The 57,671-nt window shown below is 53.1% G+C and carries 40 protein-coding genes, 5 tRNA genes and 2 pseudogenes (1 of these 47 cut by a window edge); 12 read left to right on the plus strand and 35 right to left on the minus strand.

What is annotated here, in order from left to right; translation table 11 throughout:
* The first annotated feature begins 652 nt into the window (after window positions 1-652).
* Window positions 653-943 carry a hypothetical protein gene (locus tag BMW31_RS01120; RefSeq protein WP_143049123.1) on the plus strand — a complete coding sequence of 97 codons (291 nt, stop codon included), beginning with the start codon at window positions 653-655 and terminating at the stop codon, window positions 941-943.
* Between the two features lie 33 nt (window positions 944-976).
* A complete protein-coding gene (locus tag BMW31_RS01125; protein WP_091820050.1) occupies window positions 977-3,490 on the plus strand; it encodes an ATP-binding protein in 2,514 nt (837 codons plus the stop codon).
* Window positions 3,491-3,532: 42 nt separating this feature from the next.
* On the opposite strand, the gene BMW31_RS01130 is transcribed toward BMW31_RS01125, so the two are convergent.
* From BMW31_RS01130 to BMW31_RS01150, 5 genes are all read right to left on the minus strand, one after another.
* Entirely contained in the window at window positions 3,533-3,853 is a 321-nt protein-coding gene (locus tag BMW31_RS01130) for a DUF3467 domain-containing protein (protein WP_091820205.1), read from the minus strand.
* 146 nt (window positions 3,854-3,999) lie between these two features.
* A complete protein-coding gene (locus BMW31_RS01135) occupies window positions 4,000-4,194 on the minus strand; it encodes a hypothetical protein (RefSeq protein ID WP_091820052.1) in 195 nt (64 codons plus the stop codon).
* A 22-nt stretch (window positions 4,195-4,216) separates the two neighbouring features.
* Complete coding sequence (locus BMW31_RS01140; protein ID WP_091820055.1) at window positions 4,217-6,196, minus strand: leucine-rich repeat domain-containing protein; 1,980 nt, start codon at window positions 6,194-6,196, stop codon at window positions 4,217-4,219.
* Between the two features lie 523 nt (window positions 6,197-6,719).
* Window positions 6,720-7,865: an FN3 associated domain-containing protein gene (locus BMW31_RS01145; protein ID WP_091820058.1), complete on the minus strand. Its 1,146-nt coding sequence runs from the start codon at window positions 7,863-7,865 to the stop codon at window positions 6,720-6,722.
* 127 nt (window positions 7,866-7,992) lie between these two features.
* Window positions 7,993-9,504 carry an endonuclease gene (locus BMW31_RS01150; RefSeq protein ID WP_255404773.1) on the minus strand — a complete coding sequence of 504 codons (1,512 nt, stop codon included), beginning with the start codon at window positions 9,502-9,504 and terminating at the stop codon, window positions 7,993-7,995.
* A 507-nt stretch (window positions 9,505-10,011) separates the two neighbouring features.
* On the opposite strand from BMW31_RS01150, the gene BMW31_RS01155 reads away from it, so the two are divergent.
* The 3 genes from BMW31_RS01155 (at window position 10,012) to BMW31_RS01165 (ending at window position 11,559) form a co-directional block, all read left to right on the plus strand.
* Window positions 10,012-10,500, plus strand: a complete 489-nt coding sequence (locus tag BMW31_RS01155) for a hypothetical protein (RefSeq protein WP_177166243.1) — start codon at window positions 10,012-10,014, stop codon at window positions 10,498-10,500.
* Between the two features lie 440 nt (window positions 10,501-10,940).
* Complete coding sequence (locus BMW31_RS01160; protein WP_091820065.1) at window positions 10,941-11,264, plus strand: type II toxin-antitoxin system RelE/ParE family toxin; 324 nt, start codon at window positions 10,941-10,943, stop codon at window positions 11,262-11,264.
* On the plus strand, window positions 11,251-11,559 hold the full coding sequence (locus BMW31_RS01165) for a helix-turn-helix domain-containing protein (protein WP_091820068.1): 309 nt from the start codon (window positions 11,251-11,253) through the stop codon (window positions 11,557-11,559). Before BMW31_RS01160 ends, BMW31_RS01165 begins: the two co-directional genes overlap by 14 nt.
* A 370-nt stretch (window positions 11,560-11,929) precedes the next feature.
* On the opposite strand, the gene rpoC is transcribed toward BMW31_RS01165, so the two are convergent.
* From rpoC to BMW31_RS01270, 20 genes and pseudogenes are all read right to left on the minus strand, one after another.
* Window positions 11,930-16,243, minus strand: coding sequence for a DNA-directed RNA polymerase subunit beta' (gene rpoC, locus BMW31_RS01170; protein WP_091820071.1), 4,314 nt, complete (start codon window positions 16,241-16,243; stop codon window positions 11,930-11,932).
* 94 nt (window positions 16,244-16,337) lie between these two features.
* Entirely contained in the window at window positions 16,338-20,150 is a 3,813-nt protein-coding gene (rpoB, locus tag BMW31_RS01175; protein ID WP_091820074.1) for a DNA-directed RNA polymerase subunit beta, read from the minus strand.
* Window positions 20,151-20,252: 102 nt separating this feature from the next.
* Window positions 20,253-20,630 (minus strand): 50S ribosomal protein L7/L12, encoded by a 378-nt coding sequence (rplL, locus tag BMW31_RS01180; RefSeq protein WP_091820078.1) that lies wholly within the window; start codon window positions 20,628-20,630, stop codon window positions 20,253-20,255.
* 82 nt (window positions 20,631-20,712) lie between these two features.
* Window positions 20,713-21,231 carry a 50S ribosomal protein L10 gene (gene rplJ, locus BMW31_RS01185; protein WP_091820081.1) on the minus strand — a complete coding sequence of 173 codons (519 nt, stop codon included), beginning with the start codon at window positions 21,229-21,231 and terminating at the stop codon, window positions 20,713-20,715.
* Window positions 21,232-21,249: 18 nt separating this feature from the next.
* Window positions 21,250-21,942, minus strand: a complete 693-nt coding sequence (gene rplA / locus BMW31_RS01190; protein WP_091820084.1) for a 50S ribosomal protein L1 — start codon at window positions 21,940-21,942, stop codon at window positions 21,250-21,252.
* Window positions 21,943-22,030: 88 nt separating this feature from the next.
* Window positions 22,031-22,471 (minus strand): 50S ribosomal protein L11, encoded by a 441-nt coding sequence (gene rplK / locus BMW31_RS01195; protein WP_091820087.1) that lies wholly within the window; start codon window positions 22,469-22,471, stop codon window positions 22,031-22,033.
* Between the two features lie 92 nt (window positions 22,472-22,563).
* Window positions 22,564-23,109 (minus strand): transcription termination/antitermination protein NusG, encoded by a 546-nt coding sequence (gene nusG, locus BMW31_RS01200; RefSeq protein ID WP_091820090.1) that lies wholly within the window; start codon window positions 23,107-23,109, stop codon window positions 22,564-22,566.
* Between the two features lie 15 nt (window positions 23,110-23,124).
* Window positions 23,125-23,316, minus strand: coding sequence for a preprotein translocase subunit SecE (secE, locus tag BMW31_RS13675; protein ID WP_091820093.1), 192 nt, complete (start codon window positions 23,314-23,316; stop codon window positions 23,125-23,127).
* Between the two features lie 16 nt (window positions 23,317-23,332).
* Window positions 23,333-23,405, minus strand: a tRNA-Trp gene (locus tag BMW31_RS01210).
* Between the two features lie 64 nt (window positions 23,406-23,469).
* Window positions 23,470-24,669, minus strand: coding sequence for an elongation factor Tu (gene tuf, locus BMW31_RS01215; RefSeq protein ID WP_091820097.1), 1,200 nt, complete (start codon window positions 24,667-24,669; stop codon window positions 23,470-23,472).
* A gap of 82 nt (window positions 24,670-24,751) precedes the next feature.
* Window positions 24,752-24,823 (minus strand) — tRNA-Thr (locus BMW31_RS01220).
* A 10-nt stretch (window positions 24,824-24,833) separates the two neighbouring features.
* Window positions 24,834-24,906: transfer RNA gene (locus BMW31_RS01225), tRNA-Gly, on the minus strand.
* Between the two features lie 21 nt (window positions 24,907-24,927).
* Window positions 24,928-25,009, minus strand: a tRNA-Tyr gene (locus BMW31_RS01230).
* Between the two features lie 46 nt (window positions 25,010-25,055).
* Window positions 25,056-25,129: transfer RNA gene (locus BMW31_RS01235), tRNA-Thr, on the minus strand.
* Between the two features lie 101 nt (window positions 25,130-25,230).
* Window positions 25,231-25,530 carry a ribosome hibernation-promoting factor, HPF/YfiA family gene (hpf, locus tag BMW31_RS01240; protein ID WP_091820206.1) on the minus strand — a complete coding sequence of 100 codons (300 nt, stop codon included), beginning with the start codon at window positions 25,528-25,530 and terminating at the stop codon, window positions 25,231-25,233.
* A gap of 22 nt (window positions 25,531-25,552) precedes the next feature.
* Window positions 25,553-26,434 carry a tyrosine recombinase XerC gene (locus tag BMW31_RS01245; RefSeq protein WP_091820100.1) on the minus strand — a complete coding sequence of 294 codons (882 nt, stop codon included), beginning with the start codon at window positions 26,432-26,434 and terminating at the stop codon, window positions 25,553-25,555.
* Between the two features lie 145 nt (window positions 26,435-26,579).
* A complete protein-coding gene (gene rpsU, locus BMW31_RS01250) occupies window positions 26,580-26,771 on the minus strand; it encodes a 30S ribosomal protein S21 (protein ID WP_091820102.1) in 192 nt (63 codons plus the stop codon).
* Window positions 26,772-27,057: 286 nt separating this feature from the next.
* A pseudogene (locus BMW31_RS13640) lies at window positions 27,058-27,183 on the minus strand (type I restriction-modification system subunit M N-terminal domain-containing protein); the annotation flags it as partial.
* Between the two features lie 358 nt (window positions 27,184-27,541).
* Window positions 27,542-29,113 (minus strand): DUF4091 domain-containing protein, encoded by a 1,572-nt coding sequence (locus BMW31_RS13645; RefSeq protein ID WP_317039762.1) that lies wholly within the window; start codon window positions 29,111-29,113, stop codon window positions 27,542-27,544.
* Window positions 29,087-30,388: pseudogene (locus BMW31_RS01270) on the minus strand (sialidase family protein); the annotation flags it as partial. The gene BMW31_RS13645 and the pseudogene BMW31_RS01270, both read right to left, overlap by 27 nt.
* Before the next feature lie 476 nt (window positions 30,389-30,864).
* Between BMW31_RS01270 and BMW31_RS01275 the strand changes: the two are divergent.
* Window positions 30,865-32,361 (plus strand): leucine-rich repeat protein, encoded by a 1,497-nt coding sequence (locus tag BMW31_RS01275; protein ID WP_091820104.1) that lies wholly within the window; start codon window positions 30,865-30,867, stop codon window positions 32,359-32,361.
* Window positions 32,362-32,722: 361 nt separating this feature from the next.
* Here BMW31_RS01275 and BMW31_RS01280 read toward each other — a convergent pair whose 3' ends face one another.
* The 5 genes from BMW31_RS01280 to BMW31_RS01300 form a co-directional block, all read right to left on the minus strand.
* Window positions 32,723-33,553 carry an outer membrane beta-barrel protein gene (locus BMW31_RS01280; protein ID WP_091820108.1) on the minus strand — a complete coding sequence of 277 codons (831 nt, stop codon included), beginning with the start codon at window positions 33,551-33,553 and terminating at the stop codon, window positions 32,723-32,725.
* A 12-nt stretch (window positions 33,554-33,565) separates the two neighbouring features.
* Entirely contained in the window at window positions 33,566-34,012 is a 447-nt protein-coding gene (locus tag BMW31_RS01285; protein ID WP_091820111.1) for a DUF6108 family protein, read from the minus strand.
* Window positions 34,009-34,455 carry a hypothetical protein gene (locus tag BMW31_RS01290; RefSeq protein WP_091820114.1) on the minus strand — a complete coding sequence of 149 codons (447 nt, stop codon included), beginning with the start codon at window positions 34,453-34,455 and terminating at the stop codon, window positions 34,009-34,011. Before BMW31_RS01290 ends, BMW31_RS01285 begins: the two co-directional genes overlap by 4 nt.
* Entirely contained in the window at window positions 34,452-34,955 is a 504-nt protein-coding gene (locus BMW31_RS01295) for an RNA polymerase sigma factor (protein WP_091820117.1), read from the minus strand. The genes BMW31_RS01290 and BMW31_RS01295 overlap by 4 nt, the downstream gene beginning before the upstream one ends.
* A 112-nt stretch (window positions 34,956-35,067) precedes the next feature.
* On the minus strand, window positions 35,068-36,855 hold the full coding sequence (locus tag BMW31_RS01300; RefSeq protein ID WP_091820120.1) for an aminopeptidase P family protein: 1,788 nt from the start codon (window positions 36,853-36,855) through the stop codon (window positions 35,068-35,070).
* A gap of 201 nt (window positions 36,856-37,056) precedes the next feature.
* On the opposite strand from BMW31_RS01300, the gene BMW31_RS01305 reads away from it, so the two are divergent.
* Window positions 37,057-37,857: a KilA-N domain-containing protein gene (locus BMW31_RS01305; protein WP_091820123.1), complete on the plus strand. Its 801-nt coding sequence runs from the start codon at window positions 37,057-37,059 to the stop codon at window positions 37,855-37,857.
* A gap of 349 nt (window positions 37,858-38,206) precedes the next feature.
* A complete protein-coding gene (locus BMW31_RS01310) occupies window positions 38,207-39,217 on the plus strand; it encodes a malate dehydrogenase (protein ID WP_091820126.1) in 1,011 nt (336 codons plus the stop codon).
* 1,091 nt (window positions 39,218-40,308) lie between these two features.
* On the opposite strand, the gene BMW31_RS01325 is transcribed toward BMW31_RS01310, so the two are convergent.
* Window positions 40,309-42,222 carry a SusD/RagB family nutrient-binding outer membrane lipoprotein gene (locus tag BMW31_RS01325; RefSeq protein WP_091820135.1) on the minus strand — a complete coding sequence of 638 codons (1,914 nt, stop codon included), beginning with the start codon at window positions 42,220-42,222 and terminating at the stop codon, window positions 40,309-40,311.
* 19 nt (window positions 42,223-42,241) lie between these two features.
* The gene (locus BMW31_RS01330) at window positions 42,242-45,598 is read right to left on the minus strand and encodes a SusC/RagA family TonB-linked outer membrane protein (RefSeq protein ID WP_255404779.1); all 3,357 of its coding nucleotides are present in this window, start codon (window positions 45,596-45,598) and stop codon (window positions 42,242-42,244) included.
* 257 nt (window positions 45,599-45,855) lie between these two features.
* Between BMW31_RS01330 and BMW31_RS01335 the strand changes: the two genes are divergently transcribed.
* The 3 genes from BMW31_RS01335 (at window position 45,856) to BMW31_RS01345 (ending at window position 49,019) form a co-directional block, all read left to right on the plus strand.
* On the plus strand, window positions 45,856-46,701 hold the full coding sequence (locus BMW31_RS01335) for a DUF3737 family protein (RefSeq protein ID WP_091820141.1): 846 nt from the start codon (window positions 45,856-45,858) through the stop codon (window positions 46,699-46,701).
* The gene (locus tag BMW31_RS01340) at window positions 46,698-47,861 is read left to right on the plus strand and encodes a MalY/PatB family protein (RefSeq protein ID WP_091820144.1); all 1,164 of its coding nucleotides are present in this window, start codon (window positions 46,698-46,700) and stop codon (window positions 47,859-47,861) included. The genes BMW31_RS01335 and BMW31_RS01340 overlap by 4 nt, the downstream gene beginning before the upstream one ends.
* A 396-nt stretch (window positions 47,862-48,257) precedes the next feature.
* Window positions 48,258-49,019: a copper homeostasis protein CutC gene (locus tag BMW31_RS01345; protein WP_091820146.1), complete on the plus strand. Its 762-nt coding sequence runs from the start codon at window positions 48,258-48,260 to the stop codon at window positions 49,017-49,019.
* Between the two features lie 269 nt (window positions 49,020-49,288).
* Here the strand turns inward: BMW31_RS01345 and BMW31_RS01350 are convergent, their stop codons facing one another.
* The 3 genes from BMW31_RS01350 to BMW31_RS01360 all read right to left on the minus strand — a co-directional run bounded on the left by BMW31_RS01350 (window position 49,289) and on the right by BMW31_RS01360 (window position 56,796).
* Entirely contained in the window at window positions 49,289-50,875 is a 1,587-nt protein-coding gene (locus tag BMW31_RS01350; protein WP_091820149.1) for a SusD/RagB family nutrient-binding outer membrane lipoprotein, read from the minus strand.
* A gap of 11 nt (window positions 50,876-50,886) precedes the next feature.
* Window positions 50,887-54,054 (minus strand): SusC/RagA family TonB-linked outer membrane protein, encoded by a 3,168-nt coding sequence (locus tag BMW31_RS01355; RefSeq protein WP_091820151.1) that lies wholly within the window; start codon window positions 54,052-54,054, stop codon window positions 50,887-50,889.
* Window positions 54,055-54,522: 468 nt separating this feature from the next.
* Entirely contained in the window at window positions 54,523-56,796 is a 2,274-nt protein-coding gene (locus BMW31_RS01360; protein ID WP_091820153.1) for a family 20 glycosylhydrolase, read from the minus strand.
* A gap of 139 nt (window positions 56,797-56,935) precedes the next feature.
* Here BMW31_RS01360 and priA point away from each other — a divergent pair, with 139 nt between their 5' ends.
* Window positions 56,936-57,671 carry the 5' portion of a replication restart helicase PriA gene (priA, locus tag BMW31_RS01365; protein WP_091820155.1) on the plus strand. It continues 1,535 nt past the right edge of the window, so the window shows 736 of its 2,271 coding nt (coding positions 1-736); it begins with the start codon at window positions 56,936-56,938; its stop codon lies beyond the right edge, outside the window.

Consider the following 57,671-nt stretch of genomic DNA (forward strand, 5'->3'; position numbering starts at 1 on the left):
ATTTGTAATAAACAGTCAAAACCTTACACTAAGCATCTGAATATCAAGATGATGTAAATACAAAAGCCGATAACGCCCATGAGGCGAGATGCCGAAGCTCATGGCTCTATGCCCTGGAAATGAACATGTCCAGCCATGAAGATTTCTGACAACAGCTATCCTGAGAATCGAATATTCTGAAAATAAAATCCTATGGCCGCAAATACGGGCAACATGACCCATTTTAACTAACACCTTGATTATCATCTCCTTATACAAGATACAGGCTCGTTCAGCACACTAAATATTACATCAAGAAGCACTTTATGTTACATCAAGTTCAACTATATGTTACATAAACTGGTCTATTTCTCCACTGATTGCTATCCCAAACGGACGATTTTGCGATGCAAAGCGGACGTGTTTAGGACGTAAAGTTGCCGAGTTTACGCCCGTCTTGGAATATAGAACGTTGAAAGCGAGGCATAGAGCACAGTTTTCATCCGGTATGGAATCCTGGTTTGCAAGTTCAGGATGACGCGTTTTTACGCATAAATAATTTACAGATTAGAACCTGAACATATTGTTAATTAATATTAAAAACAGGGGGGGTAATACAAATAAAGAAAAAATATATTATTTTTGTGATATGTTAACTTGAGCAAGAAAGCCTATGAGCCTTACCGAACGACATAGCATCATCTTTATACTTGTCTTGGCGACATGCCTATTGCCCTTTGGCTGCAAGCAGAAACCTGCAGAGACTTTCTATACCGACAGCCAACGCCTGATGCTTGACACGACCAACAACCACACCAAGAACATCGACTCCCTGCTCAGCATTGCCGACAAATACAGACAGAGGAACCAGCCACAGCAAGAGGTAGGAGCCCTGGCCGAATTGGGTCATGCCTGCCAGACAGCAAGCCAATATACACTGGCCGTAAGGTTCCATCAGCGGTAGCTTGCCATAGCCACCCAGTTAAAAGATACACTGATGATGGCCTCGGCCATGAACGACCTGGGCGTGAACTACCGCCGCATGGGACTGCTCCATGAGGGATTCCTGTATCACTCCATGGCCATAGATGCCAGTGACAACCCGGGAGCACCTCAACGCAAGAAACTGATGAAGTGTGAGGCCATAGGCTACAACGGGCTGGGCAATATCTACACCACGCTGGGCTATTACAAGAAAGCCGACAGCACCCTGCGCAGGGCATTGGCTATAGAGACCCAACTCGGCAGCTATCTTGGAATGAACGTGGACAACTCCAACATCGGCGTAGTGTTCGAGAAAAGAGGCATGACTGATTCTGCTCTCGTCTATTACAAGAAATCCTATGAGTACAGCAAAAAGGCACAGACAAAAACAGGAATAGCCTATAGCCACATGAACTTTGGGAGAATCTTCCAGAGCATCAAGCAATACGACAGAGCCATAGAGGAGTTCAACGAGGCCATGAACATCATAGACAACGACCGCGACCTGTGGCTGTGGATGCAGCCCTGCATAGCACTGGCCGGGGCATACGTGGAAACAGGCAACACTGAACAGGCCGAGCACTATCTGGCTTTGGCCATGAACACGGCAAGGAGAATCGGGGCCAAGGAATATTATTCGCAGATATACAAGCTCTATGCTGACTACTATCACAACACTGGCGACTACCAAAAAGCCTTGGAGAACTATACGCTGTCCAATGCTGCCAAGGACAGTATCGTGAACTCGCAAAACCTGTTCGAGATAGAAAACCTGCAGGAAACACTCATGCAACAACAAAATGAATCAAAGATAAAGGCTACAAACGAGAAGCTGGAGAAGGAACGCCTGACCAACATACTGCTGGGCATCCTCATGGTTGCGTTAGTGGGGCTTATCATCTCGTTCTGGTACATATCGCATATACGGCTGCAGGCCAACAAACGACACAAGCAATTAATCAGCATGAGAGATCGGTTCTTCACCAACATTACTCACGAGTTCCGCACACCGCTTACCTTGATACAGGGCTATGGCAAGGAGATTGCCAATGCCAATCCTGACGAGATGGACAGCATACGCCGAGCAGGAAGCATCATCGTCGGCCAAGGAGAGGCCATGCTCAAGCTGGTCAACCAGCTGCTCGATATCAGCAAAATACGGTCTAAGGTGGAAAAGCCCGCATACCAACGGGGCAACATCGTGCCCTACCTTGAGACCATTGTCGATGTTGGCCAGCAATTCACCAAGGCCAAGCATATCATGATGAGGTTCAATCCACGGGAAAATGAGATTATCATGGACATCATTCCTGACTACATGAACAAGATTATGTTCAACCTGATAAGCAACGCTGTAAAATTCACTCCCGAACATGGCAACATCACCATAGAGAGCTACACCGAAAGAAACCGGCTCATGGTAACCGTGACTGACACGGGGCATGGAATAAGCCAAGAAAGCTTGCCTCATGTATTTGAGCCATTCTTTCAGGAAAGAACGGAGGCGAGAGAGACAGGAACGGGAGTAGGCCTTTCGCTGGTACAGCAAATGGTGCTGTCCATGCAGGGAACCATCAATGTGGAAAGTCAACTGGGCAAAGGAACTACATTTACCATTGCGCTGCCATTAAGGCATGGTGACACGCCCGGCAAGGCATTCAAAGCCGAGGCCATCAAGCAGACTGCATCTCACGGATTGCAAAGCAGCGAAATCTCAACGGAAAGCAACAAGCCTCTGGACAGCCTTGTAAACACAGAAAACGCTGCAAAAGTGCTCATCGTAGAGGACAATGCCAATGTGGCTTTGTTTATTGGCAGACAATTGAAAGGAAACTACCAGGTGTTCTATGCCGACAATGGCATTGAGGGATTGGAGAAAACGCTTAACATCATGCCCGACATCATCCTAACCGACTTGATGATGCCTGGCATGGATGGTATGGAACTATGCAAAAAGGTGCGCTCTACACCCGAGACCAGCACTATACCCATCATCATCATATCAGCCAAGGCGGAACAAGAGGATCTGGAAGAAGGACTTCGGGCCGGAGCCAACGCCTATCTGTTCAAGCCTTTCAGCGTGAGCGAGCTGCTCATCCGCGTAGAATGGATTCTCACGGAACGCCGTATGCTGCAAGAGAAGTTCACACTTGCGGCTGAACAGACAGACAATATCAAAATAACGATGACGCAAACCGACAGGGATTTCATATCCCGATTCACCAACGCTGTATATAACCAAATGCGGACCACAGACATAGACCACGACCTGCTGGCCCAGACTCTATGTATGAGCAAGAGTACCCTGCGTCGTAAAATCAGCGATTTGACCCAAGATACTCTTTCAAACTACATTACGAAAATACGTATTGACTATGCGCGGCAACTTCTCAGGCGATACCCCGAGGACACTATCGCCAACATCAGCCAACGCTGTGGCTTCAGTGACCAGGCATACTTCAGCCGTCAGTTCAAACGACTGACAGGACTATCACCCGTGCAGTATCGCAAAAACATTACCACGTAAGGGCATACTGCCAACTGCCGGCCACAGGGAACACCATGCCTCTTACGACTCCAAGTCGGGAACATTGAAAGGCGTGGCGGTTCTGCCCTGCTGCTCGGGAATGACTATCTTGCCGAACTGCTGCTCATACTTCAGGATATTGTCCTGCAAAGCGCCCAAAAGGCGTTTGGCGTGCTCGGGAGCAAGGATAATGCGGCTTGCCACTTCCGGTTTTGGCATACCCGGGAGCATGCGGGCAAAGTCCAGTACAAAGTCACTGTGCGAGTGGCTGATGAGGGCGAGGTTTGAATAAACACCGGATGCTATCTCCGGCTTCAGGTCCATTTGCAGCTGAACTGGCTGGTTGTTGTCTTTGTCTGCCATAATGCTGTAAGTATAATATATTAAGGTACGCACAGAAACGTCCGCACCGTTTACGTTGCAAAAATAACGAAAAGATTTCATGTGCGCAAAACAACCGCTGACAAAAAAAGCGGCAAGCCTTTATCGACCTGTCGCTTAGTTCTATATCATCCCGATACACCAGGACCATCACCGTAATCATCTTGTATTGGACCTGTCTCTGGCCACTTAGAGCCCTCACCTCCTATTTCGTAGCCGTCATGCTCATTGGAAGGCTCAGAAGGCGATGCTGCTATAAAAGTATCCAGCTGTACTTGTACAAGTTCTATGGCTGGCTGCACATAATTCTTTTTCATTTTCATATTTGTTTTACAATGTACTTCTTTATTTTACAATGTACTTCTTTCCGTTCACAATGTACACGCCTGCCGGCAGATTGTCTACACTTGCAGAACCACTGCGAACAATCTGGCCATAGATGTTGTACACATTCTGGCTGTTGGCATTGTTAACTGCGTCTGTACCGTTGATGCCGTTGATGCCGGTAGTTTCACCGTCAAGTATTCTGAAAGTCTTGGCAAAGAAGTTCTGCCGAGCAGCCCCCGAAACACCATTGTCTCTGCTCAGTTTCACCACAGCCGTATGGGGAGTGAAAACAGCATCGGTGCGCATGGCCTTGTAGAAACCATTGGGCCACTTAGTAGTATCTTTGCCGGAATAATAGTAGTAGCTGTACTTGGGCACCTTGGCACCATCGGTATGGTTGCCTATAAAGGTGTACACCACACCGTCAGCTGTTATGTCCTTGCTTTCCCTTTTCAGCTTGGCAGCAAACTGGTCGTTGTCGGTATCGGTGTCAATCGTTACGTCCATTATCATGTTATACGTAGCACCGTGAAGTCCCGGGTGAATCATGTAAGGGTGATGGGCTTTCATGGTCTTCACCGAGTCCTTGAACTGCAACGTGATGTATTTGCTTCCATCGGGGTTGGTGCCAACTGGTACCCCACTGAACTCGCATACCTCAGTAGCACTGCCAAAAGCATTGCCAATCTGTTTTTCGTCCAGGTCGAAGGGGAAACAAACTGAATACCACTTACTGTCAATCAGACGCTCATCTCTGTATGTACCTTTCAGCTTTGCGGTCAGCATAAACTCATTCCAGCCGGCATAGTCACCAGAAGATTGTCCGAAATAGGCATCTGCCAATACGGGCAGTTTATTACCATCAGCATCATATACCCATTTGTTGTTCCAATCAGGATATCCACTACTTGCATATTGGCTGGTGCCAATTACCCGCGTATATCTGTTCACATATTTCTCATAGGCTCCTGCGGGATAATGAAGTACAGTGTGCAAACCTGTCTTTGTAGTATAATCACCAATATTTACCGTGGCTCCATTGGTGGAATTAGGCAATGAGTAACCATAGGTATAGTCTGTGGGCAGGAAAGCCTGGTTCTGTGCCTTGGTATTTTCACCCAACACGTACACGTCTGTCAATGTATTGATGTTACCGAAAGCTCCGCGTTCTATCATCTCAACGCTTGCAGGAATGATTACGGAAGAGATGCTGGTATGGTCGAAAGCCTCACTGCGAATATATTTCAAGGAATTGGGCAGACGAAGCGTCGTGATATTTGTACAATTCTCAAAAGCACCCTTTCCGATTTCAGTTACAGACTCCGGCAGAATAACTGTAGTTAGACCGGTGCATCCCCAGAAAGCATGGCTGTCTACATGGGTCATACCATATTCGTATTCAACTTCAGTAAGATTAGTACAGCCATTGAAAGCCATATTTGCAACACTACTTACACTGGTGCCAATCACCACACTCTGAATCCACGTATTACCGGAGAACACGCTGGCACCGATAACCGTGGTTCCCTTATTTGCCGTCTTTGTGGCATTGGGGAACACAACCTTGGTCCACTTACTCTTATTGTCATTGAAAGTGAATTTTGTTTCGGTCAGATTTTCCGGTAGCACAAGCGAGCCAAGCTGCTTGCCGCCGTTCATCTTGGGGGATGCCACACCCAAAGAGGCGAGGACATCATTATTTGTGACCTCAGCCAACGCGAGGTTCAGGTCGGTCATCTTGGTAAAGATGGGATTATAAACACTATTTACAACTCCATAAAACTGATCCATGTCTGTATTCGTCAGTTTTACGGCGTCAGCAGTAACAATCTTCACGTTCGTGGCTGCAAGCTGTGCAGTCGTAAAGTTGCGGGCTGCGAGGTCGCCATTGGCATTTACCGTAATTACAAGTGTGTCACCAGACGTAGTGATTGTAGGCGTAGCCTTGGCAACCAATACGGCCAAGAGCGCTACCCATAGGAGTAAAGTTCTTTTCATTTTAACTATGTTAAGATTTTAAATAATTAGCGGAAAGAAAAACTTTTCATTGTTGTATTCAAGGTCGTTGTCCTTTCTCAAGGCTACATACTACCAGGTGTACCAATTCTACAGTTATCTCTGCTTAAATTAACTCGACTTTTATTTTCGCAGCAAAATTACTTCTTTTGCTGATATCCACAAAATTATTTCGATAAAAATTACAAGAAATATCTCATGTATGGTAGAAAAAACGCATCTTCGGGCATCTGAACGGGCAGGAGTTCAGCAAAGTGTAATCCAAAGATAGCAAACCAGGATGTGGACTGATGCAGAGGACGGGACACATGCCAGCATTGCTGTCATCATACAAAACCGGGGTTGCCATGTCCTTGGTTGGCAACCCCGGTATCTTAAAAGCCAAACACCACGCGGGTGTTTCGTCTCATTTGCGTAAACGGTTTTCCTCCTTCCAGAACCCACGGGCACCGTTCGCCGTGCAAGTTCGCCCTCCGCTCGGAGGTAACGGAGGAGGCATGCTCCGCTACCTCACCACAAACTTCTTGCCGTTCTTGATGACTACGCCCTTGTAGGAGGCGTCCACACGCTGACCGGAGAGGTTGTACAGAGGCGCATCGGCAGCCGATTGCTCCACCTGAGTGATGCCCGTGGTAATGCCGTTCCTCGCGATAATCTTGCTGCCGGTGGTAACTTCGGGTGTTACTTTGTCGCCTGATTTGTAGTTAACAATAACACCTTTTACCGTAACCTTGTCGCCCACCTTCAGCTCGTCTTGCGATGTAAACTTGGCACCGTTCAGACTGTAGCCACGGAAAACCTCCAACTGGGCAGCCGTGGTGCCGTCGTCGGAAATATAATAGGTGGCATTGCCATAATCGGTATTTACCTCATCAATCTTAGAAACGATACCGGTAATCACCACATCACTCGTGGGAATATCGGTGCCGGCACTGAGTATGGCCAGCGCCTGGGCCACGGTGTAGGTGGCGGCCTTGTTAAAGGTCTTGGCTGTAACGGCGCTTGCCTTGCCGTTCAGATAGGCAATGGCGCTAACGGTGGTGGTTTCGCTGATGGTAAAGGGAGCGGTGTACTTGGTCGACTGATTGGTAGGCGTGCTGCCGTCGAGGGTGTAATAAATCTCTGCTCCGTCCTGCGACGAGCCCAGAGTCACGGTGGCAGTCTCCATGAAGCCATCCTCACCCTCTACCGTAGGCGGCACCACGACACCGCCCGCGGGGGTATAGGTCACCACTATCTTCGTGGCGCGCACCTGATTGGACGATGCCGTGAGCGTAAAAGAAAGGGCATCGCCCGTCCATGTGCCCACCTTGTCGGCATAGGTGTAGCTGCCCACGCTCGGCGCTGTAAAGCAGCCCGGCCCGTACTTCTCTGTACCGGCAACGGTACAGGTGAACTCCACCTTGGTAATATTGCCCACTGTAGACGAAATGGTAGCCACGCTACTCTTGTAGAAACGGTACTGTGCGCCTCCACCAAAAGCCGCATTGTTACAGCTAACCGTGATACCATCTTTTGAGAACTGGTCAGGGGACTGATCCGTAGTAGTTCCTTTGACTTCCGAAGGCAGGAACGTAACCTCATCGCCTGCTGCAAACGAGCTGACCAAGGTCAGCAATGCAACGAACGAATAACGTAGAAAATGTTTCATAAGCTATGATTTTAAGTTGATAAACAGATTTCGGGTGCACGTTACAAAGTTAGGAAATTAATCCGTTGGTACCAAGAATGGGAGATGAAATTCCTGTTACAAGAACTCCTCTCCCACTCTCTGGCTGTTATCTAACCACAATCTTGCGGTTGTTCTGGATGTAGATGCCCGGCGGCAAGCCTTGCAAACTGGTGCCCACGTACTGCCCCTGCAGGTTGTAGACGCGGGAGTCAGCCGTGCCGGTCTCACCTTGTGGCAGGGTGATGCCGGCCTCCGTGGTCAGCTCGTACAGCATCGGCATGGGGCCTTGGTTCGTAGTATAGCAGCCGTAGGAGCCGTACTGGGCAGAATACTGCATGTAGTAGCCGTTGGCGGCTATGCGGTAGGTGCCGTCGGCGTTGGGCGTTACGGTCCAGACGGAGGCCTGCGCCTTGTCGGTTGTTACGTTGTAGTTGGTGTAGGTGCCCTTCTGGAAGTAGTAGCGGCCCTGACTGTCCTTGATGTAATAGCCGCCGGGAGCCTCCTCGAGGGTGTAGGCCAACGCATCGGATGCCAGCGTAATGATGCCGTCGTTGTCGGTTACGGCCGTTGTGTACAGGTATCCGTAACCCTTGCTCCCCGTCACGTTCTGCGCTGCCCGCAGGCTGCTGCCGGTGTTCACCACAATGAGATACTTGCCGCCGGCCTTTACTTCGGAGGTCTTGACAAAGATGTAGGAGGCGGGAGTGTCGCCACCCTGGCCCGGAGTAATCTGCGGCAAGGCCATGTAACGGTCGTCGTCATCGGCCGTGGTGAGGGTGGTGTGCACGTTGAAAGCCACATCCACGCTGTCGCCCCAGATGTATTCGGCCAGATTGGGGAAATCTATCAGATAGTTGCGGTTGCCCTGCAGGTTGGCAGCAGCGTTGTTGCGGTCGCGTTCCAGGTTGGAGACGGGGTCCGACTTGCCCCAACTGATGTACAGGCTCGATGCCCACGGCTTCAGTCCGGGGTAGTTTCCGTTGGCATTGCTCATCGTCTTTAGGCCCGTACGCTCCCACGTCAGATTGGCGTAAACAACGGCCATGTACATGTAACTGCGCGAGAACTCGCCTTTGTAGCTGTCGCCCGGCTCCCAGCACCACTCTCCGCTCTGGCCGTCGATGGTTCCGTGTCCCACCTTGTCGTAGCCCTCATCGCCGCTGCTTACGGTAGTCACCACGCCCATGGGGTAGTTGCTCTTCTGCGAGTTGGCCTCGGAATCGGATGGGTAGAGGTTGTACAAATCGCGGTAAGCATCGTTCTCCGTGCCGCCCCACCAGCTTTTGGGAAACGAGTGCTCAATGTTCATGCCGCTGATGGCCACGCCGTCGTGAGCGGTGAAGTAGAACTTGCGCGAGCTGTAGCGGTTGATGCACTCGTTGGTAGCCGTGTCGCGGTCGGTGTACCAGAAGCCATACCAGGTTCCGTTGGAGCCTCGGCCGTAGTCGAGCACCCGCTGCGGCTGCATCAGCGTGTAGAGTGCGTTCTTGAGGGCAGCGCCCTTGAGGCCTTCGAGCGGCTGTGCGCGCGTGACCAGTGCCTGCCTGTTAATGGCCGCGGCAGCCAGTGGCAGAGCCACGAGCGCCCATAATGCGATGATGATTTTTTTGCTTAACACGGTTATTCTCAGTTTGTTTATAATCAGGAGAGGGTTCGCTTGTTTGCAAATATAGGTATTTTTTCCGTGAACGAAAAGCGAAACAGGAAAAAATTTGATTACAATTTCACCTCCCAGGGTGCCCCTCCCCTCGCCCGCAGCATTGCTTCCGTTGCCCCGCTCGTTCCGCATTCCCGTATTGTTTGTATGCTTCACGAACTTTCGACACTTGTCGCACGATTGTTTGACAGGTGTCACATAATCGTGCGACAAGTGTCGAAAGTTCCCGGCAGTGTCTTTCAAGCCCTTTTTGAGCCCGTTGTGCTTGCCCTGACGATGATGATTGCGTGCACACCAATCAACATTTACATCAAAAAATATAGCCGTTTATATTGCAACCTATTGCTTTTTGTCGTATCTTTAGGGCGTACTTTAAGTGCAACAAATGCCGAAATCAGGAAACGAACTTAACCTGCAGAAGCGGAAAACAATATAATTCGTCAAACTAACAACCGAAACAATATGAGAATGAAAGGCATTTTAATCATGATGTTCGCGCTGCCGCTCATCTTCCTGAGCGCCTGTAGCGACGATGATGCTGACGAGATAAGCTCTCTGAAGCAAGACCTGATTGGCACATGGAAATGGGAAGCCAATTATGGTGGCGACATTATATGGAAGACGGAACCCCTCGAAGGACAAGAAAGGCTTGTTACATTCACAAAAGACAGCGTTAAGATAACTGATAACGTAGTAAAACTGCCAAATGGAAAATCCGGCGTGGCAGACACCATTGTCATCTTACAGAACGGTAGCTACACGCTCGCAAGGGGACAGAACAAATATTTCATAACGATTATTCCGAAAGACAATGACCCTAATCTAAATTATTTAGATGGAATGTCTACAATTTCTTTAGACTCTACAAAGCAGGAACTGAGTATTGGTAGTATTATAGAAAAACCATGGACTGGTTCAAACTCTTTCAGAAAAATAACAGTAAAAGCTAACCTTTAAATTCAAGAAAAGACATGAAAACAAGAACATATGTTTTAAGTGCTCTGTTGTTATTCTCCTCTAATACCTTACAAGCTCAAATTATACAGAGAGAATTAGGACAAAATGGGCTTACAACATCCACCCATCGAACATGATTACCAGCAGTTCCTCTTGAAAAAAGAAGTAAGCCATGCAACAATCCTGCGGTGATTAAGGATAATGAATAGCTGCAAATATGAATAGTAATACTTCCTCCCCTTAGAAAGGGGAGGTTAGGAGGGGATGACAAATAAGCAGCAAACGTAATTTGTTTCTCAACACATGTCGGTATAAGCAGATTTATCACCTTGACAAGATAAGGAAGTGCAGTGGTTACCTTGAGTTTCCTTTTAGCAATCCATCCTTGGAAAAGTTAGTAAAAAGTTGTCAGATATAAAAACTTTTAATACCTTTGCGATATGAGAAGACTAAGAACGTATGGTGGGTACTTTCAGGCATTCATGCAGACGCTTGATGAGAAGGTGCAACGAAAAATAGATTATGCCTTGCAAATGCTAAAAACGCAAGAAAGACTATCAACGAAATTCGTTAAAGCCATAAAAGACGGACTGTTTGAATTAAGAATAGAATACGAGAGCAATATCTATCGTGTGTTCTTTATTTTCGATGACGGACAGATAGTAGTGTTGTTCAATGGTTTTCAGAAGAAGACACAGAAGACACCTAAACAAGAAATAGAAAAGGCATTAAAGATTAAGGAGGCATATTATGCAGACAAATAATCACAAGATTGAAGATTACGACCTCGTGCTGGATGCTAAGTACGGCAAAGAGGGTACGCCGCAACGCGAAAAGTTTGAAGAAGACGCAAGGGCATTCTATGCTTCTCAAGTTCTGTTGCAGGCACGCAAAGAAGCCAAGATGACACAGAGTGAACTTGCCGAAAAAGCAGGAACAACAAAATCTTATATCTCAAAGATTGAGAACGGAGTGATAGAGCCGGGAGTGGGGTTGTTCTTTCGTCTTATCAACGCTTTGGGATTACGAATTGAAATCTCCAAACCGTTGGGACTTTAATTAAAGGGACTTCTAATGTTTTTAAGTTGTCAATAGCTTACAGCCGTAAGCTATATTTCTTCAATACAACTCACAGACTATAAACTTGTCATCCCCCGCCTCCCCTTGCTAAGGGGAGGATACAAGTTTGCCTTGTTGCAAACCGTTGTTTGCTCATTCCTACAATTCATCAAACCTGCAGCAGCAAAAAAATATTCTGTTACTCTGTCTTTAAACCGTAGAAACGAACCTAAAGAAACATGGAGAACGCTTACGGAGCCAACCCGACCCCTCCGAAAGGAGGGAGATGGAAGGGTGGAATACAAAAAGAAGTGTGCCGGGCTATTAGAGCCCGGCACACTTCTTTATAGTATCTCTTGCGAGAATGGTGTTAATCTACCGTATTGGCAAAGTCGAGTACGTTCTTCTTGTTGGCCTCCATGCGGTCGTATTCCTCCCTGGAGCCTACAATGAGCTTGTCCCACTGGCGCATGCCCGTTCCGGCCGGAACGAGGTGGCCGCAGATAACATTCTCCTTCATACCTTCCAAACGGTCGACCTTTCCGCGTATGGCGGCTTCGTTCAGCACCTTGGTGGTTTCCTGGAACGAGGCGGCACTCATGAAGCTCTTCGTGCCCAAAGCAGCGCGGGTGATACCCTGCAGTATCTGGGTGGCAGTGGCCTGTACGGCATCGCGTACCTGCACGAGACGGAGGTCGCGGCGCTTGAGACTGGAATTCTCGTCTCGCAGCTTGCGCACGGTGATAATCTGTCCGGGCTTCAGGGTCTCGGAGTCGCCGGCATCGGTAACCACCTTCTTGCCCCAGATGCGGTCGTTCTCGTCGGCAAAGTCGAGCTTGTCTACCAGTTCCTGCTCCAGGAACGTGGTGTCGCCCGGGTCGTCGATGCGAACCTTGCGCATCATCTGGCGAACGATAATCTCGAAGTGCTTGTCGTTTATCTTCACACCCTGCAAACGGTACACGTCCTGCACCTCGTTGACGATGTACTCCTGTACGGCCGTGGGGCCCTTGATGGCGAGGATGTCGCCCGGAGTGATGATACCGTCGGAGAGCGGCGTGCCGGCACGAACGGCGTCGTGCTCCTGTACCAGTATCTGCTTGGAGAGTGATACGAGGTACTTCTTCTGGTCGCCGGTCTTGGAGGTGATGATAATCTCGCGGTTGCCACGCTTCACCTTACCCATTGTTACCTCACCGTCGATTTCGGAAACCACGGCAGGGTTGGAAGGATTGCGCGCCTCGAAGAGTTCTGTTACTCGTGGCAGACCACCCGTGATGTCACCGGCACCGCCTACGGCGCGCGGTATCTTGACGAGAGTAGTACCGGTCTTGATGGTTTCGCCATCCTCGACAGTGATGTGACCACCTACGGGGAAGTTATAAGTTCCCACGACCTCGCCCGAGGCATTGAGGATATCGACGGTAGGCACCCTATTCTTGTCCTTGGAGTCGGTGATGATACGTTCGGTCATACCCGTAGTATCATCGGTCTCGGAACGGAAGGTTACACTGTCGATAACATCGTTGAATTTCACCTTGCCGGCGTACTCGCTGACGATAACGGCATTGAACGGATCCCACTTGGCAATCAGGTCACCTTTGCTGACCACGTCACCATGTTTGAAGTAGAGTGTACTGCCATAGGGAACGTTGAGGCTACTCATGGCGATGCCCGTATTAGGGTCGACGAAGCGAACCTCGGTCAGACGACTGACAACCATCTGGCAGTCGCGGTCGTCGTCATCCTTGAACGGAACCGTGCGCAACTCGTCGAACTCCAACTTGGAATTGTTCTTGGCAACGATACTGGCGTTGGCGGCAGCATTACCGGCAACACCACCGGCGTGGAAAGTACGGAGCGTGAGCTGTGTACCAGGCTCACCAATGGCCTGAGCTGCAATCACGCCTACAGCCTCGCCGAGCTGTACCATGCGGGCTGTGGCCAGGTTACGGCCATAGCACTTGGCGCAGACGCCGTGCTTGCTCTCGCAGGTAAGCACCGAACGTATCTCAACACTCTCTATAGGAGAGTTCTCGATGGCCAGCGCCTTCTCTTCTGTAATTTCTTCTCCGGCCTCGCAGATAACCTCGCCCGTAGCAGGATGGATGATATCGTGAACGGAAACGCGGCCGAGGATGCGCTCGTAGAGCGTGGAGATAACATCGTCGCCGTTCTTGAGTGCCGTGCAGACAAGTCCGCGCAAGGTGCCGCAGTCTTCCTCGTTGATAATCACGTCGTGCGAAACGTCAACAAGTCGGCGGGTCAGGTACCCGGCATCAGCCGTCTTCATGGCCGTATCGGCAAGACCCTTACGGGCACCGTGCGAAGCGATAAAGTACTCCAGCACGCTCATGCCTTCCTTGAAGTTGGAGATAATCGGGTTCTCGATAATCTGCGCTCCTTCGGCTCCGGCTTTCTGCGGCTTGGCCATCAGGCCACGCATACCGGCAAGCTGTGCAATCTGATCGGCAGAACCACGAGCACCGGAATCGAGCATCATGTAAACGGCATTGAAGCCCTGGTCGGCCTCGGTCATGTGCTTCATGACGGCCGTCTTGAGGTCGGAGTTTACGTGTGTCCAAGCATCAATAACCTGGTTGTAACGCTCCTTATCGGTGATGAAACCGTTATCGTAGTTGAACTGGATGTTGTCTACTTCTTCCTGTCCCTTCTTTACGATACTCTCCTTCTCGTCAGGTACGATGATATCATCGAGGTTGAACGAGAGACCGGCCACATACGACATGTGGTAGCCGAGGTTCTTGATGCCATCGAGGAACTCGCAGGCGCGAGCCATACCCACGGCCTTGATAACATCGGCTATCAGACCGCGGAGCGATTTCTTGGAGATGATGCCGTTGAAGAAACCTATCTCGTCGGGGATAATCTGATTGACAACCACGCGGCCGATAGTGGTCTCGACAAGATGACGAAGCGGTTTGCCGTCAACAATATCGTCGACCAGGACTTTAACCTGGGCATGGAGGTCGCAACGGTTCTCGTTGTGAGCGATAATAGCCTCTTCGGGGCCGTAGAACGTGAGACCCTCGCCCTTTGCACCGGGGCGTACCTTGGTGATATAGTAAAGGCCGAGCACCATGTCCTGAGAGGGAACGGTGATAGGTGCGCCGTTGGCAGGATTGAGGATGTTGTGGCTCTGGAGCATCAGTATCTGTGCCTCGAGTACGGCCTCATTGCTCAACGGGAGGTGAACAGCCATCTGGTCGCCGTCGAAGTCGGCATTGAAAGCCGTACAAGCCAACGGGTGCAGCTGGATAGCCTTGCCCTCAATGAGTTTGGGCTGGAAAGCCTGAATGCCCAGGCGGTGGAGTGTAGGAGCACGGTTGAGCAGAACGGGATGTCCCTTCATGACGTTCTCCAGAATATCCCAGATAACCGGTTCGCGGCGGTCTACTATCTTCTTGGCGCTCTTGACCGTCTTCACGATGCCGCGCTCAATGAGCTTGCGGATGATGAACGGCTTGTAGAGCTCGGCTGCCATCAGTTTGGGCAGACCGCACTCGCCCATCTTCAGTTCAGGGCCAACAACGATAACCGAACGAGCAGAATAGTCGACACGCTTACCCAGAAGGTTCTGGCGGAAACGACCCTGCTTGCCTTTCAGTGAATCGGAGAGTGATTTCAGGGGGCGGTTGCTCTCGCTCTTCACAGCGCTGGACTTGCGGCTGTTGTCAAAGAGAGAGTCTACTGCTTCCTGCAGCATACGCTTCTCGTTGCGGAGGATGACCTCGGGAGCCTTGATCTCCATGAGACGCTTCAGACGATTGTTGCGGATGATGACACGGCGATAAAGGTCGTTGAGGTCGGAAGTGGCAAAACGGCCGCCATCCAACGGAACCAGCGGGCGCAGTTCGGGCGGAATAACTGGGATAATCTTCATGATCATCCACTCCGGTTTGTTCACATTCTGCGAAGCGCGGAACGACTCCACTACCTGCAGACGCTTCAGTGCCTCTGTCTTGCGCTGCTGACTGCTGTCATTGTTGGCACGGTCGCGAAGCTCGTATGAAAGCGAGTCGAGGTCGAGTTCTGCCAACAAATCGTAGATGGCCTCTGCGCCCATCTTGGCGATGAACTTGTTGGGGTCGGCATCATCAAGCATCGCATTGTTAGGATCGAGCTTGTTGTCAAGGATATCAATGTACTCTTCCTCTGTGAGCAAATCAAACTTGTGGGAGCCGTTGAGCTCCAACCCTTCGGCATCCATCTGGCCTTCAAGGGCACCCGGACGGATGACTACATATTTCTCATAGTAAACAACGGCGTCGAGCTTCTTGGTAGGCATGCCTAACAGATAGCCTATCTTGTTGGGCAGTGAACGGAAATACCAGATATGGGCAACGGGAACCACGAGCTCGATATGACCGGAACGCTCACGGCGAACCTTCTTCTCGGTTACTTCGACACCGCAACGGTCGCAGACGATGCCCTTATAGCGGATACGCTTGTACTTGCCGCAGGCGCACTCGTAGTCCTTGGTAGGGCCGAAAATACGCTCGCAGAACAAGCCATCGCGTTCCGGCTTGTATGTACGGTAGTTAATGGTCTCAGGCTTGGTAACCTCACCAAACGAATTTTCCAGAATCTCCTCGGGTGAAGCGAGACTGATGGTAATCTTCGTGAAATTATTCTTTACCTTTGTATCTTTTTTGAAAGCCATGTTCTTTTCTTTTTATTGAAAGACTGAAACTTGAAGAATTGAGAAATCCAATCTATGCAATATTCCAATATTTCGATATTCCAATTTTCAATGCTTAATCCATCTTGATGCTCAAACCAAGTCCGCGCAACTCATGCAGCAATACGTTGAGCGACTCGGGGATGCCCGGTGTAGGCATGGTGTCGCCCTTGACGATTGACTCATAAGCCTTGGAACGGCCTACAACATCATCGGACTTGATGGTGAGGATTTCTTGCAGCACATGGCTGGCGCCGAATGCTTCAAGAGCCCAGACCTCCATCTCTCCGAAACGCTGGCCACCAAACTGGGCCTTACCGCCGAGCGGCTGCTGCGTGATGAGAGAGTACGGGCCGATGGAGCGCGCGTGCATCTTGTCTTCAACCATGTGGCCGAGTTTCAAGAAGTAAGTTACGCCAATGGTAGCGGGCTGGTCGAAACGCTCGCCAGTCTCACCATCATAGATATAGGTAGAGCAGAGGCGAGGCAGACCGGCCTTGTCGGTCCACTCCTGGAGGTCTTCGAGTTTGGCACCGTCAAAGATTGGCGTTGCAAACTTGACGCCCAGCTTGCGGCCGGCAGCACCCAGAATAGCCTCGAATATCTGGCCGAGGTTCATACGTGAAGGCACACCCATCGGGTTCAGCACCAGGTCGACAGGGCGGCCATCCTCCAGGAACGGCATGTCCTCCATGCGCACTACCTTGGAAACGATGCCCTTGTTACCGTGGCGGCCGGCCAGCTTGTCGCCGACCTGTATCTTACGTTTCTTGGCAACATAGACCTTTGCCATCTGAAGAATGCCAGAAGGCAGCTCATCGCCGATGGTGATGGAGAACTTCTTGCGCTTAACCTCGGCATCCAACAGTTTGTACTTGCGGATGTAGTTCATGATAAGGCGCTGAATCAGCAAATTGGCATGCTCGTCCTCGGTCCAGTCGTTGCTCTGGATACCCTCATATTCCAAGTTTGCCAAGGATACGGCAGTGAACTTGCTGCCCTTGGTAATGATTTCGGCTCCGATATAGTCCTTCACTCCCTGTGAGGTCTTGCCCTCTGTGAGCGTAAGGAGTTTGTCTACGAGCAAGTCCTTCAAGTCCTTGTTCTTGGCTTCATACTCCTCATCTATCTTGGCAAGGATTACCTTGTCCTGCTTCTTCGACTCACGTGTCTTGACGGCACGGGAGAAGAGCTTCTTGTCGATAACAACACCGCTCAACGAGGGATTGGCTTTCAGCGAAGAGTCCTTCACATCGCCGGCCTTATCGCCAAAGATGGCACGGAGCAACTTTTCCTCCGGTGAGGGGTCGCTTTCTCCCTTAGGAGAAATCTTGCCAATGAGGATGTCGCCCGGTTCAACGCGCGCACCGACACGGACAATACCGTTATCGTCAAGGTCTTTGGTAGCCTCTTCGCTCACGTTGGGAATATCTGAAGTGAACTCCTCTACACCACGTTTGGTTTCGCGGACATCGAGTGAGTATTCGTCTACATGTACAGATGTCAATACATCCTCTCGCACCATACGCTCGGAAACGACAACAGCATCCTCGTAGTTGTAACCCTTCCATGGCACATAGGCCACCAACAGGTTGCGACCCAGAGCGAGTTCGCCGTTCTCGGTGGCATATCCCTCGGTCAAAATGTCACCTTTCTTCACGCGCTGACCCTTGTTGCAAATGGGGCGCAGGTCGATGGTCATGTTCTGGTTGGTACGACGGAACTTGGGAATACGGTATTCCTTGAGTGCCGGCTCGAAGCTTACGAACTCGTCATCCTCCGTGCGGTCGTAGAGAATGCGGATGGTGGTAGCATCGACATACTCGATAACGCCATTGCCCTCGGCTGTTACCATTGTGCGGGAATCCTCGCACACCTGCTTCTCAAGTCCGGTTCCTACGATAGGAGCATCGTTGTGGAGCAAAGGTACTGCCTGGCGCATCATGTTACATCCCATCAGCGCACGGTGACCGTCGTCATGCTCCAGGAAGGGAATCAAACCGGCCGAAACCGATGCTATCTGCTGTGGCGAAACATCCATGAGGTCAACCTGGTCGGGAGAAACCACAGGATAATCGGCATCCTGCCGACATTTTACCACGCTGCGGATGAACTGGCCTTCTTTAGTAAGGGGGGCATTGCCCTGACCTATGATTTTGTCTTCTTCTTCCTCGGCAGTCAGGAACACAACATCTTTGTTGTCCATATCCACCTTGGAGTCTTCAATTTTACGGTAAGGAGTGACGATGAAACCGAGATCGTTTATCTTTGCATACAGGCAAAGCGATGAAATCAGTCCGATGTTAGGACCTTCAGGGCTCTCAATTGGGCAAAGGCGACCATAGTGAGTATAGTGGACGTCGCGTACCTCGAAGCCGGCACGTTCACGTGACAGACCACCTGGGCCGAGTGCTGACAAACGGCGCTTGTGGGTAACCTCGGCCAGCGGGTTGGTTTGGTCCATGAACTGGCTGAGGGGATTGGTGCCGAAGAACGAGTTGATAACGCTCGAAATGGTCTTGGCATTTATCAGGTCGGTCGGAGTAAACACCTCATTATCGCGCACGTTCATGCGTTCACGTATTGTGCGGCTCATACGAGCCAGACCGATGGAGAACTGATTAGCCAGCTGCTCACCCACCGTGCGGACACGACGGTTAGACAGGTGGTCGATATCATCAACGGTAGCATTGGAGTTTACCAGCTGGATGAGGTATTTGATAATCTCGATGATGTCGTCCTTCGTCAGTACGCGGACGTCCATACTGGTATCGAGACCTAATTTCTTGTTGATGCGGTAACGGCCAACTTCGCCTAAATCGTAACGCTTGTCGGAGAAGAACAGGTTCTGGAACACCTCGCGGGCACTTGCGTCATCAGCCGGATCGGCATTGCGCAACTGGCGGTAGATGTACTTGACGGCTTCTATCTCCGAGTTGCTCGGGTCTTTGGACAAGGTGTTGAAGATAATGGCGTACTTATTGGCTGCCTCCTCATCCTTGTGAAGCAGTATGGTAGAAGCACCACTCTCCAATATCTCGCCTACGTTGTCAGCTGTTATTTCTGTCTCGCGCTCCATAATAACTTCATTGCGCTCAATAGAAACAACCTCGCCCGTATCTTCGTCAACGAAATCTTCGTTCCAACTCTTCAGCACACGTGCAGCCAACTTGCGGCCAACGGCAGCCTTCATATTCTTCTTGTTTACCTTCACCTCTTCGGCAAGGTCGAAAATCTGCAGAATGTCGCTGTCGGTTTCAAAGCCGATGGCACGCAACAGTGTCGTTACCGGTAATTTCTTCTTACGGTCGATATAAGCATACATCACATTGTTGATATCCGTAGCGAACTCAATCCAGGAGCCTTTGAACGGAATGATGCGGGCACTGTAGAGAGCCGTGCCGTTGGCATGAACGCCCTGTCCGAAGAATACACCAGGTGAACGATGCAGCTGTGCCACAACCACACGCTCAGCACCATTGATAACAAAGGTACCGTTATCGGTCATGTACGGAATGGTTCCCAGGAACACGTCCTGTATAAATGTGCCGAAGTCCTCGTGGTCGGGATCTGTACAATACAGTTTCATCTTAGCCTTCAAAGGCACACTATAGGTGAGACCACGCTCCAGACACTCGTCGATGGAGTAACGTGGCGGGTCGATATAGTAATCCAAGAACTCAAGAACGAAATTGTTACGCGTATCGGTGATAGGGAAGTTCTCGGCGAACACCTTATACAAACCGTCGTTCTTGCGTTCTTCAGGCGGAGTATCCAACTGTAGGAAGTCTCTAAAGGACTTTAACTGCACATCGAGGAAATCCGGATATGGGTACGGATTGTGAACGCTGGCAAAATTTATTCTGTTATCAACAATTTTAGATGCCATTAGAAGATATTAAACGGATTAAAAATATAATAAGACACAAAAAGGTTAGGACTCACCGACTGGGCAAATCCTAACCATAATATACAGTAATCTAAAGTTCTGTTACTTGAGCTCTACCTTGGCACCTTCAGCCTCGATGGTCTTCTGCAGGTTCTCAGCCTCTGCCTTAGCGAGACCTTCCTTCAGCGTAGAAGGAGCGCCGTCTACAAGGTCCTTAGCTTCCTTCAGACCAAGACCACAAGCCTCCTTAACGGCCTTTACAACCTTCAGCTTGTTAGGACCAACCTCTGTGAGAACAACATTGAACTCTGTCTTCTCCTCTGCTGCACCAGCAGCAGCGGCTACAGGACCAGCAGCTACAGCAACAGCTGCAGCAGCAGGCTCGATACCATACTCGTCCTTCAGGACTGTTGCCAACTCATTAACTTCTTTAACAGTAAGATTTACTAACTCTTCTGCAATAGCTTTTACGTCTGCCATTTTATTCTAAATTTTAATTGTTCGTTTTAAATAAATATATTGTGACCTTAATATAATTGTCAACTTGCATTGCAATTACTGATTATTCAGGACGCTCGCCTAAAGTCTTAAGCACACCGTGAATAGTGTTTGCGCCTGACTGGAGAGCTGATACGACGTTCTTTGCAGGACTCTGCAACAAAGTTACAATCTCTGCAATAACCTCGTTCTTGCTCTTGAGAGCAGCCAGTTCTTCGAGCTTGTCGGCACCAACGTAGATACTTTCCTCTGCGTAAGCAGCCTTCAGTGTTGGAACTTCTTTATCCTTGTACTCTTTCAGCAGCTTTGCAGGCTGATTGGCTACATTCGAGAAGAACACAGCCGTGTTGCCCTTGAGCGCTGAGTACAGCAGTTCGAAATCAACATCCGAAGCCTCGAAAGCCTTGTGAAGAAGTTTGTTCTTCACAACCACCATCTTGATTTCACTCTTGAAGCACTTGCGACGCAGCTTACTGGTGTCCTCAGCAGTCAGTCCGGTAACGTCTACCAGATAGAAATGAGGATATTCCTTGAGCTTCTCGCCAAGTTCTACAATTATAGTATCTTTTACTTCTTTCTTCATTTTACAAAACTTTTAGAGTTATTCAACTGATTTAGGATCAATCTTGATACCCTTACTCATCGTGCTTGAAATAAAGATACTCTTAATGTATGTACCTTTAGCAGCAGCAGGCTTCAAACGTATAACGGTAGCGATGAACTCCTTGGCATTGCCGCAAATCTGCTCCGCGGTCATGCTGACCTTGCCGATTGACGTGTGGATGATACCAGCCTTGTCAACCTTGAAGTCTATCTTACCTTGTTTTACGTCCTTCACTGCCTTAGCAACGTCCATAGTCACGGTACCGCTCTTGGGGTTCGGCATGAGACCACGCGGACCGAGAACTCGACCCAGAGGACCTACCTTACCCATGCAAGACGGCATGGTGATGATGACATCAACATCTGTCCAGCCACCTTTAATTTTCTCAATATATTCATCGAGACCAACATAGTCGGCTCCAGCTTCCTTTGCAGCAGCTTCCTGATCGGGAGTACAGAGGCAGAGCACGCGGGTAACCTTTCCGGTACCATAGGGCAGCGAAACCACGCCACGAACCATCTGGTTTGCCTTGCGCGGGTCTACACCCAGACGTACATCAATATCAAGCGAAGCATCGAACTTGGTAGTGGTAATTTCCTTTACCAGTTCCGAAGCCTCCTGTAATGTGTATGCCTTCCCTGCTTCAACCTTCTCAGCTACTGATTTTTGATTTTTTGTCAGTTTACTCATTTTCTTAATTGAAGTTTAATTGGATTAGTGATTGTTGAATATTGATTTAGGATTTGCCGTCATCGCTAATCATTAATCCCTAATCATATTATTTACCAGGGAAGTCCCCTTTTACAGTGATACCCATACTTCTTGCTGTACCTGCAACGAGCTTCATAGCGCTTTCAACTGTAAAACAGTTCAAGTCTGCCATTTTATCTTCTGCTATAGCCTTCACCTGCTCCCATGTTACGGAAGCAACTTTCTGACGGTTAGGCTGACCGGATCCACTCTTTACCTTAGCAGCCTCTTTCAACTGTACGGCAGCGGGAGGGGTCTTGATAATGAAGCTGAATGACTTGTCAGTGTAGTATGTGATAACAACCGGTAAAATCTTGCCGGCCTTATCCTGGGTACGGGCGTTGAATTCCTTGCAAAATCCCATAATGTTGATACCCTTAGAACCCAAGGCGGGACCTACTGGTGGGGAAGGATTAGCAGCGCCACCTTTAATCTGTAATTTGATTAATCCAGCAACTTCTTTAGCCATTTTTCTGTTAATAATTAATTGATTTCATTATAAGTCGAAAGAGTGGAAGCCTCTCCAACCTGTTAGAATAAGCACATCGTAACAATATGCGTTTATCCTTCTTTTTCTACTTGTATGAAGCTGAGCTCCAACGGAGTGTTGCGACCGAAGATTTTAACCATTACCTTCAGCGTGCGCTTCTCGTTGTTGATTTCCTCTATGACTCCACTGAAACCGCTGAACGGACCATCAATTACTTTCACTGTCTCATCGAGTACATACGGAATATCAGTTGTATTTTCGAGGTCGGAAGCCTCTGCAGCTCCAAGCATCCGATTGATTTCCGACTGCGGAACCGGTGATGGATTGTCAAGCCCGCCGAGGAAGCCCAAACAATTTGGCATGAAACGTAGCAAATGAGCCACATCACCTTCCAAGCTAGCCTCAACAAACAGATATCCGGGAAGGCTTACCTTTTCCTTCTCTACCCTTCTGCCGTTTTGTACGGAGGCATGCTTCTCCATGGGTATAAGGATCTGATAGACATGCGAATTGAGCAACGTGTTGTGTTTCATCTCGGCCTCTATATACTCTTTGAGCTTAGCCTCTTTTCCACTTACAGCACGCAACACATACCAATTCTTTCCCTTCTCAGCCATTTCCTTTACCTCTGATTAATTTGGATAGATAGCGGTCATGACAATTCTGAACACAGTGTCCATAGCAGACACAACCAGTGCGATTATCAGTGAAGCAGATAATACAATCATTGCACTGTGAGTAAGTTCGGCACGTGTAGGCCAAGTTGTCTTATGTGCAAGTTCGTCGTAACAAGTCTTGCAATAATTTACTATCTTCTTGAACATATTATCTTCTGTTTTGCACGGGTTGAAAGACTCGAACTCTCGACACCTGGTTTTGGAGACCAGTGCTCTACCAACTGAGCTAAACCCGTAAAAAAGTTCCCGTAACCGCAGTTGCGGGAACTTGAGTGTATGTATACTTGAACTTATTCAGAATTACTGCTGAACGTCGTCGAGGATAGCTGTAATCTGACCGGAGCCTACAGTTCGACCACCCTCGCGGATAGCAAAACGAAGACCCTCATTCAGAGCCACCTTGTAAATCAAGGAGACCTCAATCTCTACGTTGTCACCAGGCATAACCATTTCCACTCCCTCCGGAAGTTTGATTTCGCCGGTGCAATCCATCGTGCGGAGGTAGAACTGCGGACGATACTTGTTGCCGAACGGAGTGTGACGGCCGCCTTCTTCTTTCTTCAGCACGTAAACCGAAGCCTTGAAGTGATCGTGCGGAGTGATGGCACCCGGGTGCACAACAACCATACCACGCTTAACCTCATCCTTGTCTACACCGCGGAGCAGCAGACCTACGTTGTCGCCAGCTTCACCCTCGTCAAGGATCTTGCGGAACATTTCAACGCCAGTGATAACCGACTTCTTATCTTCACCAAGACCGAGCAGCTGGATTTCATCACCAATCTTGCACTTACCAGTCTCAATACGGCCGGTAACAACGGTGCCACGACCGGTGATAGAGAATACATCCTCAACAGGCATCAAGAAAGGCTTGTCAACCTCACGTACAGGCTCCTGAATCCACTCGTCAACGGTGTCCATCAGTTTCATTACAGAGTCAACCCACTTTTCAACATCGTTCAGTGCACCGAGTGCAGAACCGCGAATGATAGGAGTATCCTCTTCGTAGTCGTACTGAGCGAGAAGCTCCTGAAGCTCCATTTCAACGAGCTCCAACATTTCCTCATCCTCAACGAGGTCACACTTGTTCAGGAATACAACCAGACGAGGTACGTTTACCTGACGGGCGAGAAGTACGTGCTCACGTGTCTGTGGCATAGGGCCATCAGTAGCAGCAACTACCAGAATAGCACCGTCCATCTGAGCAGCACCAGTAACCATGTTCTTCACATAGTCGGCGTGTCCCGGACAGTCTACGTGCGCATAGTGACGCTTTGCAGTCTCATACTCAATGTGAGAAGAGTTAATCGTAATACCGCGTTCCTTCTCCTCGGGAGCGTTGTCAATCTGGTCGAATGACTTAACATCCTCACCACCAAAGCCCTTGTCGTGAAGAACCTTAGAGATTGCAGCTGTCAAAGTAGTCTTACCGTGGTCAACATGACCAATAGTACCAATGTTAACATGTGGTTTGGTACGCTGAAATGTCTCTTTAGCCATAGCTTTACTTTTTATTTATATAATGAATAATCTGAAATTAAATTCTTGTTTTTCTTCTGCCTATCAGATAGAACCGAAGTAGAGCTGTAACTGAGAGTTGAACTCAGGACCTCTTCCTTACCAAGGAAGTGCTCTACCACTGAGCTATTACAGCATTGATTTAGAGCGGAAAACGGGACTCAAACCCGCGACCCCCAGCTTGGAAGGCTAGTGCTCTATCAACTGAGCTATTTCCGCAAAACATTGATTCTACTGAAGTGGGTGGTGATGGATTCGAACCACCGAAGGCATAGCCAGCAGATTTACAGTCTGCCCCATTTGGCCACTCTGGTAACCACCCTTGTTTCAGCAACTCCTTAGGAATTCTGCGCCTCTGTTACTCTCCGAGCCTCTTGTCGGATTCGAACCAACGACCCCGAGATTACAAATCACGTGCTCTGGCCAACTGAGCTAAAGAGGCATATCCATGCAGCCGCAATCGGCCTCGTTTTGGATGCGTTGTAAAACGGCTGCAAAGATACTCATATTTTTTATATCGCCAAAACTTTTTCCGAGTTTTTTTTATTTGTTGCGCAGTTTTTCCTTGTATTTCGTCAGCTGCACCTTCATCGCATCTACACACTCGTCAATGCCCTCCTCAAAGGTATTGTAGGTCTTCTCCACGAACAGCTTGTTTCCGGGAACCGAGACCGTCAGACTCGTCGTTTTATTTAATGCGGTAGCGGGCTTCTCGACTTTTAATTGCACCTCTACTTTCTGAATATCTTCATACGATTTTTCCAACTTGGCTGTTTTCTTCTCGATAAACGCCTGTAATTTTTCGGTAGCGTCGAAGTGTATCGACTGAATTTTAATCTCCATAGTTACCTCCAGTTTTAAAAGGTTAAGCCCTTGGATGGGCATTCGTATAAACTCGCTTTAACTGCTCGAAAGTGGTATGAGTATAAATCTCTGTCGTTGAGAGACTCTCATGTCCGAGCAGTTTCTTTACGCTTTCTATCCCTGCATCATGGTTCAGCATGGCCGTGGCAAAGGTATGCCGCAGCACGTGTGGCGTACGCTTCTTGAGCGTGCAGACGCAGCTCAGGTATTTCTTTACCTCGTAGCGTACTTGGTTGCGGTTCATCCGCTCGCCTTTATCAGTCCGGAACAGCGCTTCCGTCTGCCCCGAAACTTGGCTCTCGCGCGTGTTTAAATATAAGGTTAGAGCCGCCTCCAGTTCTTCACCGAAGGGAATGATGCGCTGCTTGTTGCGTTTGCCGGTAACTTTCAGCTGGCGGTTTGCGAAATCAATCGCCGAGTCATCCAGCCCTATCAATTCAGCCAGTCGCATGCCTGTAGCGTAGAATGTCAGCAAGATAGTCCTTGCCCTAACTTCCTGATAGGAGTCGCCCCAAGGCAGGTCGTCCAGCAACCGGTTCATCTCCGTTTCCTTTACGAACTGCGGCAGAGGCTTGCCAACCTTTGGTCCACGAAGGGCTCGCGAGGGATCCTTCTCCACCAAATGATGAGCGAGGGCAAAACGAAACAGGGAACGCAAAGCACTCAATCTCCTGTTGATTGAGGTGGCATTGTTTCCTTTATCCATCATACTCTCCATCCAGTCACGGATAACATCCGAGTCTACCGACTCCCATGAGAGTTGACCATCTAAATTTTTGAAATACGTCTCAAAGGCCTTGAGGTCTTCGGCGTAGCTTTTAACCGTCAGTGGTGAGCAGTTCTGCTCATACTTCAGGTAGTTCAAAAATTCGTCTATCATCATTCAGCGCCGTTTACATCACAACGTATAACTTTATCTCCCCTTGAGCTTCGACCGGTTTCACACCGGCAAATTCATTCAGAAGATGTTTTCGGCAACGAATATACGGAATTTAATTCAAACTACCAAATTTTTAGGAGGAAAAAGATTATTCCTCCTCGCGGCGCAGCTTCTGTACGTAGATAGCGTGCTCCATCTTGAGTCTCTTCTTAACAGACGGCTTGTCGAACTGCTGACGTGCGCGGAGTTCTTTTACAACACCGGTCTTCTCGAATTTCCTCTTGAACTTCTTGAGAGCTCTTTCGATGTTCTCGCCATCTTTTACGGGTACAATAATCATGTTTTTTGTTTTAAATATTTATTTTGTTCAACACTATTGGGGCACAATGCCACAATTTGCGGGTGCAAAATTACATCTTATTTATGAATAAAACAAGTTTTTAGCCGTTTTTTGTTCTTACATTCCGGTTTTGCTCTACATTTTTTACTCTCACCATCCGGCTGTTTTACACATTTCCGCCTATGCCCTTGAACTTTTCAATGAAAGCTGAAATCTTTTGGAAAACGCTTTGCTTCTTCGTCAGGTATTGCGGATTCAGAGGGCTCATCTTGGGCAGAACGGCATTGAACCGATAGAAGAGGGTTCCCAAAACAAACTGCTTGAAGTCCCATCCGTCTACGGCGCCCCGCACCTCGTTGGCTATTTTCCAGATAGCAGCCTGCAGGTCGTCTCTTTGCTTTGTGCTTGTCATTATTGCTGTTGGTGTTTGTTCTTGATTTAGTTTGCAAATATAGGATTTTATAACGAGAAAAACGAAGAAAGCGCCACTATCTTTTCCGCATGCCGCAGGTTACGGGGCAGATTGTTGGAGGTATCGTTCAAGGGCGCCGAACGATACCTCCAAGCGCCTTGAAGGGCATCTCCAAGCGGCTTGAACGATACCTCTTTCTCCACCCCCCATAAACAGGGCGATTGCGGGAGGGCAGAAAGAGGAGTGGCGGAAGCCTCCGGCAGTCCTTCCGAAGTGAAGTTGAAACGACAGAAAACGCAAAGAGCCGGCAGGTAGAAATTTCCTGCCGGCTCTTTGCGTTTGTACTTGCTGCGCCGTGTTACCTGTTGAGCAGCTGCTCCATGCGGGCGATGCTGCTGCGCACGGCGGCGGCATCGGGCGTGGCAGAGCGGAACGTTGCCACGGCTTGGTTAAGCTCTTCGAGGGCTTTGCTGTTGCCTTTGCGGCCGTATTCGGCCTGCAGCACGCGCAGTTTCTCCACGTTCTGCACGCCTTCTATCATCTGCTCAAAGCGGCGGCTCGAACGGTTTCCGGGATACACCACATACGTATCGCCGGGCGTAAAGAGGCGGAAGCGGGTGTCGAACATCGGGTTCGCCGTCCAGTTCATCCACGCCCAACGCAGAAAACCGTTAAAGCCATTGGCCACGCAGTACATGGGCAGGTAGACTGCCTCTGCGGGGTCGTTGTTCGAACAGATGTTGGGCATCTGGTCGGGGCAGGCGGTGTAGGTGGTTGAAATCCATCCGCGACTGTTGCGCCGGGCCAGTTCGTCGGCGCTGAAGTGTTGGTTCCACGCTATGCAATAGTCGTAAATCTTGTCCACCAGCTCCTTGTGGTAGTTTCCGGCCAGGGCCATCTTGATGCCGGGAGCAGCCTGCTGCGCCACCTTCCAGGCGTCGAGCATGGCGTCGAGGCTGCGCTCGTCCATGGCGATAACGGCGCGATTGAACCACCCCTTGGCCTTGAGATGGGCGGCGAAGGACTGCAGGAACGGCGTCCAAAGACCGACATAAGTGCTGTCGGAGGTCGTTGTACGCAGGCTCTTGTACGTTCCGGAGCCCTCGTCGTAATAGTCGAAGGCCATATCCCACGGCACCATGGAGTAGCAGTTGATGTCGCCGGTGATGCCGCATGAGTCGAGGAAGGCTACCCAACGGTCGAAGACGCTGTAGTCGTAGCTCCAGGTGCCGTCGGCGCGGCGTGTGGTCTGTATCATTGCATCGAATTTGTCGTTGCTCTGCTTGCCCCAAGGTTCGTAGAAGAGTGTGGCGAACCCCTTGCGCTGTCCGGCCTTTGCCAGCATCTGCATGTAAGGGCGCAGGGCGTCGAAGTGGGCCTGGCTCCACGGTGCCACGCCGTAGTAGCGGCTCACGGCATAAGGTTGCATCCAGAAGTTGAGGTTGAAGTGCGGCGTCTCCGGCAACGTGCGATCCAGCACCTGCACCGTTACGGGCTGCTCCTGCACCACCCGCTGCCCCTCGCGCAGCACCAGGCGGAGCTTGTACCGGCCCGGAGCCATGTTGCGCGGAACCTCTATCGTGCACCATGCCGCTTTGGCTACAGTGCCTTCGCGGCCGGTGATAGCCGGGCCGCCAATTACATCGGCCACCGCCCAAGCCTGCAATGTATCGGGCGGATTGCCGCAACCGCGGAAGTTGTCGGTCAGCACCGTGCGCAGAAACCCTGCCCTGGCGTGGGCTGCCAGACGCTTGCCGCGCCCGCTGCCCGTAACCTGCAGCTGCAGCGGACGGGTCACGTCAGCATTCAGAGCCACCTCAAAACCCGCCCGTTCGCCGCGCCACAACGTCAATATCTGCACGTTGGCAGAGGTCGATACCGGCTGCCGCAGCGCCCCCATGGGCTGCCGCGCCAACGCTGCATCTATCATGTACTGCGACCGGTCGGCAAAGGGCAGTATCTCGTACGCGCCGTTCGTAATCTCGGCGAGCGACAAACTCCTGAACTCGATGTCGTAACCCTCGTTGTGGAAGTTATTTTCGAAGAGCAGTCCTATGCGGTCGTTGTCCATCCGAACCATTGTCGAATAGCACGAAGTGGCATCAGTTACGCGCAGCCCCTTTATCCAGCCGGCGCCTAACTGCTGCGCGGTGGAATAGTCGGAGTACGCGGCCAGCTCCTTGTAGAAGAACCCCACGCTGTCCCGACGGGCACTGAGCGGAACCGATTGCAGCGCCACATAGAGGCTCCGGCCATCGCTGCAGCGGCGTGCCGGCACAACGAGAATGCCGCCGTTGCAGGCATTCACCTGCCGCGCCGTCATGTTCTCGGGCATTATCTCCCGGCCCCAATGGCCCTCGGCAGCCAGCTCATCGGTGTAAGTAAACACGTTGAAGCGGCGGCCGCCCTGTGCATCACGACAGCTGAGCAGCACGCTGCCGTCGGGCAGTTCTTCCACTTTAGACTCGTCCTGGGCCACACTTGGCGCCACGTCCGGCCTTCCGAGCGAATGCCAGGTGGCCCCGAAGTCGTCCGAATAGATGACGAACGTGCCGCATCGGCCCACTCCGCGCTGCCTGACAGGGTGCGCCATGTAGAGCCGGTAGAACTTCTCCTTGCGCACGTAGCGGCTTTGCATAATCTTGCCCGAGGTGAGGAAGATGCCGTCGGCACTGCCCCCGTTGGGCAGCTTGTTGTCGTACAGGCCGTAAATCATCTCCGTCAGGTCGGTGCCGTGGTCCCATGTGCGGCCGCCGTCGGTACTGCGGAAGAACACGGCATGCTGCGGATTCTGCCTCGTAGCATGCGGGTAGCCCGTCTTACCGGCCACACAGTGCAGCAAGACGTTATCCGACGTGCGGTCGGCCACGATGCTCGGGTCGCCGAAAGCCGTGCGAACAGCATCGGCGGCATGCTCGTTTCCGCGGGCCACACACACGGAGTCGCTCCACGTGCGGCCACGGTCGTCGCTCGTCTTCATGACCACATTGATTTGCCACAGGCCGTTGCGGTTGTTCCAACCCACATCGGTCTTGCTGATGCGGAAGTCGCACGCGGCCAGCAACCGGCCCCGGCGGGTTTGCGTGAGGGCCGGAATACGGAACGGAACAGCGCTGTTGGCATTGTCGAAAACGGTTGTACGGTAGCCCTCATCAGCAGCAGCAGGCAACCGGTGCGGGCGGTTTACGGCCGCAGAAGCAGCCATAAAAGCGAATGAAAGCAGCAGAGCAAGTGGCAGTTTTTTGTTCATCACGGGTTTGTAAATGGTAGTATAAGATTGCGTGTGAGGCCGGCCAACCGCAGCAGAAGTTCGCTCTGCCGGCAGCCCCAAAGGCCACCGGCCGTGCTGCCAGCCTACAACTAACATGCAATATTCGGCATTTTTTCCGAGATACACAAACTTATTGCCCTCGTTTTTGCCTGCACCGCGTGCTTAGAGAGCACGAAACAGTGAAAAAGCCCGCTGCCGGCAGCAGGCTGAAAAACACCGGGCAAAAGTTCCGGCGCTATCCTTCCTGCTCCATCCACGCCTGTTGCAAGCCGCCGAAAAGGCATGAGGAGGGCAGGCGAACGGTATCTGCGTTAAAAATACAAAATAAAAAGACGACTATCGAAGTTTATCATTACTTTTGCCACTACATACAAGAAAACAAACCTAAAACCTGTCTTTACACCCTTGAGATGAAAACCAGAGAACGAAAAACCAGATTATTTGGCGCGTGGCTCATGCTGCTCGCCATGTTCACACTTGCTTCCTGCAACGATGAGGACACAAAGAACGCCATCAGTAACGATGCCGAAACCCTGAAAACCATTGAGGAGGGCAGGCTCAATCTGGATGCTGCAGCACACACGGTGAACCTTTTTCTGACCGACGACGGCACCGACTGGGAGGCCAGCATACTGCCGGCAGGAGAAGGTGAGGACGCCGACTGGTGCCAAGCCCATGCCGAGCAGACGGCCGGCGGGTGGACGATAACTGTCACGACGCAGGCCAACGAGGGTATGGTAAGCCGCCGGGCACTGCTCCGACTGACCCATGGCAGCGAGGTGTACCGCATCACCATCTACCAGGAAGCTGGCCCGCAGATGGTTGCACAACGCCCTCACATTGACGTGACCGACGAGGGCGGCTACGTGTACATTACGCTGCAGGCCAACACAATGCCCGAGGTAGAAACGGCGGAGACGGCCTCGTGGCTCAAGTATGTTGACCGCCAGGTAGCCCACCACAATCCGGTGGGCGAACAGCCTGTATCCATTACCTTCCGCTTTGAGGCCGAACGGAATACCGACTGGGGCCGGATGGCGCGCGTAACGTTCAAGGCCAAGGGTGCGAGAGACGTGGTGGTGGACGTTCACCAGTGGTGCCGGCCGCTGCAGGAAACGGAGAGCATACACGTTGCCGAGCCCGGACAGCTGGCCACACTCATAGGAGGCAACGTGCGGGACTGGGCAAACATAAACTCGCTAAAGCTCTCCGGAACGCTTAATGCCACCGACATGCAGGTGGTGCAGACGCTGTTACGGCCGGAAGTCAGCTTCGCCCAAACCAATGACGAGGGCAATGTAACCATCACGATGCAGGTGAACCTGCACCTGCAACACCTCGACCTCCGCGACTGCAAGCTCGTAGCAGGCAGGGGAACGTACAGCGAACCCAGCGTTGCATCAAGCATCAAGGACTACCGCCAGGACAGCAATGAACTGGGCCAGGACGCCTTTCTCATTGCGCGAACGTACCTGCAATCGGTCGTACTGCCCAAAGAACTGGAGAAAATCGGCGAAAAAGCCTTCTATATGTGCCTCCAGCTGGAGCGCGTAGAGATACCGGCCAGTGTGAAAACAATCAGCGGCTGGGCTTTTGCCAACTGCGAGAAGCTGACGACACTCACCCTACCGGCCGACTCGAAGCTCGAAACCTTGGGGTCGTACGCACTGGCTACGGGCAGCACTTTAGACGATATTTACTTCCCGTCAACGCTCCGCATCATCGAAAATCAGGGCATTTTAGGCCACGTTTCGGCCCGCCGCATCCACCTGAAGTGGACCACTCCGCCTGTATTGGAGCGCTTCGGCGTTAGCCAGAACGCCACACTCTGCGTGCCCCTTGGCACTGCCGAGGCCTATCGCAACGCCAAGGGATGGAACAGAGCCAAAGAGATAGTGGAGGAATAGGGCGCTGCCCCACCCTCTGTCCACGGCTCTCCGGAGCGCCGGAGACGCCGACCGGCGACGGCAGAAAGCACCTGCCGCCAAAGCCCCTGTTCAAGGCAACTGCCAAAGAGGTATCGTTCAAGGCGCCTGAAGGTATCGTTCAGCGCGCTTGACCCATAGCTTCAAGCGCCTTGAAGCATAGCTATACGGCAACCGCGTGACAGCATGGGGCGGCGCGAAGCTGCTTTCGAGGGGCAGAAACGCAGCCTACCAGCAGCGTAAAAACAAACAAAGAGTGGAGGAACTGGGCACAGCCTGTTCCTCCACTCTTTGTTTTCAGGCTCCTGCGGACTGGCCGCCGGGGCGCCCGCAGGCGTGCTGCTTACAGCGTGAAGCCGATGCCCACGCCCAGCGGATGGCACTCGGGGCCGTTCTTGAAGAGGCCCGTCAGGGCGTAATGCAGGTAGAGCGTGAAGCCCGAAACGCCCGCGTAGAACTCGAGGTTGGCCCCCAAGGGGCGCATGTTCACGTCTTCGGTAACGGTGGTTTTATCGTGCCGCACGCGGTATTTTGTCTTGTCGCCGCCCCGAAGTTCAAGAGAAAGGCCGGCGCCCACGTACGGACGGAACTTGCCGGAGCTGTAGTTCCACTCCAAGGTGAGCGGAACCTTGTAGTAGGTGTACTTCAGGAAGCTGGTCCGAACGTTCTCCACGGGGTTCTGCACCATCGTAGTCACGCCGTCTACATTATCCATCACGTAGCCTACATTGAAGTGGTTGTGCACAAAACCTATCTGAACGCAGGCCGAGAAGCCGAGATTGGCCTGCTCGTTCAGGGCTACATCAATGGTAAAAGGCGTCATCCCCCACTCCAGCGAACGCGAGTCGCGGTTGTGCATGGCACTGCCTCCGCCCAGCAGATTGGTGCCTATGTAGAAGTCGGGGTGATGAGAAAGGAAGCCTTTCTTCTTCTTCGTGGGCACAAAAGGCGACGAAACGTAGACCTTCTCTATCTCCTGACCGTCTACAAAGGTGGTTTCGCGGGTCTTTGAAAGCTCGTTGCCAAGGGTGTCGAACACCTGGACATGCGTCTCGATGCTGTCTACGTTGACCACAATTTTCTTGTTCTTAACTACGAATGTCGTGTCTCCCACTTCGTTGGCCCTTACGCTGAGCGTTGCCAGAACGGCCAACAAAAAGAATAGCTTTTTCATATTGTGAATGTATTATTTGCGTTTCGTGTAACATAGTTTCATGATATCGTCGGGGCTCAGGGGGCCTTCTATGTAGATAACGGCGCCACTCTCGCCCTTTCCATTTGAGAAGAGCACGTACCGGTTCACGTCTTTCTGCAGCTGGGGCATCAGGTAGTAGCCGCTTACTACCTGCCCGTCTTCTATCACCTCGCGTATTTTGCGGGCGCGCTTGCGGTCGGCCTTCAGGCATGCCGACGCCTCGGCAGCCAGATGCTTGTACACCAGCGAACGGTAAACGTTGAGGTGGAAGCCCCGCAGCGTGGTGTTGTTGAGCACCACCATCTTGCATCCCTTGGCGTGGCCGTAGCGTTCGAACAGCTCTGCTACCTGCAGGTCGGCCTGTGCCCGGGCCACGGTAAGGGGCAGCACAAGGAGCATCAGCAGCGCCAGCAGGCGCTTAACGGTTATCTGTTTCATATTGCTGTCTCCATTTGAAAGAGCGCGTCGAAGTCTTCGTCGGCATCAGCAGACACCATGTTGAGCGAAGCCTCGGCCTCTCGGTTGATTATTTCCTTGTTATGAATGACTTTTCCGTTTATTATGGCGTAGTTGTTTCCGGACTGCGGAAGCTGCACCGTCAGCACCAGGAGCGTCACTGCGGCAGCGGCCACGGCCAACGCCACCGGCAGCCAATGCCTCTGGAAGCCCTGCCGGAGCGTAGCGGCGGGTACGGCAGCCTGCTGCTGCAGAGCCGCTGCCTCAGCCTGCTCGTAGGCAAACAGCGCCCGGTACACCCGCCACTCGGCCGGCACCTGCTGGCCTGCACGGGTAAAGTAATCGCGCAGCCGGCCTTCTTCCTCGTTGGTGGTGAGCCCGTCCAAGTACCGTTCTAAGAGTTTCTGTATTTCTTCCTTGTTCATTTCGGTGTCCTTTCTTTCGTCATTCTGATAAACTCCTCACGTATATGCCGCCTGGCTCTTGAGAGGTTCTGCCTGAGAGACTCGTCCGTGCAGCCGGTTATCCGGATAATTTCGGCGGTGGTGTAGCCTTCTATCTCCTTCATGCGGAATATCCGTTGCTGCAGCGCGGGCAGCCCTTCCACAATCCGGGAGATGAGCCTCACCTCGTCCGTTGCCTCCACTTGGCGGTCATCAACAGGTATTTCCCTGCGCCCGGACCATTCTTCGCGCTCTATCTGTCGGTGCCTCCAGTGGTCGCGGGCCATGTTGCGCAGGATGCTGAAAGCCAGCGCCTCGCAGTTGGGATGGGTCTTCAGCCGGTGGCGCATGTCCCAGAGGCGGAGCAAAGTTTCCTGAACAAGGTCCTCGGCCGAGACATCCGTCTCGCCGAAAGCCTGCGCCTGCCGCATCAACTTGCCGCGAAAGGCCATGATGTGTTTGCCGAACTCTTCTGTTTCCATCGCCATTCAAAGGGTAAACGGACGAGAAGGCAGATTGTGACACCGGCCTTCCAACTTTTTTGATAACAAAAAAAGGCGCCGTAACGCCTTTCTTTCTTTTGTTCTGCTTGTATCAGATTGCACGCGTGGCTTCATCGAGCCACGCTTTCTCATCGGCCGAGAGATAGGGCGAGAGCTGCTCGTTGACCATGCGGTGGTAGCTGTTCAGCCAGTCGATTTCTTCCTGTAAAAGCAGCCGGCGGTCAATGGGCGCGGTGCTGATGGGGCACAGCGTGAGCGGCTCCAGCTGCAGGAAGCGGCCGAACTCGGTCTCCTTGTAGTCGGTAATGAGCAGGGTGTTCTCTATCCGCACGCCGAAGCGGCCGGCCAGATAGATGCCGGGCTCGTCGGTAACGGTCATGCCGCTGCGCAGCGGTGTGGGCATGTACTCCATCCGTATCTGGTGAGGGCCCTCGTGAACGCACAGGTAGCTGCCCACTCCGTGGCCCGTTCCGTGCAAGTAGTTGAGGCCTTCGCGCCACATGGCCTCGCGGGCCAGGGCATCAATCTGCGTGCCTGTGGCGCCGTCGGGGAACTTGGCAAGCTCCAGCCGGATGTGCCCCTTGAGCACGAGGGTGTAGATGTGGCGCTGCTCGTCGGTAAGAGGACCGAGCGGAATGGTGCGCGTAATGTCGGTTGTTCCGTCCTGATACTGCGCTCCGCTGTCAAGAAGCAGGAAGCCCTCGGGCCGTAGCGGCACGTCTGTTGCAGGCGTTGCCTCGTAATGGACGATGGCACCGTGCTCCTGATAGGCGGCAATGGTATCGAACGAAATGTCGCGAAAAAGGGGCTGACTGCGGCGCAGCGAGGTGAGCATACGATCTACTGAAAGCTCCGTCTGGCCACCTGCAGCCACGGCGGATGGCAGCCATCTCAGGAACTGAACCATCGCTATGCCGTCACGGAGCATGGCGTTGCGAAAGCCGCTTATCTCTGTGGGGTTCTTCACACACTTCATCTCGGGCACCGGCGAGGGTGCATGGACAACCTCGGGGCACTTCACCAACTTGGTAAGCGTGTAGTTGGTGGCCTGTGGGTCGATGAGGATATTGTACTCGCCGTAGTCCTTCAGCCCCGCTGATACGCGGCTGTAGTCGTCGGTCTCCACCCCTTGCGCTTGCAGATAGGCCACCACCTCGGCCGTTAGTTTCTCCTTATTTATATATAAGGTGACACGGTTCGTGGAGACAAGAAGATAGGAAACGAACACGGGATTGCAATGAACATCGGTGCCGCGGAGGTTGAGCAACCAGGCTATGTCGTCGAGTGCAGCCACCAGCATGCCGTCGGCATGGCGGCTGCGCAGGGCCTTGCGCAGGCGCTGCAGCTTGGAGCGGGTGTCCTCGCCGGCATATTCCAGGGGCTGGATTTCCACCTTATTGGCAGGCAGGGCAGGCCTGTCGGCCCATGCGAGGGCAAGAGGGTCGAGGTTGGTACGTAGGGTGAGGCCGCCCTGATGGCGCAAGTCGGCCGTAAGTTGCTGTACGAACGCGTAGCTGTTCACCATCCCGTCGAGCCCCACCTCGGTCAACCCGCCGCCCTGCAGCTCACTGCCTATCCACTCGGCAATGGTGGGCGTGCCCTCCACCTTCAGCTTCATGAGCTGGAATTCCGTGCCTTTCAGCTGCTCGGCGGCGGCAAGGAAGTAGCGCGAATCGGTCCACAGAGCGGCCGAGTGCATGGTAACAACGGCCGTGCCGGCCGACCCATTGAAACCCGATATCCACTCGCGGCCCTTCCAGTGGTCGCAAACGTACTCGCTGTTGTGCGGGTCCGTACTCGGAAAAACAAACGCTCCGAGGCTTTCCCGCTGCATGATTTCCCTGATTTTAGCTATTCTTTCGGTTACAAACTCATTCATACGGCTTTTTGATTATTAGACATCACAAAGATAACTCTTTTAAGAATTAATCACAAATTAATAGCAATGGAAATGGCGGTGATACGCCTTTTTTTGTTAACTTTGTAGAATAACGGCGGCTTTTGCAGCCTATGCTGACCCACCGGAACCTGCACCAACCCTGCAAACTGCAACAAACTCTATTTTCAGAAATACGAACCTATGGCCAAAATCACAGTCCAGAACACGGAAATCAGCATCATCTCGCGCCGCGACGACGATTATATTTCGCTCACCGACATGGCTCGCAGCCAGCTGCAAGAACACATTATCTTCCGCTGGCTCAGCCTGAAGAACACCATAGAGTACCTCGGCGAATGGGAAAAACTATACAACCCAGCTTTTAATTGTACCGAATTCGGTACAATTAGAAACATGGCCGGCAGCAACAACTTTGTGCTCTCTGTCAAGACTTGGATAGAAAAGACGGGGGCCATAGGCATCTTCTCCAAAGCCGGACGTTACGGCGGAACCTACGCCCATCGTGACATAGCCTACCACTTCGGCATGTGGATGAGCCCGAAATTCCAACTGCTGCTTGTCAAGGAGTACCAACGCATGAAGGCGGAGGAACAGAAAGCGCTTGGATGGACGGCCAAGAGGGAGCTGTCTAAAATCAACTATCACATTCATACCGATGCTGTGAAAAGCCACCTGATACCGGCCGAGGTCACGGCGGCACAAGCCGGAGCCATCTATGCGGAAGAAGCCGACGTGCTGAACGTAGCCATGTTCGGCATGACGGCTAAGCAATGGCGCGACGCCAATCCTGAACTGAAAGGCAACATACGCGATTATGCCACCATCAACGAGCTGATATGCCTCTCCAACATGGAAAACATCAATGCCGTACTCATCAACGACGGCCTGCCGCAAGGCAAGCGGCTGCTGCGTCTCAATCAGATAGCCATTCAGCAAATGCAGGTACTCGAAGACTCGAATAACCGGAAGCTGCTGAAATAAAGGAAACGGGGAAACGGCCGGTTCATCGTCTCCCCGTTTCTTTTTAAGCCGAAACCGGCCGGCAGCCACGGCTCACCTGCGTTTGGAGAAGCCATTTCCACATGGCCGGCTCTTCCGCCTCAAGCCGCCGCCCGTACACCTTCGGGCCGGGAAACTCATTCATACGGCTTTTTGATAATTAGACATTACAAAGATAACTCTTTTAAGAATTAATCACAAATTAATAGCAATGGAAATGGCGGTGATACGCCTTTTTTTGTTAACTTTGCGGTGCCAAGCTGCCAAGAGGCGACAAGGCGACGCGTGAAAGCGGAAGATTTTAATTTAAAACTTTAAATAATTAAAAGTTATGGGATACTTAACTAACGACAAACTCGTCATCGTCGGTGCTGCCGGCATGATTGGTTCAAACATGACCCAGACAGCTCTGATGCTGGGTCTCACTCCTAACATCACCCTTTACGACGTGTTCTCAGCCGAAGGAGTGGCCGAAGAAATGCGCCAGTGCGGTTTCGACGATGCCAACATCGTTGCCACCACCGACCCCAAGGAAGCTTTCACCGGCGCCAAGTACATCATCTCTTCAGGCGGTGCTCCACGCAAAGAAGGCATGACACGCGAAGATTTGCTCGTCGGAAACTCCAAAGCCGCCGAAGAACTTGGCGACAACATAAAGAAGTTCTGCCCTGATGCACGCTTCTGCGTCGTTATCTTCAACCCGGCCGACATCACCGGTCTGGTAACCCTCGTACACTCCGGACTGAAGCCGAACCAGGTTGCCACCCTCGCAGCCCTCGACTCCACCCGCCTCAAAGGCGCACTGGCAAAGCACTTCGGCGTAAGCCAGGCCGCCATAAAGAACGCCTACACCTACGGCGGACACGGTGAGAAGATGGCCGTGTTTGCATCGCCCACCACCGTTGACGGCGTGAAGCTGACCGACGTTATCGCCGGAAAAGCAACCGTGAACGGCAAGGGACTGACCGCTGATGAATGGAAAGATATGCAGGTAGAAGTAACTAAGGGCGGCGCAAAGATTATCGAACTCCGCCGCCGCAGCTCGTTCCAGAGCCCTGCCTACCTTGCTGTCAAGATGATAGAGGCTGCCATGGGCGGTGAGGAATTCACCTACCCGGCCGGCACCTACGCTGACACGGCACGCTACAACCACGTGATGATGGCCATGCCTACACGCATTACAGCCGACGGCGTGTACACCAAACCCGTACAGGGCACGGCCGACGAGGTTGCTGCTCTCGACGCATCCTACGCTCACCTGCAAGGTATGCGCGACCAGGTTATCGCCCTCGGCGCCCTGCCACCGGTAGAGAAGTGGAGCGAAATAAACCCGAACCTCTAAGCACTCACGCTTACCAACCATAAAGGCTGCCCGAAGCATCAACACTTCGGGCAGCCTTTTTTGATGTGTTGCCATTACAACAGTACGCTCGCTGCACACATAAAAAGCGGCTGCACTGCATGCTGCGGTCGCTCACATGCCGTTACACCAAGCTCACCACGTTATTAATCACACCCATAACACTAAGAAGCAGATATATCCATGAACTGATTACCTCGTGCCGCCGGCCAGGTATCTGCTTGTCGACCTGCATGAGCCGGTGCAGGTAAAGGACGTACCCAAACGCACATACCGTTAACCCCACAGTGCTGACTATGATAAGCCACGACAACTTATGTCCATGGCTGATAGTAGACAGCAATACGAGCACAGCCCAAATGAGGTCAAGCCAGCCTTCCTTATCCCTTAGTTTCTCAAATTCTTCGGTTGTTATCATTTCCCTGGTAGTTTGATGTATGGGTTAACCCAATGCAAAAATAAGCAACAACTGCTTAACAGCAACACCCCGCCTCCATATATTAGCATTTATTAAGAACCGACACCTACGCTGCCGCGAGCCAGGAGCAGATTTGGCGGAGGTATCGTTCAAGGAGCTTGAAGGTATCGGTCAAGCGCCTTGAACGTATGCTTCAAGAGGCTTGAAGGGCACCTTTTACATTCTCGTTTGTAAGCTCTTGATTTTCAATACTTTGCAAACAGGCTCTAAAAAGGGCTTTTTCTGCTGCCATCATCCCCTCCTAACCTCCCCTTTCTAAGGGGAGGAAACGCTGCTGATATTATTTACAGACAGAGTAACAAAGTCTTTTTTCCGTTGTCGCGGGGTTGATAGCAGATAGTGATAAATAAGGAATGATGAGCAAAAAGACAAACTGGTACCCTCCCCTTGGAAAGGGGAGGCGGAGGAGGGGATGATAAATCAGCAGAAAAAAAATATTTTGTTACTCTGTCTCTATCATTTCTCCACGGCGCAGAAAAACATCACCGCACAGCCAGGAGATACAAAAAAGGAGCGTGGCAGGGGGCCGGAAACGAAAATGGGGCGTGCCGGACGAGCCGGCACACCCCACAAGTTGGCTGCTGAAAAGCAATGATTAATAGTTGGGACCCTCGCCAAATGCGGGCGCGCCCTTATCGTACCAAACGCGTTCTGCGTTGAGTGTCTCGGGGCGAGTGCCGTCGCAGAAGGTGAAACCCTGCTCGCTGAAGGCCTCTTCCATCTGCGTGCGCATCTTCTCTCGCTCGTCGGGCTGAACCTGATAGAAGCGTCTCGGTATCTGATTGCTCTCCTTTATGTTGACCCAAGGGATGAGCGTACTGCCCACCTTGGGCACTCCCGAACGGCGAACGGTTACGAACTGGTCGATGGGCAGATAGTAGAAGTGCAGATACTGCTGGATGTAAATCTTCTCGAGGTCGGCACTCTTGTTGCCCGTAAGCTGATAATCGGAGTGTGCGAGCATGTCGTTTATCTCGTTCTCACCGTAAACCACGGGCTTGTCCTGCAGTCCGTCGTAGCACTGGGTGTCAGAGTAGTAGGGTATCTTGTTGAGGGTTGCCAGGCGGTTATACTCCTCGGCCGAGGCCCGCAGGGCGGTGGTGAAGTAGTCCTGTGCCGTCTTGGGCAGGTCGGCTCCCAGCGTCTTGAGCTCCGCGAGGTAGAGGTTCATCTCGGCGGTGCTCATGGTCATGCCCCACCAGGGGTTGTCGTCGGTGTCCTGAATGACCCGGCCGCCGGGTTTGGTGGGGAAGGTGAAGTCCACGCGGCCGCGCATCAGTTCCTCGTTAAAGGTGGAGTACGGGCGGTAGGTCTTGCTGGCATCGCCCACGGTAACGGTCCAGCGGGTGGTTACAAAGTAGTTGTCGTCGCCTATGTAGCGGGCGTCGTCGTCCAGGTTCTTGCCTACCGGTATGCCGTAGTAGCGCACCCAGGGCTCGCCGTCGCCCTTCCAGGCCTTGAAGTGCTTGTGGCCGGCAGCGTCGGTAGTGGTCTCCACGTTGTCCAGGATGTACTTGGGCACGGAGCAGCGGGTGTCGCCGGCGGCCTGTGCGTCGAAAAACGCCTGTATTACCTCTGCGTTGTAGCTGTTCTTGGTGAACATGACAAGCATGCGTGGGTCCTTGTTCTTCTTCATGAAGTCGATGACATTCTTGCTCGAGGCCTGCACATTCAGGCCGTTGCCGGTCTGGTATGCGTAGTCTCCATTTTTGCCATCGTTCACATCAGTGCCACGGTTATAGATGTAGTCATCGGCCAATCCACTCATGATGTTGTCCTGGCTGGCGCCCACCTCCTTGGCTATTTCCAGGGCCTTGGCCTTGTTCTGGTGCAGCAGGCGCACGGCTATCTTGAGCTTGAGGCCGTTGGCAAACTTGGTCCACTTGCTTAGGTCGCCGCCGTAAACGATGTCGTTGGCGCCTGCCTGTATCTGGTCGGGGTCCTTGAAGGCCGCGATGTCGGCATCCAGTTCCTGCAGCCACTCGTTGAAGAGCTCCTCCTGCGTGTCGTACTTGGGCGTAAGGGGGCCGCCGTACTTGAGCATCGAGGCCTCCGAATAGGGCATGGAGCCGAACATGTCGGCGTCGTTGATGGCCAGCGAGATGGAGAGCACGTTTGTAATACCCTTCATGGCGGCATATTGATTGCCCTTGTCGAGGCGGGAGATAACGTCTTCTATCTCCTTTTCATACTTGCGCACGCCGAGGAACTGCGAACCGTTGCCGCCCAGGGCGCCCATCTCGTTGAAGCGGTCTCCGAAGCTCCCGGCAGGCGTATATGACTGCACGAACTGGGTTGTATAGATGCCGTCGTAGTACCAGAGCAGGTAGTCGAAGGGCTGATAGCTTACCTGGGCCTGCGTGAGCAGATAGGGTACGTTAGGCGTACCGATGCTGGCAGGGTTGGTGTTAATCTCTGCGAAGTCGTCCTTACTACAGCCTGTGGCGAGCAGTGCGGCTCCCATGAGCAGGGCGGTAAAGGATTTATTGATGATATTCTTATATTTCATAGCTTGAAGTTTTACACCTTTAGAATGTTGCATTGATAGTAAAGAGGTAGCTGGCCGTGTACGGACTGAACGAACGCATACGGAAGTTGGAGGCTCCGGTGCCACGAATGGACTCGGGGTTCTCATGGTTGGGCGCCGTGTTGAGCAAGTAGCAGAGGTTGCGACCCGTAAGAGTTACGGAGAGGCTGCGGGCTCCGATGTAGCGGAAAATGCTCTGCGGAACACTGTACGAGAGGCTTATTTCGCGCAGCGAGATGTAGTTGAGCTTCTTCAACCAGTCGCTGTTGACAACGCCCTGACCCCAGCTATTGGAGAAGTAGGCCCACGACTGCAGGTGTGCGGGCTCCACATAGCCGGCATCGTAAGCCTGCTGATAGGTCATGCCGCCTACATCCTGGCTTGCACCCGACGGGGTTGTAACGGTGGTTCCGGCATCGAATACGGCGTTGGGAATAAATCCATCGTAGTAGGTTATGCCCTTGCTGTTTTCATACTGGCTCACCCACTGCATGCCTTCGCGGTATTTGAGCGAAGTGCCCGAATAACCGTAGGCCGTAGCATAACGCGAGTTGTAGGAAGCAACGTAACCGCCGAAACGGGCATCGAGCATCATGTAGAGGCTCAGGTTCTTCCATCGGAGGGTTGTGTTGAGGGAACCGAGGAAGTCGGGGTTCATGGAACCAATCTCTTCTACCACACCGGAGCGGAGCGTATATGGTGAATGATAGCCATTTAGCCATGTAATAACGGGCAAACCGGTCTTTTCGTCAATCTTGGGTTTGGCATCCGACATCAGCAAACCGTAGCTGGAGCCAACCTTGGCCACCGAACCTACGCGGTAGTTACCATAGTCGGGCGAGCCGTCGAGCACAATCCAGTTGGCTACGTCTTCGTGAAGCGAGACAATCTTGTTGGCATTGTGGGTGTAAGTAAAGTTCAAGTCCCACTGCCAGTCGCGTGTCTTCACGGGCGTGGTGTTGAGTGCTATCTCCAATCCGGAGTTCTGGATGTCGCCTGCGTTAATCAACTCATTGGTTACACCCGACCATCCCGGAACGGATACTGACATAATCTGGTTCTTCGTGTTCTCCTTATAATAAGTGAAATCAATGCCGATGCGGTTCTGCAGGAAGCGCCAGTCGAGACCTACTTCCCATGAGTTCTTGCGCTCAGGTTTCAGGTTTGTGCTCTTGATTTCAGAGGGGAGCTCGAGTCCGTACACCTTTCCGCTCTTGGTATAGCTGCGGAGCGTGTAGCCTGAATTAATGTAGTAAGGGTCGGTATCGTTACCTACCTGTGCCCACGAAGCGCGTATTTTGGCAAACGAAACCCATGAGGGAAGCTTGCCGCGCAGGGTCTCGGTGACAATCCAAGAGCCCGAAACGGAGGGATAGAAGTAGGAGAAGTTGCCGTGACCGCTGGTATATACCAGTGCCGACGACCAGTCGTTACGGCCTGTAACATCGAGGAAGAGCTGGTCTCTCCAGCTTGCACCAACGGCAAAAATAGTGGAAACGATGCGCTTGGTGTTGTATTTGTAGCCTTCGAACGATGCCTGGTCCTTGGAGTTTGCAATGAAGTACTGCAGTGGAACCACCAATCCGCCGTTGGTATGTTCGCCGTTGTACTGGGCGTGCTGGTTGAAGTATTCTTCACGAAGGAAGCCATGAACCTCGAAATCGTCGTTCAGTCGCTTGTTCACATTTGCGCTCACGTAGGCATTCTCCTGCTTGACAGAGCTGTGAGAGAGTGAGTACGAGCCTCCTTCATTTGCGTAGCCGGCGCCCGGAGCCTTGCCTTCAGTGTCGATATAGTAATAGTTGAAGTTGACTCCTGCCTTGAGCTGAAGCCAGCTGGCAGCATCAACCGTAAGGTTTACTACAGGCCTAACGGTAGTCTCCTTCTGGTAGTAATCGTTCTCGTAGATATTCCACCACATGTCGCGGGCAGGTACCGAACGGTACTGGTCGCCGTAAGTGGCGCTGGCCAAGCCACCGTGCTCGCCCTTGTAAAGATGCTTGTACTTGTTCACGTCGTACTCGCGGGGAATGTTTCCGCTGGCAAAAGCCTCGCCTATATTCATCTGTGCATTGCGCGGCTTGGACTGAACGAAGTTGATGGAGAAATCGAGCATCACGCGGTTTCCAATCTTCTGCGAAGCCTTACCCAGGAAGGAAAAGCGGTTGAAGGTGTTGCGCGGCGTGAGTCCCTTATTGTATTTGTAGGATGCGGAGGCGTAGAACGTAGTCTTGTCCGTACCGCCCTGCAGCGATACATTGGTGTTTGTATTGAACCCGGTGTTAAAAGCATCCTTGTAGTTGTCGGGATAGATGCTCAACGAACCCATGGTTCCGTCGTACTGCTCGAACTGTTTGCCGGCAGCCCATGACTTGTGCGGGCCCCAACCTACGCCTCCGGCGTTGCCGTTGTGCTGCTCAATCATGGAGTATTCGCCGTCGTTATTGCGTGAATAAGCGCTCATGTTGTCGCTCCACCTGTTACCGGTTTTGTCGTAATCGTCGCCGTACTGCACCAGTCCGGGGAACGCTCCTTCCAGATACTCGTTCTGTAAATCGGGCGCCTTGTACACATAGTCGATGCCCAGAGTCTGCGAGAAGCTGATGCCCAGGCCCCGACCGCTCTTGCCGGTCTTGGTGGTTATCACCACGGCACCGTTCAAGCCGCGCGAGCCGTAGAGGGCTGTGGCGGCGGCACCCTTCAGCACCGACACGCTTTCAAAGTCGTCCGGGTTCAGGTTCTTCAGCTGGTTACCGTAGTCGTTGATGTTCGAATCCCAGTCTGCATCACCCGTATTGGAGCTCGGGTTGTCAAGGATTACGCCGTCGATAACGAAGATCGGCTGGTTATTCTTGTTCAGAGTAGAGGCGCCGCGGATTTGTATTTTCGTGGAGCCGAACATGCCTCCGTCCGACTGGTTGATTTCTACGCCGGCCACTTTGCCCTGCAGGGCGGCCACCGGAGAAATGGTGTTGGCACGTTCAATTTCGTCCGACTTCACCTCGGTTACGGCATAACCCAGGGCTTTAGTCTCGCGTTTCATGCCCAGAGCGGTAACAACAACCTCATTCAGGGTCTCGTCGCCCTCCTTCATGACAATGTTCAGCGAGCGGCGGTTGCCTACGTTAACGGTCTGCTTGTCGAACCCGATGTAGGTTACTTCTAACTTGGCATTGCCGTCACAGGTAACGGTGAATTCGCCGTCGATGTTCGTCGTCGTGCCGCCATTGGTCCCCAACACGTGGATGCTGGCACCAACAATAGGCTCACCCTGTTGGTCTACAACCGTACCCTTCACCGTAATGTTCTGCGCGTAGAGTGCAGCAACAGCGAAAAAGCACAAGAAGGCTGTAAACATAGCTCTCAATGAGAAAGATAGTTTAGTATTAACCATTCTGTATAAATTAAGTAAATAATAAGTTTTTTGTAAGGTATTGCAAAATTAAACATCTTTTTCATATTATCAAACTCTTTTCACCGAAATTTAAAAAAAATATAATTCAGCCTGCAAAAATGTACGTTTTGCCTGCTTACAGGTAAGTATCAGCCTGCGGGGTTACGTTTTTTATTTGTACCTTTGCACCGAGTTATATATAATAATAGGTATAAGTAAAAATGGATTTAGTTAAGGATAAGGAATTCGGAGGCGAGCGTCCGCTGTTCGGCATGCACGATTTCCGACTGGAAAACATTACCATTACCGACGGCGAGTCGGGCATTAAATGCTGTCAGAACCTGGAATGCAACAACTCGAAATTCTACGGTAAGTACCCCTGGTGGCACGTTGACGGCAGCCTCATCAGCAACTGCTACTTTGCGCCGGGCAGCCGCTCGGCCATCTGGTACAGCAACGACATGGTGATGAAGGACTGCGTAATCGACGGCCCCAAGTTCTTCCGCGAGATGAAGAACCTTGAACTGGAGAACGTGAAGATTAACGATGCCGACGAAACTTTTTGGAAAGTAGACGGTCTCAGGCTCAAGAACGTGGAGCTGCACGAGGGAACCTACCCCTTCATGTTTTCCCGTAACATCTACGTAAACGGACTTACGTCCGACGCGAAGTACGTGTTCCAGTACTGCGAAAACGTGGAGCTGCACCATGCCAAGATTGTTACAAAGGACTCCTTCTGGGAGTGTAACAACGTGACCATCTACGATTCGGAGATTGATGGCGAGTACCTGGCCTGGCACAGCAAGAATGTAAGGCTGGTGCGCTGCCACATCGGCGGTGAGCAACCGCTCTGTTATGCCGACCACATCACGCTCGAAGACTGCACCTTCGATGCCGCCTGCGACCGCGCCTTTGAGGACTGCACCAACATCAGCGCACAGATTAAGGGCGCCATCACCAACATCAAGAACCCCATTTCGGGCCGGATAGTGGCCGACAGCATAGGTTCCGTAACCTACGACGAGTTTGCCAAAGGCCACGACTGCATCATCGAGACACGCGCATGACCTACAGTTTCGACAAGGATACCCACCGCCGCGGCACCAACTCCTATAAGTGGGACATCACGGCCGAGAGCGACGTGCTGCCCATGTGGGTGGCCGACATGGACTTCGAGACTGCTCCGTGCATCACGGAGGCTCTCCGGCGCCGCGTTGACCACGGCATCTTCGGCTACACGCTGGTGCCCGAAACGTACTACGAGGCCGTTATCAGCTGGTTCGGCCGGCGCCACGGGTGGTCCATCAACCGCGAGTGGATACTCTACACATCAGGGGTTGTGCCCGCCCTATCGTGCGCCATCAAGGCGCTCAGCATGCCGGGAGAGCGCGTACTCGTGCAGACGCCGGTCTACAACTGCTTCTTTTCCTCCATCCGCAACCAAGGGTGCGAGGTCGTGGAGAGCCCGCTCATCAGGCAGGGCGACAGCTACAGCATCGACTTCGACGACTTTGAGAGCAAGTGCTCCGACGAGAAAACGACCCTCTTCCTGCTCTGCAACCCTCACAACCCGGCCTGCCGCGTGTGGACGAAGGAAGAACTCACGCGCATGAACGACATCTGCCAGAGGCACCATGTACGCGTGATAAGCGACGAGATACACTGCGAGCTCACCATGCCGGGCCACACCTACACGCCGTTTGCTGCCGCCTCGCAGGCTTGCCTCAATAACAGCGTGACGCTGAACTCGCCCTCCAAGTCGTTTAACACAGCCGGTTTGCAGATAGCCAACATCATTTGCAACGACGCGGAGACCCGACGGAGGATTGACAGGGCCATCAACATCAACGAGGTTTGCGACGTCAACCCCTTCGGCCCCATCGCCCTGGAGGCTGCCTACAATGAGGGAGAGGAGTGGCTCGAGCAGCTCAACGCTTACATCTGGGGCAACTACACGGAGCTGAAGCGGTTTTTCGCCGAGCGGATGCCGCAGTTGGAGGTCATCAGACTTGAGGGAACGTACCTCGTCTGGGTAGACATCACGGCGCTGGGAATAACCTCCGACGAGGCCACCGACAAGCTGCTGAAGGAGGGCCGCGTGCTGGTAAACAGCGGAACGATGTACGGCAGGCAGGCCGGCGAGGGCTACCTGCGCATCAACATCGCCTGTCCACGCGCCCGCATGATGCAAGGTTTGGAGCGTATCGCCCGCGTGCTGGCCCGGTAATCTGCCCTTTTTAAGAAGAGGAAAGGCAGCTGCAGGTTTCCTGCTGATTAGCTCCTAATGATTAAAGACAGAGTAACAGAGTATTTTTTCGATTGCGATGAGCTTGTTTGATAGCAAGAATAAATCAGCAACAATTTGCAAGAAGACAAACTGGTAACCTCCCCTTTCCAAGGGGAGGCGGAGGAGGGGATGACTTGATAGCAGGAATTAGCAAGGCTGCTTAAGATATCATCCCCTCCTAACCTCCCCTTTCTAAGGGGAGGAAACGCTACGCCACCACTGCTGATTATAATAGGTAAGCCCCCCATAAACAAAAATCAGCAACAAAACACTCCATCATCACCCATCACCTAACATCCAACACCCGTAATTCCAACACCCAACACCCAACCCCCCATGACCCGAGAAAACTTTAAATTCGAGATTTGCGCCAACGGCGTTGAGAGCTGTCTGGCCGCCCAAGAGGGCGGAGCAGACAGAGTAGAACTGTGCGCCGGCATACCCGAAGGCGGCACCACACCCTCTTACGGAGAAATAACAGTGGCCCGGCGGCTGCTCACCACCACCCGCCTGCACGTCATCATCCGCCCGCGCGGCGGCCACTTTGTCTACTCGCCCCTGGAACTGGAGCGCATGGAAGCCGACATCCGCGCGGCCAAGGAGCTGGGAGCCGACGGCGTGGTCTTCGGCTGCCTGAACCCCGACGGCAGCATCGACGCCGAAGCCAACAGCCGCCTGCTGGCCTCGGCCCAGGGCATGAGCGTTACCTTTCACCGCGCTTTCGACCGCTGCAGCAATCCTACGGCGGCGCTGGAACAGCTCATCAGCCTGGGTTTCGACCGCATTCTCACCTCCGGACAGCAACCCACGGCCGACCAGGGCACCGCTCTGCTGGCCCGCCTGCACCGCCAGGCCGCCGGCCGCATTATCCTGCTGGCCGGCTGCGGGGTAAACGAAACGAACATACACGCCATCTACGCCGCCACCGGCATACGCGAGTACCACTTCTCGGCGCGCGAACGCGTGGCCGGCAAGATGCTGTTCCGGAACCCCGCCGTGTTCATGGGCAGCCCCGATGCCGACGAGGACACCCTTCTCTACACCACCCCGCGCCGCGTGCGGGCCACCATCAGCAGCCTCATCGACCGCGGTGAATAAGCCGCAAACACCGCAGCAGGAATGCAGCCGCAGCCACGTGGCAAAGCAAAAGCTATCGTTCAAGCCGCTTGAAGGATAGCTCCAAGGCCCTTGAACGATACCTTCAGGCGGCTTGAACGGCAGCTTCGGGAAAGCCGTTCATTATCAGCACTTTACAAAGAAGGCAAAAAACAGCCGGATACAAGCAGCAAGTTGCTCTTGTATCCGGCTTGTTTATAGAGTGAAATCCTGAAAAACAGATGATGCGGAGGTGGCTTTCAGGCGGCGCGTCAGTGCACTCTGCCCGTGTCCCACCAAACACGCACGCTCATGCCATCACCCTTTCCGCTGTTCAGCGCCTTGTCAGAAGCGTTGGAATTCTCGCGCAGTTCGTCGTCCGTATAGCGCAGTTTCTTGATGAACTGGCCTGCGGGAAGAGTCGTTTCGAGGGTCACGGCCACCGGCATGAGGGCCGGATAGCCCGTGCGGCGGAACTCACTCCAGGCCTCAACGCCATCGGGATAGAGCGCCAGCCACTTCTGCGTGATGATTTGACCCAGGTGACCTTCCTCGCTGCTCTGCGACTCCCACTTCACGCTGCCTGTGGTCTTGTAGGTCTGGTCGTTGGCAGTAGAATAGTAGGACTTGTCCACTCCCTCGCGTTCTGCATCAAACGAAGCCTGTATGCCGGCCTCGTAGGCAGCCTTGGCATCACCTGCCCCGGCCCATCCATGCAGCGCGGCTTCGGCCCGGAGGAAGCAGACTTCGGAGTAGTCCATTATCTTCATGCGCTTGGAGATGCAGAAGGTGCTCTCGCTGTTGTCGTTGGTGTTCCAGCCGGGCATGGCCTGCAGACCCCACACATACGAGCGGCTGTCGTCGGGATAGGCAGCAAGAGCCTCGGAAGCCAGTCCGTTGGGCACGCCTGCATATTGCGGCGAGGCGGCCTTCGACTTCTTGGTATGGCCGAACCAGAGCGCTGTCCGCGGGTCGAGTACGGTGCTCGTGTGCTTCAGCATGTTCTCCATCGTCTTGCTCATGCAGAACTCTCCCCAGCCTGAAATCTGGAACAAAGGCCACCCGTTGGCACCGGTGCCGGAGATGTAGACGCCGGCATTGTCGGCATTTGCACCCAAGAGCCCGCCCTGAGCCTTGAGTGCAGCCTCGCCTTCGGCCTTGGCCTTGGCGGGGTCAACATAGCTCAGGCGCAGCGCATAGCGCAGGCGGAGCGAGTTGGCCAGCTTCACCCACTTGCTCAGGTCGCCGTTGTAGATGAGGTCCTGGTTGTTTTTGAAGCCCACCATCATGGCATCGGTGAGGTGTGCCGACAGCTCCTCAGAGGCTTCGGTCAGCTCCTTGAAGATGTCGTTGTAGATGCTCTGCTGGCTGTCATACTTGGCATTGCTGTTTCCCAGGGCCGCTTCGGTGTAGGGAATGTCGCCGAAGATGTCGGTCGTCTGCGCCGTGCAGCGTGCCGTGAAGATGCGTATCACCTGGTAGATGTTGCCGTATTCGGGATGCGAAGCCATCATCTCGTCCACTGCCTTCTTCTGTTTGAGCACGCCGACGTAGTACGAATTCCAGAATCCATCTGTCACCCAAGCGCTGTTGTAGGTATAGCTGCCGGAGTTGAAGTAGGCCGCCGAGTTGGCAAAATACTGTGCGTAGAGGTTGGTGTGCAGGTTGTCGCCCACCTGATATTCCCACGACCCCATCCTTGACCCTTGCTCCTCGATGTAGGGGAGCATGTAGGCAGGGTCGCCGTCGGTAATGCCCATGGGGTCTTTGTTCATGTTGTCGAAGTCGTCGGTGCAGCTAACAGTCAGCACGACCATCATGCAGGCGCTTCCTATTCGTTGTAAGATATTGCGTTTCATGAGTATCTGAATTAGAATTTAACATTGAGTGAGAAGCCTATAGAGCGCGTAGGAGGCATGGAGGCGAGCTCGAATGCCTGCGCGTAGTCATTGCGCGAGAAGGCTCCCTCGGGGTTAACGGGGGCGCTCTTGTGCAGGTAGAAGAGGTCGCGGCCTACGAGTGAGAGCTTCACGTACTTAATGGGCGTGCGGCTGAACCATGCCTGGGGCAGGATGTAACCTACCGACATCTCGCGCATCTTGACGTAGCTGCCGCTGTAGAGGAAGGCCTCGGCAATGCCTTCGGGGCCTGCTATGTTGGTCCAGTAGTTCTCGGCACTCACGCCCTTGGTATTGGGCTGGCCGTCTGCTGTTACGCCTTTGACCACTATCTGCTCACCGTTCTCGCGCCCGTAGACGGTCTTTGCCGACGTTCCTTGCTGGCAGGCGTAGTTGTCGGTGTTAGAGATGAACTTGCCGCCTTGCCGTATGTCGAGCAGTGCAGAGAAGGAGAGGTCTCGCCAACGCAGTGTTGTGCCCAGCGAACCGGTCCAGTTGGGCAGCATGTTACCTATCACCTTGTCCGACTCCTTCTCCGGAAGGCCGTTGGCGTCTACCACGATGTTGCCGTTTGCATCACGCTTGTAGGCGTTGCCAACGATGTCACCAAACTTGCCGCCTTCGTTCACCACGACTTCTCCTACACGCGTTCCGCCAAGCGAAAAGCGCGAAATCTCCGGGTCAAGTGTCTCACAACGGGTGCGGTTCAGGCCCCAGTTCAGGCTTACATCCCACTGCCAGTCCTGCGTCTTGACAGGAGTACCGGCCAGCATGAGCTCAACACCGTGGCTCTTTATCTTTCCCGCGTTGATGCTTTTTGATATGTAGCCTGACGAACCGGGCATGTTGACGCTCAAAATCTGGTTGGTCGTGCTGGTTGTATAGTAGGTGAAGTCCACGCTCAGGCGGTTGTCGAGGAAGTGGGCTTCGGTACCTATCTCGGCCGAATTGGTCTTCTCGGGCTTCAGATCGGCCAGAGCCTTAACCTTGCTCTTGTACTCCTTGATGATGGCGGGGTTCACTTTGTCGCCCGAGGCATCAAGTTTATCGCCCGAAGTCCAGAGGTAGTAGAGCTCTGCCAGCTTGTAGGGATCGGTGTCGTTGCCCACTTGGGCCCACGAGCCTCTTACCTTCCAGTACGTTACCCATGCCGGGAGCTTGAGTGCCTCGGACAGAATAACGCTGGCGCTCACCGATGGATAGAAGTACGAACGGTTGGTCTTGGGCAGCGTAGACGACCAGTCGTTGCGGCCGGTGATGTCCAGGTAGGCGAAGTTCTTGTACCCGAAAGAGGCTGAGAAGAACAGAGACTGGATTTCCTTCTTGGCGTATGCCTCGCTTACTGTTTGCGTCAGGCCGTTTGCCAGGCCGATAACACCGGGCGTGGCAAAGAGCCCGGAGTAGCCTGCCAGCCCGTCGTTGCGGCGGTTCATCACCGAAGCACCGGCGTTGGCATTGACGGAAAAGTCGCCGAAAGTCTTGTCGAAGTAGAGTATCAGGTCGGCATTGAACTCCTTGTTGGTAAGCGAATTGTTCACGTACTGCGATGCCGAAGACGTTGGGTCGGGCAGAGTATTGAAGTTCTTTATCTGGTCATTGAACCAGTCTACGCCCGCACGGCCCGTCAGATGCAGGTAGTCGGTGAACCTGAACGAGGCACTCACCTGCCCTATCAGCCGGTTGCGATCCATGCGGTTGCCGTTTTCGGACATCGTGAGGGCATACGGATTGGCGTAATTATCACTCGGTCCAGACCAGTTCACATTATTATATATGTAGTTGCCGATGCCGCGCGGGCTGCGCAAGTCGGCCAGGCGGATGCCCCGGGGCATCTTTACCAGCTGCACCATGAGGCCGTATTCGCCCTGTCCGGGCCTGTTGTAAGTCTTCTCGTGCATGTAGTTTACCTTGGCGCCCAATGTGAGGAAGCCGCTGCGGAACTCCGTATTCAGGTCAAAATACTGCCTGTTCTGCTTGTAGTTAGGCACGATGTCGTTGGCACGGGAGTCGGTGAAGGAGAAGCGCCCCATCAGATTGTCGCCTCCGGCCGTAGCAGTAAGGGTGTTGGTGTAGGCAACTCCGGTCTCGTAAAAGTCCTTGATGTAGTCCTTCTGCGGCGTGAGAGCGTACGGCTCGTAACGAGTATCGCCGTAGAACACGCTCCGCCAGTTGTCTATTGTTTGCCCTTGCATGCGCGGACCCCAGCTCATCTTCGACTGGATGTCATACTTTCCGGCGTTTCCTTGGCCGTAGATGTTCTGGTAGTCGTAAGGAGAATAGGCGTTGGTAATGCTCAGCGTGCCGTTGTACTCAACGCGCAACGGCTGGTTGAGGCGCCCTTTCTTGGTCGTGATGACGATGGCACCGCTCTGTGCACGCGACCCGTAGAGGGCTGCAGCATTGGCTCCTTTGAGGATGGAGATGCTCTCTATGTCCTCCGGGTTTATCTCGGCAGCGGCGCCCGAGTAGTCGGAACCGCCCCACTGGTCGGCCTGGCCCACGCTGTTGTCGCTGATGGGCATGCCGTCTACCACCCACAGCGGCTGGTTGTTGCCGCTAAGCGAGTTGAGACCGCGCATGATGATGCGCGTTGAACCGCCCAAGCCCGTGCCCGACTGGGCTATCTGAACGCCGGCAACCTTGCCCTGCAGCATGTTGGCCACACTGAAGTTCTTGTTCTCCGTGAGCCCATCGGTCTTCACCTCCTGCATCGCATAGCCCAGCGCTTTTTTCTCTCGCTTGATGCCCAAGGCCGTTACCACGACCTCGTCCAGGCTGTTGTCGCCCGGCTGAAGCACCACGCGGAAGTCCGACTTGCCTGCAGTGGCGATGGTTTGTGACTGATAACCGAGGTAAGAAACCAACAGGTTTCCCTCTCCCTTGATGGTGATGGAGAACTTGCCGTCAACGTCCGACACGGCGCCCACGCCCGTTCCGTCCATCTTGATGCTGGCTCCGATGACGGGTTCGCCCGTCTCATCCAGCACAATACCATTGATTGTGCGTTCCTGTTGCTGTGCAAGCAGGGTGCCCGGCACGTGTGTTACTGCCTTGGCAGCACCGCCATTGAGACAGAACAGGCCAAGCAGAAAGGCACAGGAGACCTTTCTCAATCGTTTTTCATGTTTCTGGCTACTCATAATTAGATAGTTATATTAAATGATTAAGTAATCATTCGCAAATTTAGACTATACTTTTAATATATGCAAGAGATTTCGAAAAATAATTTCGTTGCTTACCAGAAAAATCGAAAAACAATTACAATATCGGCATTAATTACAGCTATCAGCAAATGAAATGACAGTGAGCAGCACGCTTGCTGACAGGCTTCAGCCTGGCCACAGCACCCGGCGGAAAAGACAGCCTCTGCCGAACGGAAAAACAAAAGGTATCGTTCAAGCCGCTTGAAGGATAGCTCCAAGGGCCTTGAACGATACCTTTTAGAGGCTTGAACGGCACCTCCGGGAAAATGGGAGGGCAGCAGAGAGGGTAATGCACTGGCTTACAGCGCTTTCTGATGGTTATGTCATGGGGCTGAACCCGACAGCCTTCGCACGGGCGCATGCCACCCCAAGCAGGCTGCGGGGAGCCTGCCGGGGCCTCTGCTGTTAGAATTTGAAGCAACCGGAGAGCGGCTTTCCACCCGCGTCGAGCACGCGCAGGCGGAGCTGACCGCCGTTGTGGTCGAAGTAATGCACGTCTATCGGGTGCATTCCTGCTTTGAGTGCACGCTGTCCGATGAGCTCCCGGGGCGAGTGTTCGCCGTCGTTGTCGACCACCATCTGCCCGTCTATCTTCAGCCAGCTGCCGTCGTCGGAGAGCAGGGCGAAGGTATAGATGCCGTCGGCCGGTATGTTGATGTAGCCTGTGAGCACCAGGCCGATGTTGCCTTTCACGCCTTCCGGTATCAGCACATCGCGCACTTCGTAGCGTCCGTTCACCTTGGCTTTGTCGATATCGGCACAGCGCACGCCGCCGAAATCATGCCACACGGCCTGCAATCCCGGCCGGCCGGGCTGCGCATTGACGGCAGGCGACAACACCTCTTTTATATAACGGCACTTCACCACGCCGCCCTTGCGGCCATTGGGGCCGAAGGTTCGGAACGTGAAGTCGGTGCTCTCGGTTATCTCGAAGGGGCCTTCGTAGCGCTTGGAGTCGGCCTGCGGCAAGGTGCCGTCGGTGGTGTAACGGATTACGGCCGACGGGTCGAGGCAGCCAATCTTAACCTGCGCGCGGTCCGTAAACACGTTGGTGTTGTAAAAGCCCGTAAGGTCAGGTATGCGGTAGGTAACGCCCAGCCGGCGCAAGCGGCTGTAGTGGCCGGCCAGGCGACGGTTGAAGTCGCCGAGGTTCATCGTCTCGGGCTTGCTCCACCCAAGCTCCGCAACGGCCAGCATGCGCGGAAAAGCCATGTGGAACATGCGCTCGCGCGTGGGTACCTGCTCGGTCCAGAGGTTTCCCTGCACACCCAGTACGAGCTGCCTTTCGGCCTCGGTGAGGTCGGCGGGCTGCGGATTGAAGCGGTAGATGTTGGCAATGCTGTTCTTGTCTTCCTCGTAGTCGAGGTAGAACTGTGCGTTGGGCGTGCAGATAACGTGGTTACCGTGGCCGGTGGTTTGCTTCATCGCGCGCGGTGCCCACGTGCGCCACCACATTACAGTGGCCGTAGCAGAGAGCCCGCCCTCAATGATTTCGTCCCAGCCTATCATCTTCCGGCCGTTTGATGTAAAGAAGTCTTCCATCTGATGCAGGAACCACGCCTGCAACTGGGCCTCGGTCTGCAGTCCGTTCTCACGCATGCGGCGCTGGCAGTCGGGGCATTTCTTCCAGTTGGTCATGTCCACCTCATCGCCTCCAATGTGCACATATTTAGACGGAAAGAGGCCGAACACCTCGCGCCACACGTCCTTACAGAAGTCCAGCATCTTGTCTTTACCGGGGCAGAGTGGCGTGGTGAAGAACTTGCCCCACCCCGTTTGGGGGAAGCAGGAGAGGCCTTCGTAGTTATTGATGGCGGCCAGGCTGTGGCCCGGCATGTCTATTTCGGGTATCACCTCTATGCCTCTTGTGCCGGCGTAGGCCACTATCTCGCGGATGTCCTGCTGCGTGTAGTAGCCTCCGTAGAGCGTGCGGCCCTGCGCGTCGGTGCGGGTCTTGGTTTTATCTACCACCATATCGGGGTTATCCTCGGCCTTGGCGCGGCTGAGGCAGGTGCTGTCCTGGTTGTTGTACGTGCGCCATCCGCCGTTCTGAGTGAGCAGAGGATACTTCTTGATTTCTATCCGCCAGCCCTGGTCATCGGTGAGATGCCAGTGGAACTTGTTGATTTTATAGAGCGCGAGTACGTCGAGCAGCTCCTCTACTTCCTGCTTGGTGAAAAAGTGGCGCGAGCAGTCGAGCTCCATGCCACGCCACTCGAAGCGCGGCTCATCGGCTATCTCGACGTACGGCAGCGTCCACCGGCGGCCGGCGGAGGCCGTCTTCAGCTCCACCGCATCGTCAAAGAGCTGCCGCAGGGTGGCAATACCATTGACGACGCCGGCGTAACCGCAGCCGCTTATCTGTACGCCCCCGCGGCCCACGGAGAGCCTGTAGGCGCCCGTCTTGCCCCCGGTCTGCAGGGCCAAGCGGATGGTGCCGCCGCATTTTGTCAGGCCTATTTTGTAGCCGGTAGCACGCGAGAGCAGCCCTGATAGGTACTGCGCGGCCGGCCGCAGACTTGCATTCTGGCAACTGATGGTTACGCTCCGGGGGAGCAGATACTGCCCGCTGCCCCACTCTACATGGTTGGGCACGGGAATCAAGGCCTGCTGCTGGGCCGCTGCCGCAAGGCTCACGCACAGCAAGCCGACAATCATTGTTAGCTTGAAGGTTTTCATCTGGTTTCTGGTTTCTTGCTTACAAAAGTACGCAATTATTCTCACAAAGCCATCATCAATGGCCAAACAATAGGCAAATACGAGGTTTTAGCCCTGGCGAGACGATGGAGTTTGGCCGAAATGTGTTATCTTTGCACCTATGAAGTACGTCGACGTAATCCTGCCGTTGCCCCTTGAGGGCACTTTCACTTATGCCGTTCCCGCCGCCATGCAGTCCAAGGCGGTGGCCGGCGTGCGCGTACTGGTGCCGCTGGGCAAGACCAAGACCTACACTGCCCTGGTGCTTCGACAGCACGACAGCAAGCCCGACTTCGACGTGCGCGACATCTACGCCGTGCTTGATGACGAGCCCGTGCTGCTCTCTACGCAGTTCTCGCTCTGGCAGTGGATAGCCGATTACTACATGGCTCCATTGGGCGACGTGTACAAGGCGGCCCTGCCGGCGGGGCTGAAGGCCGAGGACGGCTACCGTCCACGCACCGAACTGTACGTTAAACTGGCCGAACCGCTGCGCCATGAGCACGCACTGCACGTGGCGCTGAGCACCTTCGGCCGCGCCGCCAGGCAGCAGCAAGTGTTCATGGAGTATCTGGCCATGTCGCACTGGGACACGCTCGAGGGCGACGCAACGGCCGAGGAGGTGGAAGAAATCACGCGCGACGAGCTGATGAACACCACCCACTGCACGGCTGCTGTCATCAAGTCGCTCACCGAACGCAAGTTCCTGGTAGCCTACCAGCGTGAGGTGGGACGCCTGAACCGCGGCGGCGAGCCCCATCCGGAGAACATCAAACGCCTGAACGAGGCCCAGCAGGATGCCTACAACCACATTCTGCTGCAATCGATGAGCAAGAACGTGGTGCTGCTGCATGGCG

Origin of the sequence: Prevotella sp. kh1p2 (genome assembly GCF_900111525.1) — a bacterium.
Classification (GTDB): Bacteria; Bacteroidota; Bacteroidia; order Bacteroidales; family Bacteroidaceae; genus Prevotella.

Excerpts from the sequence above, each read along its gene's own strand:
- BMW31_RS01325 (WP_091820135.1), bottom strand. The coding sequence starts at position 42,222 with ATGAAATATAAGAATATCATCAATAAATCCTTTACCGCCCTGCTCATG.
- secE (WP_091820093.1), bottom strand. The coding sequence starts at position 23,316 with ATGTTCAAGAAGATAGTAAATTATTGCAAGACTTGTTACGACGAACTT.
- rpsU (WP_091820102.1), bottom strand. The coding sequence starts at position 26,771 with ATGATTATTGTACCCGTAAAAGATGGCGAGAACATCGAAAGAGCTCTC.
- BMW31_RS01140 (WP_091820055.1), bottom strand. The coding sequence starts at position 6,196 with ATGAAAAGAACTTTACTCCTATGGGTAGCGCTCTTGGCCGTATTGGTT.
- BMW31_RS01285 (WP_091820111.1), bottom strand. The coding sequence starts at position 34,012 with ATGAAACAGATAACCGTTAAGCGCCTGCTGGCGCTGCTGATGCTCCTT.
- BMW31_RS01160 (WP_091820065.1), top strand. The coding sequence starts at position 10,941 with ATGAGAAGACTAAGAACGTATGGTGGGTACTTTCAGGCATTCATGCAG.
- hpf (WP_091820206.1), bottom strand. The coding sequence starts at position 25,530 with ATGGAGATTAAAATTCAGTCGATACACTTCGACGCTACCGAAAAATTA.
- BMW31_RS01350 (WP_091820149.1), bottom strand. The coding sequence starts at position 50,875 with ATGAAACGCAATATCTTACAACGAATAGGAAGCGCCTGCATGATGGTC.
- nusG (WP_091820090.1), bottom strand. The coding sequence starts at position 23,109 with ATGGCTGAGAAGGGAAAGAATTGGTATGTGTTGCGTGCTGTAAGTGGA.
- BMW31_RS01360 (WP_091820153.1), bottom strand. The coding sequence starts at position 56,796 with ATGAAAACCTTCAAGCTAACAATGATTGTCGGCTTGCTGTGCGTGAGC.
- rpoC (WP_091820071.1), bottom strand. The coding sequence starts at position 16,243 with ATGGCTTTCAAAAAAGATACAAAGGTAAAGAATAATTTCACGAAGATT.
- rplA (WP_091820084.1), bottom strand. The coding sequence starts at position 21,942 with ATGAGTAAACTGACAAAAAATCAAAAATCAGTAGCTGAGAAGGTTGAA.
- BMW31_RS01330 (WP_255404779.1), bottom strand. The coding sequence starts at position 45,598 with ATGTTTACAGCCTTCTTGTGCTTTTTCGCTGTTGCTGCACTCTACGCG.
- tuf (WP_091820097.1), bottom strand. The coding sequence starts at position 24,669 with ATGGCTAAAGAGACATTTCAGCGTACCAAACCACATGTTAACATTGGT.
- BMW31_RS01120 (WP_143049123.1), top strand. The coding sequence starts at position 653 with ATGAGCCTTACCGAACGACATAGCATCATCTTTATACTTGTCTTGGCG.
- BMW31_RS01145 (WP_091820058.1), bottom strand. The coding sequence starts at position 7,865 with ATGAAACATTTTCTACGTTATTCGTTCGTTGCATTGCTGACCTTGGTC.
- rplK (WP_091820087.1), bottom strand. The coding sequence starts at position 22,471 with ATGGCTAAAGAAGTTGCTGGATTAATCAAATTACAGATTAAAGGTGGC.
- BMW31_RS01345 (WP_091820146.1), top strand. The coding sequence starts at position 48,258 with ATGACCCGAGAAAACTTTAAATTCGAGATTTGCGCCAACGGCGTTGAG.
- BMW31_RS13645 (WP_317039762.1), bottom strand. The coding sequence starts at position 29,113 with ATGATAGATGCAGCGTTGGCGCGGCAGCCCATGGGGGCGCTGCGGCAG.
- BMW31_RS01155 (WP_177166243.1), top strand. The coding sequence starts at position 10,012 with ATGAAAGGCATTTTAATCATGATGTTCGCGCTGCCGCTCATCTTCCTG.
- BMW31_RS01125 (WP_091820050.1), top strand. The coding sequence starts at position 977 with ATGATGGCCTCGGCCATGAACGACCTGGGCGTGAACTACCGCCGCATG.
- BMW31_RS01165 (WP_091820068.1), top strand. The coding sequence starts at position 11,251 with ATGCAGACAAATAATCACAAGATTGAAGATTACGACCTCGTGCTGGAT.
- BMW31_RS01290 (WP_091820114.1), bottom strand. The coding sequence starts at position 34,455 with ATGAACAAGGAAGAAATACAGAAACTCTTAGAACGGTACTTGGACGGG.
- BMW31_RS01275 (WP_091820104.1), top strand. The coding sequence starts at position 30,865 with ATGAAAACCAGAGAACGAAAAACCAGATTATTTGGCGCGTGGCTCATG.
- BMW31_RS01305 (WP_091820123.1), top strand. The coding sequence starts at position 37,057 with ATGGCCAAAATCACAGTCCAGAACACGGAAATCAGCATCATCTCGCGC.
- BMW31_RS01310 (WP_091820126.1), top strand. The coding sequence starts at position 38,207 with ATGGGATACTTAACTAACGACAAACTCGTCATCGTCGGTGCTGCCGGC.
- BMW31_RS01130 (WP_091820205.1), bottom strand. The coding sequence starts at position 3,853 with ATGGCAGACAAAGACAACAACCAGCCAGTTCAGCTGCAAATGGACCTG.
- BMW31_RS01335 (WP_091820141.1), top strand. The coding sequence starts at position 45,856 with ATGGATTTAGTTAAGGATAAGGAATTCGGAGGCGAGCGTCCGCTGTTC.
- BMW31_RS01135 (WP_091820052.1), bottom strand. The coding sequence starts at position 4,194 with ATGAAAATGAAAAAGAATTATGTGCAGCCAGCCATAGAACTTGTACAA.
- rpoB (WP_091820074.1), bottom strand. The coding sequence starts at position 20,150 with ATGGCATCTAAAATTGTTGATAACAGAATAAATTTTGCCAGCGTTCAC.
- rplL (WP_091820078.1), bottom strand. The coding sequence starts at position 20,630 with ATGGCAGACGTAAAAGCTATTGCAGAAGAGTTAGTAAATCTTACTGTT.
- BMW31_RS01280 (WP_091820108.1), bottom strand. The coding sequence starts at position 33,553 with ATGAAAAAGCTATTCTTTTTGTTGGCCGTTCTGGCAACGCTCAGCGTA.
- BMW31_RS01295 (WP_091820117.1), bottom strand. The coding sequence starts at position 34,955 with ATGGAAACAGAAGAGTTCGGCAAACACATCATGGCCTTTCGCGGCAAG.
- rplJ (WP_091820081.1), bottom strand. The coding sequence starts at position 21,231 with ATGAAGAAAGAAGTAAAAGATACTATAATTGTAGAACTTGGCGAGAAG.
- BMW31_RS01245 (WP_091820100.1), bottom strand. The coding sequence starts at position 26,434 with ATGATGATAGACGAATTTTTGAACTACCTGAAGTATGAGCAGAACTGC.
- BMW31_RS01355 (WP_091820151.1), bottom strand. The coding sequence starts at position 54,054 with ATGAGTAGCCAGAAACATGAAAAACGATTGAGAAAGGTCTCCTGTGCC.
- BMW31_RS01300 (WP_091820120.1), bottom strand. The coding sequence starts at position 36,855 with ATGAATGAGTTTGTAACCGAAAGAATAGCTAAAATCAGGGAAATCATG.
- BMW31_RS01340 (WP_091820144.1), top strand. The coding sequence starts at position 46,698 with ATGACCTACAGTTTCGACAAGGATACCCACCGCCGCGGCACCAACTCC.